Consider the following 55,932-nt stretch of genomic DNA (forward strand, 5'->3'; position numbering starts at 1 on the left):
GCTGCCCGAACACCTCCCGAACCCTACGGACCCGGAGCACTCCTGCCCGAACACCGAATACCCGCCCGATGACCCACCACCTGACCCAACCGGCCGCCACTACATCGATGCCCGCGACCTCCACCCCGCGCACCCCGCCTGGGACACCTACCCCTGCCCCGACACCCTCCCCGAAGACCCCTTGGGCGACGTCTGGGAGGCATTCCTCGAAACGATCCACACCACCGGACTGCTGCAGACCCAAGGCGGATGAAGTGGCGGGCTTTTGCGGTACGCACCATGGCGGATAGATTCATCAGCAAGATGACTAATTCGAATCCCACCATCGACGCCACCGCCTACTGGACCACCGCCAAGGAGCAGGGCGAGCTTCGTTCCGAGAAAATCCAGGCGCCGGGCCGGGGTGAAGCCCTCGTCCGTACCCTGTACTCGGGCATCAGCAAGGGCACGGAAATGGTGGTTCACCACGCCGCCGTTCCGCCGCGGGTCGCCAGCGAAATGCGCGCACCGCACCAGGAGGGCGAGTTCCCAGGCCCGGTGAAGTTCGGCTATCTGTCCGTTGGCATCGTGGAGGCGGGCCCCGAGGAGTGGAAGGGGCAGCGCGTTTTCTGCCTCAACCCGCACCAGGACCGGTATGTCGTCCCCGTGGACTCGCTGACCAGGATCCCGGACAACGTGCCCTCGCGCCGGGCGGTCCTCACCGGAACAGTGGAAACGGCCATCAACGCACTCTGGGAAGCGGGACCGCGGCTGGGGGACAGGGTTGCAGTGGTCGGCGCTGGCCTGGTGGGCGGGATGGTGGCAAAACTCCTGCGGTCCTTCCCGCTGGAACGCCTGCAGCTCGTGGACCTCGACCCCGCCAAACAGGGGCTGGCGAACGCCCTGGGAGTGGATTTCGTCCACCCCGATGAAGCCGCGGCTGACTGCGACATTGTCTTCCACTGTTCAGCCTCCCAGCAGGGCCTGGAGCGCAGCCTGCAGCTGGCCGGTGACGAGGGCGACATTATCGAAATGTCCTGGTACGCCAACCGGGACGTGACCGTGCCGCTCGGAGAGGACTTCCACGCCCGGCGCCTCTCCATCAGGGCGAGCCAGGTGGGCGTGGTTGCCCGCGCACGCCGGCATCGCCGCACCAACGCGGACCGCCTCGATTTGGCCGCTTCCCTTCTGGCCGACCCTGTTTTTGACGCGTTCCTTACCGGCTCGTCCTCGTTCGCCGAGCTCCCCGCAGTGGTCAAGGAACTTGCGAGCGGCAGGCGCGACGCGCTTTGCCACGTGATCGAATATCCCACCGACTCCAGCAACAGAACCTGAGGTAATCCATGTTCAGCCTGACCGTCCGACGCCACTTCATGATCGCGCACAGCCTCCCGCGGGAGGTATTTGGCCCTGCCCAGGGGCTGCATGGGGCAACCTTCGTCGCGGAGGTGACCTTCCGCCGCCGGGCGTTGAACGCGGACGCGATCGTCCTGGATATCGGCGCCGCCGGCACCATTATCGAGGAGGTCCTCGCGGACCTGAGCTACCGGAACCTGGACGATCACCCGGATTTCGCGGGCAAACTCAGCACCACCGAGGCCCTCGCCGAGTACGTCGCCCGGCGCGTGGCCCGGGAGGTTGAAAAGTCCGACGACGGCGCGCAGCTCGCTGGGATCGACGTCACCCTCCGCGAAAATCCGGATGCCTGGGCGACCTTTTCGCTGGATCTCGCCGACTGACCCGGCACCAGTGTGAACCCGCCCTCCATCCGGCTGCTGGTCCCGGGCAACATCCGGCACCATTCCGGCGGGAACGTCTATAACTCCCGGCTGGTTGAGAGTCTTCGCATGCTCGCCGCCGAGGTTGAGGTAGTTCCCGTCGAAGGGTCCTGGCCGGCCGCCTCTCCCCGCGAACGACGCCGGTTCGCGGGCCTTTTGGAACCGAAACAGGAGTACGGTCCCGGCGGAGCCGTGGTCATGGTGGATGGGCTGGTGGCGGTGGGCGCGCCGGACGAACTGGAGTTCGCCGCCAAAGCAGGGCGGCCGCCCTGGGTCCTGGTCCACATGACGGTTCCCGACACCGGGGAAACGGTGGCGAAAACCACCGGCAACCCCACCCTGGCCAGCGAGGCGCGCGCCTTGAAAGCGGCAGCAGGGGTAGTCTCCACCAGCAATACCGCGGCACGGACCCTCCAGGCGAGGCACGGCCTCAACATCCATGTGGCCTTGCCCGGAACGGATGCGGCGCCGCCGGCGCCGGGATCGGCCCCTCCCCACATCGTGATCGTGGCGGCGCTTCTCCCGAACAAGGACCAGTTGCTCGTGGTGGAGGCGCTGGCCAAGCTCCAGAACCTGAACTGGACCGCAGCGCTGGTCGGCTCTGATCAGGCGGATCCCGGATATGCCGCGCAGGTGAGGGAAGCATTGGTGCGCTTTGGTTTGACGGACCGATTGCGGCTCACCGGAGAACTTTCCGGTGCTGCACTCGAGGGGGAGTGGGCGCTGTCCAACCTAAGTCTCCTGGTCTCGCGGGAGGAGGCCTTTGGCATGTCAGTCACAGAGTCCCTGGCCCGCGGCATTCCGGTGGTAGTGCGGGACGGGACCGGTGCGGTGGAAGCCCTCGGCCACAGAATTTCCGGGTCCGGCGGCTCCGAACACCCCGCTCACATCCTGCCCGGTGCCGCGGTTCCCCTGGCACCCGGCGGGCAGGAAAGCCCGGCGGAACTGGCTGCCGTCGTCCGCCGCTGGCTGGAGGATCCGCAGCTGCGGGCCACGTGGCGCACGGCCGCGCTTGATGCCCGTTCCAGGCTGCCGGACTGGCAGCACACCGCGCGCACGGTCCTGGAGGCGCTGCGCGGCTAAAGACCAGGCGCGCGGAAAACGCGCGCCAGGCCTGCAGCCCTATATCCGGTGGGTCGCGAAAAACTCCCGCAACAGGGCGGCGCATTCGGCCTCACGGACGCCCGGGTAGACCTCCACCCAATGGTTGAGGCGGCGCTCGCGCAGAACGTCGAACACCGAGCCTGCCGCCCCGGCCTTCTCGTCCCACGCGCCGAAGACCACCCGGGGGATCCGCGACAACACAACCGCTCCCGCGCACATGGCGCACGGTTCAAGGGTGACCACCAGAGTGCAGTCGGCCAGCCGCCATCCGTCGTCCGCGCCGCCGCCAAGCCTTGCCCGTTCACGGAGCCGGGCCGCCGCCTCGCGGATCGCCACCACCTCGGCATGGGCGGTCGGGTCTCCGAGCTCCTCCCGCTGGTTGCGACCGGAACCCAGCAGGCCGCCGTCGGGCCCTATGACCACGGCGCCGATCGGCACATCCGCCGTGGCAAGGGCACGACGGGCCTCCGCGAGGGCGAGGCCCATCCATTCGTGGTGTGATTTTCCTGCGGAGACCATGGCTCAATGATAGTTTCGAAGGATCCCCAGAGCCCGTGACGACCATCCGCCGGGAGGCACAGTGAGTACTGTCAAAGACCGCATGGACAAATGGATCAAGCCGTACGCCGCCCTCTGGCTGACATTGATCGTAGGCGGCAGCCTTGTGGTGGCACTCGCGCTCCTCGGCGCGGAGGTCTACTCGAATGTGGTGGATGACGAAGGGCTCACCAACCTCGACATTCCGGCGCTGGAGTACTCGCAGACCCTCCGGAACCCGGAGCTGGACGCCTTCGTCACGGGGTTCACCAATATTGGCGGCGGGGTGGGGATGCCCATCCTGGCCAGCATCCTCACCGCCTGGTTAACCTTCCTGAGCAGGACATGGCGGCCGATTATCCTGGTGGGCGGTGCCGCGGCCGTCTCCATCTACGCCACCACCGTCGGCAAGCGCCTGGTAGGCCGGACGCGGCCCGACCACTCGGAAGCCGTCCCCCCGTTCGAGCACTCGCCGTCCTTCCCGAGCGGCCACACGCTCAACACGACGGTGGTCATCGGTGTGCTGCTGTACGTCCTGTGCCTGCAGTTCCATCAGCTCTGGGTGCGCGTTATGGCCGTCACCGCGGGAGTGATTTTTATCATCGCCATGGGCCTGAGCCGGGTCTTCCTTGGCCACCACTGGCTCACGGACGTCACTGCCGGCTGGCTGCTGGGCGGTGCCTGGGTGGGCCTGGTGATCCTTGCCCACAGGCTCTTCCATCTGACAAGGCGCAAGGAACACGTGGGTCCCGCACCCACGTTCGACCACCCCGTGGTGCGGGACGTCGTGGCGGAGAAAATCCACGACCACATGCCCGAACACCAGGGGGAGCGCGGAGCGGATGCGGGCCGGGGCCGCGGCCCGGGGGACCATCGTGCCGGGTGATAGTTTGGACCCATGCGCACTCTCGTTGTTGACCACCCCTTGGTCGCCCACAAGCTCACCGTCCTGAGGGACAAAAACACCCCCTCGCCGGTCTTCCGGCAGTTGACGGAGGAGCTGGTCACGCTGCTGGCGTACGAGGCCACCCGCGAGGTCCGCACCGAAGAAGTCACTATCGAGACCCCTGTCAGCACCACCGTGGGTACGGCTTTCACCAAGCCCACGCCGCTGGTGGTTCCGATCCTCCGCGCCGGCCTGGGGATGCTTGAGGGCATGACCAAACTGGTCCCCACGGCGGAGGTTGGCTTCCTGGGCATGGCCCGCGACGAGGAAACCCTGGACATCATCACCTACGCCGAGCGCCTGCCTGAGGACCTGACGGACCGCCAGATCTTCGTGCTGGACCCGATGCTTGCCACCGGCGGAACCCTCCGCGAGGCCATCAAGTTCCTGTTCAAGCGGGGCGCCTCTGACGTCACCTGCATCTGCCTGCTGGCCGCCCCGGAAGGCCTGGCCAAGCTCGAAGAGGAACTCTCCGGCGCCAACGTGACCATCGTGCTGGCCTCCATCGACGAGAAACTCAACGAAAAGTCCTACATCGTTCCGGGCCTGGGCGACGCCGGCGACCGCCTGTACGGCATCGCAGGTTAGCCGGCAGGACGGGTAACAGACCCCGCCCTGCCGGTCCCGGCCGGCGGGCCGGTCCTGCCTAGTACCAGTTGTTGGCGTAGTGGAAGTTCAGCGCGCCGCACGGTGACTGGTAGCGCTCCTTGATGTAGTCCAGGCCCCAGTTGATCTGCGTGCGGTAGTTGGTGAGGTAATCGGCTCCCGCGCTTGCCATCTTCTCGGCAGGCAGGGACTGCACGATGCCGTATGCGCCACTGCTGGAGTTGGTGGCCGTGGTCTTCCAGTCGGATTCCTTGGTCCACAGCGTCTTCAGGCACTGCATCTGGTCCGGCGCCCAGCCGTACGCCGCCAGCTGGCTGGCGGCGTAGGCCTGCGCGCCAGCGGGGTCGTTCACGGCGGCTGGCTTCGCAGCCTTGGCCTTCGCGGCAGCAGCCTTTTCGGCCGCGGCTTTGTCTGCGGCAGCCTTCGCAGCTGCAGCCTTCTCGGCGGCCGTCTTCGCGGCAGCAGCCTTCGTGGCGGCAGCCTTCTCAGCAGCGGCCGTCTTGGCGGCGGCTGCCTTGGCGGCGGCGGCTTCTGCCGCGGCGGACTGGAGCTCGCTCTTTTCGAGGGCCAGCTGCGCCTGCTGCTCAGCGGGGGAGAGCTGCGTGGCCGCGGGTTCCGTGGATGCAGCGCGGGTCATCGACTCTGTGGCCTGGCCTGCAGCGCCAACGCCCACCAGCAGCGCGCAGGATGCCGCCAGCACGGCAGCCCGGCGCCCCAATGCGGGAAAGGTGCCACGGCGGGAGCGCTTGGCCGCGCGGGCGGCTGCGCGGGTGGGAACGCCAGAATTTGGGCGCGGTTCTACCTGGAATTCAGACATGATGGATCGCCTCTCACACCTGCGGAGTTAGCTGTCGGGTTCGGATGAGGGCATCCGGCCGCACGGAACATTCACGTGCTGGCTTAACCCCAAGGGCCTGATAGCGTGCCCGGGACGGTGGGTCCCCCGCCTCTGCCATCGGTCTATCGGAGTCCGGGAAGCGGCAGAGCTCGGCGTCATCCGGACATGCGCCACGAACGGAAGCGCACCATTCGACGGTACAGGAGTTTCAGGCCGAAGTCACATTTTGGTAACAGAGATCACGACGGCGGCGCGTCGCCATTGCCTGCCGCCTCACCCGGACGTAATGGGCAGTCTGACTATGAAGCTCGTCCGGCCGGGCCGTGACTCGACGCTGACGGTGCCGCCGTGCGCCTCCACAATGGACTGTACGATCGACAGCCCCAGGCCGCTGGTCCCTTCGGCCGCCGCAGGGCCGCTTCGGTCGGAGGCGCCCTTCCGCGCCGCGTCTGCGCGGGCAAACCGGGCAAAGACCTTGTCCACGAACTCCGGGGGAATCCCGCCGCCGTCGTCCGTTACCGCAACCTCCGCGGCGCCGCCGGGAACCACCCTGACCCTCGTCTCCACGGTGGTGCCGGCAGGCGTGTGCTTGCGCGCGTTGGATAACAGGTTCATCAGCACCTGGCGAAGCTGTGCAGCATCGCCGGCAACGACCACGGGCTCCTCGGGCAGTTCCAGCCGCCAGTTGTGCCCCGGCGCCATGACCTTCTCGTCGCTGACACCTTCAATCACCAGCTGGGTCAGGTCCACGTCCGCCAGCTTCAGCGGCTGCCCCTCGTCCAGCCGGGCGAGCAGCAGCAGGTCCTCCACCAGCGCCGTCATGCGCTCGGACTGGCTTTGCACGCGGGCCAGTGACCGTTCGCCCTCAGGCGTGAAGTGCTCGGTCATGCGGAGCAGCTCGGTGTAGCCCCGGATCGCAGTCAGGGGAGTTCGCAGCTCGTGCGATGCGTCAGCTACGAACTGCCGCACCTTGGTCTCGCTGCGCTGCCGGGCCTGCAGCGCGTTGGCCACGTGGTCCAGCATGAGGTTCAGCGCGTGTCCCACGCTGCCTACTTCTGTTCCAGGATTGGCGTTCGACGGCGGCACCCGCACTGCCAGCGCGACCTCGCCTGCGTCCAGCGGGAGGCGGGAAACCCTGGTGGCCACCCCGGAAAGCTGCTCCAGCGGTTTCATCGTGCGGCGGATCAGCACCGTTCCGGCGAATCCCACGAGCAGCAGCCCGCCGAGCGACACGAAGAGGAAGGTCCATACGAGGGAGGCCAGCGTGCTTTCCTTGGCAGCGAGCGGCAGCCCGGTCACCAGGACGTCGTCAAACGATGTCTGCACGGCGACCAGCCGGTAGTTGCCGGTGGACAGCTTCCTGTCCACCGGTGCGGAGCCGGCCGCCAGCGCCTGGAGCGTCTCCTTGTCTTTCGCCGAAAGCGCTGACCGTGTGGTGTCCGGGGCCAGAAATCCTGCACTGTTGACCTGGCCGTCAACGATGCGCGCGTTCAGCGTCCCGACGCTCTGCCCCCGGGCATCCAGCGGGTCGCGCCCGTTGAAGCCACCCATGGGTGGCCGTCCCGGATCGTTGGACCGCTCCGCGGCCTGGGTCAGCTGGTCGTCAAGCTGGCGGGTCAGGAAGGTGTCCATGGAGGCGTAGCTGACTACCCCGACCGCGCCGCAGATCGTGATGAGCAGGGCCATGGCCAAAGCGGTGAGCCGGGTCCGGAGGTGCCAGGTGGCCGGCTTCAGCCAGTTCCGCGGCGCTCCGCTGGAGCCGGCAGGCCGTGCGGTGGCCGGCGGCGTTGGACCGGAGAATGCCATCTAGTCCGCCGGCTTGATGACGTAACCTGCACCCCGGACGGTGTGGATCATGGGCGGGTGCGCGGCATCGATCTTCTTGCGCAGGTACGAAATGTACAGCTCCACGATGTTGGCCTGGCCGCCGAAGTCGTAATTCCATACGCGGTCCAGGATCTGGGCTTTGCTGACCACGCGTCTCGGGTTCTCCATGAGGTACCGGAGCAGCTCGAACTGGGTTGCGGTGAGCTGGACGTCATCTCCGGCCCGGGTTACTTCGCGGGTATCGATGTTGAGGACCAGGTCTCCCACCACCAGCTCGGCGGTGTCCATGGCGGCCACTCCGGAGCGCTGCACCAGGCGGTGCAGGCGGAGCAGGACCTCCTCCATGCTGAACGGCTTGGTGACGTAGTCGTCGCCTCCGGCCGCGAGCCCAAGGATCCGGTCCTGGACGGCGTCCTTGGCGGTGAGGAACAGGGCCGGCACCTCAGGCGCGAAGGTACGGATCCTGCCCAGGAGCTCAACGCCGTCGAACCCTGGGAGCATGACGTCCAGCACCAGGACGTCGGGCCGGAACTCCTTGGCCAGTTTCACCGCCTGCGGACCGTCGGCAGCAACCGCCACGGACCAGCCGGCCATGCGCAGTCCCATGCTCATCAGCTCGGAAAGGCTGGGCTCGTCATCGACCACCAGGGCGCGGATCGGAGAGCCGTCGGGGTGGGAGAGTTGCGGCAGGTTGTTGGTCATGGAGTGCGAAGTGGCCATGGAGCAACTCTCCGATCTCTCGTTGTAGCCGGGCTTAGGGCAGCCTGTGCGCCCGCTGTGAAGTTCAGCCTAACGACCTGAACGCCGTGCCCGGAGGTCGTCCGCACACTGTCGGCCTGGTGTCCGAATGCCGGTCCGGGTGGACAGCGAACCCGTGCAGGCGGGGCGATTTCACGCCCGTGCGGGAAAATGCATTAAAGACATCGTTTGCGGCAGTCATCCGAATAAAGCGCTGGTATTGAGCGGGTTACCGACTGGTATTGGCATTTTCGTTGCTGTTACCGCCGAGTAATTGAATCGTGATTTGCGGCACATTAGTCCATTTCGTCTCATAATGCGGACGGTTTGGTCCATTGTTACTTGCAAGTTCGCATTGTTACGCGTCACACTTCCAATGTGAACAAGAACTCAACAGCACCTGCAGCCGCAGATTACTGGCACAGCGCACCTGCTGCCGCCGGGATGCGCTGTTGCCGAATGCACGCCTGACCTTCCCACCCTTTGAAGTTCTTAGGCATTCGCCCCACTAGCCCAGCGTCGGGCGCCCCTCCCCAGCATTGCGGGGACCAAGCATTCGAGCCGCGATGACGGCCATTCACATTGAGGTAAGCATTCATGTCAGTTGCATCCGGATACGTCCATATCTCCGTCCGTAACGCCGCCAAGGCTGCCCAGTCCACCGGATTCCGCCCCGGTCCCGGTTTCGGGCAGCGGACGCCTGCCGCTCCCGTCGGCGCCGGAAGCAGCTTCCCGGCCACGGGCTACGTACCCCAGGGCTACAACCCCAACTCATACGGCCAGCTCCGCGCAGTCCCGCAGGCAGAATCCGCGCCCATGACCGCCCCCACTCCCGTAGTGGCCGGGCCCAACGCAGTGCGCCCAGTGGCCAACGACAACGTAGCCCGCGGCTTCGTCCTGTATATGGGCATCGATGAGGAAACCGCTGCAGCAGCCGGTACCTCCATTGCCAAGCTCGCCCAGGAAATCCGTGCCTACGCCCAGTCGCTGGTGGCCGGTGCCGAAAGCTACGCAGCAGTTGCCATAGCCCCCGCCGGCACCCCAGGTTCCGCGCTCGACGTCGTACGCTCAACGTTTGGTGACCCCACCGTCAACGCCCGGCAGCGCACCGAAACCCCGCGCCCGGCGCAGCAGGAGCCCCGCCCCTCCGGTGTCCTGATCGACCTGGCCCGCCGCGAGGTACACCTGGACGGCGAATCCCTGAACCTGACGTTCAAGGAATTCGAGCTGCTGAACTACCTCGTGGAGAACGGAACGCGCACCGTGGGCCGCGACGAACTGCTCGAGGGCCTGTGGCGCAATGCCGAGGAAGTGCCCAATGAGCGCACCATCGACGTCCATATCCGCCGCCTCCGCTCCAAGCTGGGCCGTCTGGCCAACACCGTGCGTACCGTACGCGGCCAGGGCTACCGGTTCTACGAGCACCCCGAGGTTGTTGTCTGGGCCGCTCCGGAATACTCCATCTAGCTGGGCTCTCCCGGCATTGGGCCCCGCGGCTTGGGACTAGGCTTGGGCCATGAGTGGGCACCATCTTCGACGGCTTGTGTTGATGCGGCACGCCAAGGCCGACTGGCCTGGCGGCGTGGCGGACCACGAGCGTCCCCTCGAGGAGCGGGGACACCGTGAAGCGCCGCTGGCCGGGCGGTGGCTGCTCAAGCACAACATCGTGCCGGACTTCATCCTGTGTTCCAGCGCGTTGCGCACCCGGCAGACCTGCACTTGGGTGTGCTCGGAGCTCGGCGACAAGGCGCCGACGCCCAAGCTGGAGGACGGGCTGTACGAAGCGTCGGCCCTCGGGATTCTCGCCGTGGTGAACCATGTGCCGGACACCGTGACCACGCTGATGCTGATCACTCATCTGCCCGGCGTCCAGGACCTCGCCATGCACCTGGCTTCCCGCGATTCGGACCACGACGCCTATATGGACGCCGCCACCCGCTACCCCACCAATGCGCTGACCGTCCTGGAGACGGAGAAGCCGTGGGCCGAACTGGACGGCCAGGACGCCCGCATTACCCGGTTCAAGGTTCCGCGCGCGCACTGAAAGGCGCTGGTTCCGGTGCCCGTCCACCTGTCTGACGCCGCCGGGACGGGCGCGTCAGCGGCGCGGCGCCGGCTTTCGGGCAGGCTGCCTGGGCGGGGCTTGCTTTGCCGTCCCTCTAGCCGCGGCGCCTGGCTTTGCCGCGCCTTTTGCAGCGGACCCCTGCCGTTGCGCGGACGACGGCGCCTGCCGCAGCGGGGCGCGGCCGCCCGCCGTCGTGCGTGGTTGCGCAGGCTGCGGCCTTGCAGTCCGCGGCTGGGTGGCGCGCTGCACCGCAGGCCGTGTTGCGCCCCTTGCCGCCGCCCGCCGGACCGGCGGTTTCCGCGCTGCCCTCCCTGCCGGTGCGCGGCCGGGCCAGACAGCGCCGATGAACAGGACGGCGAAGGCGGCGACGAGCGAGCCGGCGGACAGGACGAAGTACGTGTCCGGATCGTCGGTGGGCAGCGGCGTGCCGATGAGGGACGACTGGCCGTCGAAGGAGAGCTCCCAGGTGCCCAGGAAGGCCAAGGCCCCGGCCACTGCGAGGCTGGTGCACAGCCCCCCGAGCACCAGCATTACGTGTCGGCGACGAAGGATGAGTTCCAGGATGCAGGCCAGGTAGGCGAGCCCGAGGACGCCGGCGAAAGCCACGAACACCGGCAGCGCCAGCGTCATCCCGGTGAGAACCAGGAGTCCGGCCGCGACGATGCCGGTGATGACCGCAAATTTTCCGCTGTTCCCCATCTGGCGCATGTGATCAATCATCCCCCGAAAACCCTGGGGAACCGGGCTCCTCCCCTACGTGCCCGCCGGAGGATTCTCCTACAGCCCGTATTTTTCCAGGAGCCGGAGCCACACTTCGCTGAGGGTGGGATAGGACGGGACGGCATGCCGGAGCCGGTCCAGCGGAACTTCGCCCACCACGGCGATCGTGGCAGCATGCAGGAGTTCTGCCACATCCGGACCGGCGAAGGTCGCGCCCAGGAGGACTTTTCTGTCCTCGTCGATCACCAGCTGCGCCCAGCCCTGATAGTTTTCGGCGTGCAGGGACGAACCGGCCACTTCGATGGGCAGCTCCACCGTGGAAGCGTTGTAGCCATCGTCCCGTGCCTGCTTCAGGTTTCTGCCCACAGCCGCGATTTCCGGATCCGTGAACACAATGCCGGGGACGGCGTGGTCATTGGCAGTTTGGGCGTAGCGGCTCCAGGCCCGGGGTGTGCCGTCCAGTTCGCCCTTCGCCCTGGCCGCAATGGCGTCGCCGGTGGCGCGGGCCTCGTATTTCCCCTGGTGGGTGAAGAGATGTTTACCCGCGGCGTCGCCTACCGCATAGAGCCAGGATCCTTCGCCGGGGGCGCCCCCGACCAGGCCTGTCGTGTCGGTGGAGAGCGTCAGGTTCCCCTGTTCGTCGGCTTCGAAGCCGAGGCTTTCAAGGCCCAGGCCCTGGAGCGCGGGCTGCCGGCCGGTGGACACCAGCACTTTGTCGGCCACGACTGTGGTGCGGCCTCCGGAGCCGTCATCGACCAGGAGGCACAGCGCGCCGTCGTCGTCCGTCGTGATGCTGTGGGTTGCCGTGTCGGTGCGAATATCCACTCCGTCGGCGCGCAACCCGGCGGCAACTAACTGTGCGGCTTCCTCGGGGAAGTTGCCCAGGAGCCGGCCGCGCGCCACGAGGGTGACGGCGGAACCCAGCCGCGCGAAGGCCTGCGCAAGTTCAGTCCCCGCCACGCCGCCACCCAGGACTGCCAGGCGCTCAGGGATCTCCTTGGCGGACGTCGCCTCGCGCGTGCCCCAGACTTCAACCTCATCCAGTCCCTCGATAGGGGGAGTGGTGGGCATGGACCCCGTGGCCAGGACCACTGCGCAGCGGGCGGCCAGCAGGTGCGAGGTGCCGTCAGTACCGGCCACCTCTACTGTCCTGGGCCCCGTCAGCCGGGCGTGGCCACGGATCAACTCGATCCCCGCCTCCTCGACCCACTGCACCTGGCTGACGTCCTCCCAGTTGGAAGTAAACCTGTCCCGGTTCTCGAGTACCGCGGCCGCGTGAAGTGTTCCGGTCACTGCTTCCTTGGCTCCGGGCATCGTCTGCGCGCCATGCAGTGCGGTGCCGGGCCGCAGCAGGGCTTTGGACGGCATGCATGCCCAGTACGAGCACTCACCGCCGACCAGTTCTGCCTCCACCAGCGCCGCAGTGAGGCCACCCTGGACAACCCGCTCTGCAACGTTTTCCCCCACGGCTCCTGCGCCGATCACGACTACGTCATATTCACGGTTCTGGGGATCAGGCGTCATGGGGACAGCGTACGCCCGGTCGGGGAGCCGGGCTGTGGCGCGGGGCTTCCTGTGAGGGCTGCGCAGTGGGCCTGGTGGGCCCGGGTATTCGACGCGCGAGGTGGTTTCCGACGCGCCTGGCGTTTTCGACGCGCATAGCTGGTTTCGACGCGACTGAGTGATTTCGACGCGACTGCGCGCCGGCGCTCTTCATATCTGGGGTGCGTCAATGAGGCTGCGCAGCGGGAACGGAGTTCAGCGTCGAAAACGTCCGGCCGGGCAACAAAAAACACCCCGGTCCGAAGACCGGGGTGTTTCATTTTGTGCGCCCAAAGGGATTCGAACCCCTGACCTTCTGTTCCGTAGACAGACGCTCTATCCAGCTGAGCTATGGGCGCATCTCGTGTTCTTGGAGAAGAACCGCTCTCCCCGAACCTCGAATTACTTTACGCGAGGGTGGCCCTTCGTGCCAAATCCAAACACGTGTAATCTGCATGACTAGACCGGTATAGGTGACCTTGATCACTTAACCCGCCGATTTGAGGGAAAAATTTGTTGAATCGGCGCGGTTTTTGGATTTTCGGCGGCCTGAGGCCCGGCGGCGGACCGAAAATGGCCGGTGGTACGGACCATAGCATTTAGGACACACCGATGAACCCGAGGAAGGGAACCGAAATGGGCGATCTGGCGCAGAAGCCGCTGCTTGAGAAAGCACCCACTACACATGCCGGTCTGCTGGCATGGGTTGAAGAGGTTGCTGAACTGACGCAGCCCGACCGTGTCTACTGGGTGGATGGTTCCGAGTCGGAGAACACCCGCCTGACGGACGAGCTCGTCCAGGCCGGAACCCTGACCCGCCTGAACCAGGACCTGTTCCCCAACTCCTTCGCCGCTTTCTCGGACCCCGCGGACGTGGCCCGCGTCGAAGAGCAGACCTTCATCTGCTCGGAGAACAAGCGGGATGCCGGCTTCACCAACAACTGGATGGCCCCGGCCGAGATGAAGGAAAAGCTGCGCGGCCTGTTCGCAGGCTCCATGCGCGGCCGCACCATGTACGTCATTCCGTTCGTCATGGGCCACCTGGATGCCGAGGACCCGAAGTTCGGTGTCGAGATCACGGACAGCGCCTACGTGGTTGCCTCCATGCGGATCATGGCGCGCATCGGCACCGATGTCCTGGACAGGATCACCGAGACCAACGCGTTCTTCGTGCCGGCCCTGCACTCCGTGGGCGCCCCGCTGGAGCCCGGCCAGGAAGACGTTCCGTGGCCCTGCAACCCGGACAAGTGGATCGTGCACTTCCCCGAAGAGCGCTCCATCTGGTCCTTCGGTTCCGGCTACGGCGGAAACGCGCTGCTCGGCAAGAAGTGCTATGCCCTGCGCATCGCCTCCGTCATGGCGCGCGACGAGGGCTGGCTGGCCGAGCACATGCTCATCCTGAAGCTCACCTCACCCGAGCAGAAGACCTACTACGTATCCGCTGCCTTCCCCTCTGCCTGCGGCAAGACCAACCTCGCCCTCCTCGACCCCACCATCGAAGGCTGGAAGGTGGAAACCCTAGGTGACGACATCACCTGGATGCGCTTCGGCAAGGAAGGCGAGCTGCGTGCGGTGAACCCCGAAGCGGGTCTCTTCGGCGTCGCTCCCGGAACCGGCTGGGGCACCAACCCCAACGCCATGCGTGCCATCGCCAAGGGCAACAGCATCTTCACCAACGTTGCACTGACGGACGACGGCGGCGTGTGGTGGGAGGGCATGACGGACGAAGTGCCCGCCCACCTGACTGACTGGCAGGGCAATTCCTGGACGCCGGATTCGGACAATCCGGCCGCGCACCCCAACTCGCGCTTCTGCACCCCAATAGACCAGATCGACATGCTGGCGCAGGAATACTACAGCCCCGAAGGCGTGGAGCTCTCCGCCATCCTCTTCGGTGGCCGCCGCAAGACCACCATCCCGCTGGTCACGGAGGCGCGCAGCTGGTCCAACGGCATCTTCATGGGATCCACGCTGTCTTCAGAAACCACCGCAGCAGCAGCCGGTGCGGTCGGCGTAGTCCGCCGCGACCCCATGGCGATGCTGCCCTTCATGGGCTACGACGCAGGGGACTACCTGAACCACTGGGTCAACCTGTCCGCCAAGGCTAACCTGGAGCGCCTGCCCAGGATTTTCCTGGTCAACTGGTTCCGCCGGAACTCCGAGGGCGGCTTCGCCTGGCCCGGCTTCGGCGACAACGCACGCGTGCTCAAATGGGCCATCGAGCGGCTCGAGGGCAAGGCCGACGCCGTCGAAACCCCTATTGGCTTCGTCCCCACCGGGGACGCCATCGACCTGGAGGGCCTGGACATGACCCCGGCGCAGGTCGAGGAAGCGGTGAAGGTCGACCCCGCCGAGTGGGCAGCCGAGCTCGCGTCCATCGAGGAATGGTTCGCCAACTTCGGCGAGTCCCTTCCGCAAGCGCTCCGCTCCGAGCTTGAAGGGCTCAAGTCCCGCCTCGGCTGATCTTCATGGCGCAGAACCCTTAAAGTACGACGGCGGCCCCGCACCTTTCGTGAAAGGTGCGGGGCCGCCGTCGTCCACCCACCCATGGATTGCTCCGCTTTGGTCGTTTTGAGGCGTGAAAACGGCCGGTATGGAGCAATCGACGTGGAAGGGAGTCAGCTGGCCAGCCAGATGTCGGGTCCGAAAACCTCGTAGTGGATGCGCGTGGCGGGGATGCCGGCGTTGATGGCTTGGTTGCGGATGTTCTTCATGAACGGAAGCGGGCCGCAGAGGTACAGCGACGCGTCAGCGGGAAGGTCCACTTCACGCAGGGACATGAAGCCCTCCTTGGCGCCTTCGACAGGCTTTTCGAGCCAGAGCTGCAGTTCGGCACCGTTCAGGCGTTCGACGTCGTCCGTCATCTGGCCGCGCAGCGCCCAGCTTTCGAGCGTGCTTTCCGCATGCAGGACCAGGACCTGGCGGTCTGAACCGGACTCGGCGAGGGAGCGGAGGATGGACGCGGTGGGCGTGCAGCCGATCCCGGCGGACGCGAGGATGACGGGACCTTCATTGTCCTTGAGCGTGATTTCGCCGTAGGGGTTTGAGATTTCGAGGATATCGCCCACCCGTACGTCGCGGTGCAGCACGGGGGAGACCTCGCCGCCGTCGTCCAGCTTGGTGGTGAAGGTGCGGCTGGTGCCGGCGTCGTCGGAAAGGGAGTACTGACGGACCTGGCGGAGGCCGTCCGGCAGCGTGACCTTGACGCTGACGTACTGGCCGGGAAGTGCCTCGGTGATGGGCGTGTCGTCCGCGGACTCCAAGGTGAAGGTCATGGCGCCGGTGCCGGCTGGAGTCTTGGCGGCCACGCGCCACGGAGCCCACATCCTGCTGTTGGCCTGGCGGGCGTACAGGGCCTTTTCGATCTTGATGAGGGCGTCCGCCATGAGCCAGTAGACCTCGGTCCAGGCCTCGGCGATTTCCGGGGTGATCACCTCGGACAGGTCATCGGCAATGGCTGCGAACAGGTGCTCGTAGACCACCTGGTACTGGGGTTCGGTAATGCCCAGCGATGCGTGTTTGTGGGCGATCCGGGACAGAACGGTTTCCGGCAGGGTGCCCGGGTTATTCACCAAGTGGGTCGCGAAAGCGGCGATGCTTCCGGCGAGGGCCTGCTGCTGGTTGCCCGAGCGCTGGTTGGAGCGGCTGAACAGGCCGTCCAGCAGTTCCGGATGTGCGGCGAAAAGGCGGGAGTAAAACTTGGGGGTGATCTCCCCGATGCGGGAGCCCACCAAAGGCAGGGTTGCTTCGATGATGGGGCGGGATTTGTCCGAGAGCACGGGAACTCCTGAGGTAGCGGCCGGGGCCTTCGTCCGGCCTTCGCGAATACTGGCATTTGGAATGCATGTATTCATGGCTCAATTTCTACAGGTCGTAGAAAGAGGATGCAAATTGGGCCGCACCGGCCCTAGCGCCAGCGCTCCAGGCCGGGGCGAAGCCCGATCATTTCGAAGACAGGGGCCATCTGCCGGGACACGGGAAGGTCCGCAATCCGAACCGAATCGAGTTCGCTGTAGAAGGCTTCCCGGGCGCGGGCGAGGGCCGCACGGAGGCGGCATTCGTTGATGAGGGGGCAGTTGCCGCTGGGCGCCACGCAGTCGGCAGGGTCGCTCCGGGTGTCGAGCCCGCGCAGGATCGCACCCACAGTGGCGGTCCGGCCGGCATGGCTGAGCGTCGCTCCGCCGGCCCTGCCACGGACCACTTCGATCAGACCCATGCTGCGCAGCTTGGCCATCGCCTTGCTCACGTGGTTGTAGGGCGTGGCCACCGAGTCCGCCACGTTCTGCGTCGTCAGCAGAGTTCCCTCCGGGGCGGCGGCCAACACCATGAGTGCCCTCAGGCTCACATCTGCGAAGGCGTTGATTTTCATGGCAGCTGCCGGTCTAGTCCACCCAGATGGCGGGCTGGCTGGAATCCGCACCGAGCTCGCCGAACTCCAGGGTTCGGGTCTCGGCGTTGGCGACGTACGGCAGCACGGCTGCGAACACCGAACCGTCGCTGTGCTCCGCGGCAACGTGGATGGCGTCCGAATCGTCCTCCACCAGTTGGACGTCGCAAACCACGGCGGCCGCACGGAAACCGCTGCGGTTCTGCCGCAGCACGGCCTGCAGGTCGCTGATCATCACATCGGCGTCGAAGTCTGCGTCCGTCCCCTCCGGCGCGTCAGCCGGTGACACGGCAACCAGCCGCACCTCGCCGTCGTTCTGGACCGTCAGGGCGAAGGGCAGGAAGCCGCCGTTGCGCTGGAGTTGTTCCTGGGCGGCACTGATGCCGGTTCCCAGGAGGTTTTCCAGATCGGTGGCCGAATCCTCCGGAACGGACTCACGCCAGGAGGATTCGGGTTCGAAGGGCACATGTCCTGCGGTTTCGGCCATGCTCAGGCCCGGACCAATGCCAGCACCCGGTCGCGGATGCGTTCCATGGTGGCGCGGTCCGTCGCCTCGGCGTTGAGCCGGAGGAAGGGCTCCGTGTTGGACGGGCGCAGGTTGAACCAGTAGCTGCCGTCATTGGCGGTGAAGGTGCTGCCGTCCATGGAATCGATGGTGATGTCCTCGCCTGCGAAGTCCGCCCGGACCCGTTCCACCGCTGCGGGCTTGTCCTCGACTTCGGAGTTGATTTCACCGGAGCTGATGTAGGGCTCGTATTCCCGGCCCAGTTCGGACAGGGGTCCGTCCTGCTCGCCGAGGGCCGCAAGGACGTGCATTGCTGCCAGCATTCCGGTGTCCGCGTTCCAAAAGTCGCGGAAGTAGAAGTGCGCGGAATGCTCGCCGCCGAACACGGCGCCTTCCTCAGCCATGACTGCCTTGATGAACGAGTGGCCCACCCGCGTGCGGACGGCGCGGCCGCCGTCGTGCGCCACCAGTTCGGGGACCGCGCGCGAGGTGAGGAGGTTGTGGATGATCGTGGGCACGGCCTCGCCCTGCGCCTTGGCGCGGGCAATTTCGCGGCGCGCCACCATTCCGGTGATGGCCGACGGCGACACAGGCTCGCCCTTTTCGTCCACGACGAAGCAGCGGTCGGCATCGCCGTCGAACGCCAGGCCGATGTCCGCACCGTGCTCGATGACGGCGGCCTGCAGGTCTCGGAGGTTCTCCGGTTCCAGCGGGTTGGCGGGGTGGTTCGGGAAGGATCCGTCCAGCTCGAAGTAGAGGGGGACGATGTCGAACGGGAGCTTGGGCAGCAGCGCGTCGCCGAGCACCGCAGGGGTGGTCAGGCCGGCCATGCCGTTACCCGCGTCCACCACGACCTTCAGCGGACGGGAACCGGAGAGGTCCACCAACTGGCGGAGGTATTCGGCGTAGTCCTTCAGGACGTCCCGGACACTGATTTGCCCCCGGCTTTCCGCGGCCGGAATGGTGCCCTCGTTGAGGTACTGCTCGGCGAGCGTCTGGATGTCCTTGAGGCCGGTTTCGGAGGAGATGGGCACAGCGCCGGCCTTTGCCATCTTGATGCCGTTGTATCCGGCAGGGTTGTGACTGGCGGTGAAGGTGGCTCCTGCCCGGTTGAGGAAGCCGCAGGCGAAATACAGCTCGTCCGTGGAGATCAGGTCAAGGAGTTCCACGCTGGCGCCGCGGGCGGCTGCACCATTGGCGAAGGCTTTGCTGAAGTCGGGAGAGGAGGGCCGCATGTCGCCGCCCACCAGGATGGTCTGTCCTTCGAGCTGCAGGACGTCAACGAACGCTGCCCCCACGGCTTCGACGATTTCGGCGGTGATGGTCTCGCCCACGATGCCCCGGACGTCGTAGGCCTTGAAGGATGCCGAGAGGTCAAAAGTCGTTGTTTGTTCGCTAGTCACGCGCCTTATCTTACGTGGACAGGCCGGAATCCGGCTCTCTGTGGAGGAGCAGTGGGACCGGCCCGCTGTTTTCCACACAGCTGCCGGCGGTGTGCCCGCTGTCGGGGGTGGCTGGGATACTGAACCAATGGTCGATAACCAGCACGCCACCGTACTTTCCGATTCCACCGCATCCTTGTCCGCTGCCACTGCGCCGTCTCCGACCCGGGGGCAGGCGCTTGAAATACTTCGCGGCCTGGTGGGCCATCCGGAGGCGGATTTCCACGACGGGCAGTTTGAGGCCATCGAGGCACTGGTCGACGGCGGTCGGCGGGCTTTGGTGGTCCAGCGCACCGGCTGGGGCAAATCGGCCGTGTACTTCGTGGCATCCCTGCTGCTCCGGCGCCGGGGTGCCGGGCCCACGCTCATCGTCTCGCCCCTGTTGGCCCTGATGCGGGACCAGGTGGCCGCGGCAGCCCGGGCGGGGGTGCGCGCGGTCGCCATCAACTCGGCCAATCAGCTCGAGTGGGACACCGTCCGGGAACAGCTGGCCGCGGATGAGGTGGATGTCCTGCTGGTCTCGCCGGAGCGGCTGACAAACCCGGCGTTCCGGGAGACCCAGCTGCCGGAGCTGATGCGGCGTACGGGGCTGCTGGTGATCGATGAGGCGCACTGCATCTCGGACTGGGGGCACGATTTCCGTCCGGACTACCGGCGCATCGCAGACCTGATCAGGCAGCTCCCTGAGACGGTCCCGGTGCTGGCCACCACCGCCACGGCCAACTCCCGCGTGGTGCACGACATCGAAGAACAGCTGGGGTCCGGCGTCCTCACCATCCGCGGCTCGCTGGGCAGGGAGTCCCTGCGCCTGGGCGTCCTTGCGTTGCCGGATCCCCGCCAGCGGCTTGGCTGGCTCCTGACGCACCTGGCGGACCTGCCCGGCAGCGGCATCATTTACACGTTGACGGTCTCCGCCGCCGAGGACACCGCCCGGCTTCTGGCCGAGGCCGGCCACAAAGTGCTGGCCTACACGGGCCGGACCGACCCGGCTGACCGGGAAAACGCCGAGCAACTTCTGAAGGACAACCACGTCAAGGCGCTTGTGGCCACGTCCGCGCTGGGCATGGGTTTCGACAAACCGGACCTTGGGTTCGTGGTCCACCTTGGCGCGCCCTCTTCGCCGGTTGCCTACTACCAGCAGGTGGGCAGGGCCGGTCGTGGAGCGGCCAACGCGGATGTCCTGCTGCTGCCCGGATCGGAGGACCGGGACATCTGGCAGTATTTTGCCACCGCCTCCATGCCCTCGGAAGAAAAAGCGGCGGCGGTCCTAAACGTTCTCGGCGATGCCGGAACTGCACTGTCCACTGTGGCGCTCGAAGCACGGGTGGACCTGCGCCGCACGCCGCTTGAACTGCTGCTGAAGGTGCTCTCCGTGGATGGCGCCGTGGAGCGGGTGGGAGGCGGCTGGCGGTCCACCGGGCAGCCCTGGATCTATGACGCGGACCGGTACCGGCGGATCGCCCAGGCCCGCGTTGACGAGCAGGACTCCATGGTGGTTTACCAGGACACCGCCGGCTGCCGGATGGAATACATCACTTCAGTCCTGGACGATGAAACGGCGCGGGCATGCGGAAGATGCGATAACTGCGCCGGCCGGTGGTTCCCCGCCGACATTGCCGCCGATGCAACCGATGCAGCCGGCCAGACTCTCAGCAGGGCGGGCGGTGTCCTGGAACCGCGGCTGCAGTGGCCGAGCGGAATGGACCGGCTGGGCGTTCCCGTCAAGGGAAAGCTGAAGGCGGGGGAAAGCCTGTCCGAAGGGCGTATCCTTGCCCGGCTCACAGACTTGGGTTGGGGCGGCGCGCTCCGCGGGGTGTTCGCGGCCGGTGCCGGTGACCGGCCCGTCGATCCGGCCATGCTGCAGGCATGTGTCCAGGTGCTGCGCGAGTGGGGCGCCGGCGACGGGCGCACACCGGGTTGGAGCGGTGCCGGCAGGCCCGCGGCGATCGTGAGCGTACCCTCGCGGAGCAAGCCCGAACTTGTGGGTTCCCTGGCCAAGGGCATTTCGGAGATCGGCCGCATCCCCTATCTGGGTGAGCTGGAGCTGGCCCACGGCGGACCCACAGGAGGCCGCGGCGGCAACAGCGCTTACCGGTTGGCGGGTGTCTGGGACCGGATCGTAGTGGGCGCCGAGCTGGAACAGGCGCTCGCGTCCCTTCGGGGCCAGCCGGTGATGCTCATAGATGACCTTGTGGACAGCCGGTGGACGGTCACTGTCGCTGGCCGTGCCCTGCAGCAGGCAGGCGCGGGGCCGGTCCTGCCACTGGTGCTGGCCCAGGCCGGCTGACCCCAGAGGCGCCGCCAAGCTGGCCGACCAGTCGAGGCACCGTGCCGGCGCTCCCGCCGATCCCGGCACCAGGCGTAGTGCCAGTGACGGAACCGGCGGGGACACGTCCGGATACGAAAACACCCCCGGTCCGAAGACCGGGGGTGTTACCGATGACCCGGCTCATCCGTGAAGGATGTCTCGACTCATCAAAAACGCGGAGACGGGGGGATTTGAACCCCCGGTCGAGTTTAACCCCGACCCTTCATTAGCAGTGAAGTCCATTCGGCCGCTCTGGCACGTCTCCGAGTGCTATTACTAGCCCACCAAGGATACGCAGATCCGGCCATGCAGTGCAAAACGGGGCGGTTTCACCGAAAAAGGCCCAAAAGGTTCAGGGCGCTGGCCCCACAAGCCCCCCATGGAGGGCTCCGGAGGCGCCAGGCAGGAAGCCACCCGGGGTCCCCGAACAAGTAGACCAGCCATCAGGATCGCCCGCCTGCCAGGGCCTTCCACAGGAAATGCTGGCTGCGCGCCTGCAGGGCGGCGGCCTGCCGGTTGTCCGATGCCCCGGCGTGGCCGCCCTCGAGGGCCTCGTGGAACCAGACGTTGGGGATGCCCATTGCCTGCATGCGGGCCGCCATCTTGCGCGCCTGCACGGGTCCCACCCGGTCGTCGGAGGTGGCCGTCCAGATGAACGTCTCCGGGTATTCCACCCCGTCGCGCAGGAGGTGGTACGGCGAGAAGGTCTTGATGAACTCCCACTGTCCGGGGACGTCAGGGTCACCGTATTCGGCGATCCAGGAGTGGCCGGCGGAGAGCCGGGTGTAGCGGCGCATGTCCAGCAGCGGCACCCCGCAGGAGACCGCTCCGAACAGTTCGGGGTACCGGGTAAGCATGTTGCCCACCAGCAGCCCGCCGTTGGATCCGCCCACGCAGCCCAGCCGCTCGCGTGACGTCACCCCACGGGAAATCAGGTCACGGGCAACCGCTGCGAAGTCCTGGTACGCCTTGTGGCGGTTTTCCTTCAGTGCGGCGCGGTGCCACGCGGGCCCGTATTCACCGCCGCCGCGGATGTTCGCCACCACGTAGACACCGCCGCGGGAATGCGGGGCTTCACCGTCTGCACCGGGCAGGCCGGTGGTGCGCCGTTCCAGCCAGGCCCTGCCCACCGCCCCGCTGTACGCCGGGGTGCGCGAAATCTCGAACCCGCCGTACCCGGAAAGCTGTGTGGGGTTCTGCCCGTCCAGCGGCAGGTCCCGGGCGGCAACCTGGAAGTACGGAACCCGGGTCCCGTCGTCGGACACGGCGAAGTGCTGCTGCACTTCATAGCCACCGTCATCAAAGAACGACGGCGACGCCTTCACCACCGCATGCCGGCTCACCACGTCCGGGACCCCGCCGTCGCTGTGGTTGCGTTCCAGCGTGCCGCGCATCAGGGTACTGGGGGTGGTAAACCCGGTGGCGACGAGCCAGAAATCGTCGCCCGCACCGCCGTCGGCAGCTGCCTGGTCCTCGTCGTCCACGGCGTAGGCGTTGACATCGTGCAGCGGCGGGCAGGCGTCCAGCGGCGAAGCCGCCCAGCCGGAAGTCCCGGATCCGGCAGACCCGGCCTGCGACGGATCCAGCACCCGGATCTCGGAGGAGACGTCCTTCAGGAGGTTCAGCAGCAGGAAGTTCCGGGTCCAGCTCCAGGACTGCAGGGAGGTGTGGGCGTCCGGGGCGAACAGGACGATGAGGTCGCGGCCGCCGGCCAGGTAGCCGTCAAAGGACGCCGCCAGCAGTGAACCGGCCGGGTAGGTGGTCCCGTTGAGCAGCCAGTCCTGCTGCGGCCGAAACAGCAGCCACTCCCGGTGCGCGCTGATATTCACGTCGCTGGGAACGTCAATGACCACCCACCCGCCGTCCCGCCACACCAGGTTGGTCCGGTTGAAGAAGTCGATGCAGTCAATGGCGAAGGTCCGTTCGAAGCCCGGAGTCGAATCGTGTGCAACCACGGCCATCATGTGGTCCTCGGGCACCTCGAAAAGCCGGGGAGCGGCCGCAAGGCCGGTACCGCGCCGCAGGGTCACCGCGGTCCGGGCGTAGGAGGACGCCGTCGCCGGCAGTCCGCCGGCAGTGGAGGCGACCAGCAGCGTGTCCGCATCCAGCCACGACACGTTGCCCTTCGCCGTCGGGAGGTCAAAACCGCCGGACGCCGGGTCCACGAACGCCCGGGCCTCGACGTCGAACTCGCGGTAGCGGTTCGCGTCGCCGCCGTCGGGGGAGAGGGCCAGGAGTGCCAGCCGGTAGGGTTCTCCCGCGGGAGGCCGCAGGAAGGTGGCCCCGTGGAATACCCATTCCTCGCCCTCCGCAGCGGCCAGGGCGTCCACGTCCAGCAGGACATCCCACTCGGGGGAGTCCGTGCAGTAGCTCTCCCAGGTGGTGCGCCGCCACAGGCCTTTGGGGTTCTCCCGGTCCTTCCAGAAGTTGTAGTACCAGTCGCCGCGCTTGCCCACCATGGGGATGCGGTCGGTGGAATCGAGCACCTCCAGGATGCTGCCTTCGAGTTCGGCATACTCCGCGTCCTGCAGGAGGTCCTCGGTGCGGGAGTTCTGTTCGCGGACCCAGGCCAGCTGTTCCTCACCGTAGATCTCCTCCAGCCAGACGTTCTCGTCGGTAGGTTCGGGGGAGGTGGCGGGGCCGGACACGGGCGCAGGATCAGCAGCAGTGGTGGTCATGCGCCCCATCCAAACAACATCCCCTGGGGCTGGCAAGTCAAGCGATGGGCCCACGCCCTGCTTTCAGCCCGTACTCTGGATGCCGTGGAATTAACGCAGAGCACCCGGGCCGTCATCATTGGCGCCGGCCCGCGGGGCACCAGCGTCCTGGAGCGCCTGCTCGCGCACGCAGCCGCCGCCGGGTCCCGGATGCGCGTCCACATCGACGTCGTCGATCCCTTCCCGGCGGGGCCCGGGCACGTGTGGCAGCCGGGCCAGTCCCGCCTTTACCTCATGAACACGCAGTCCTTCTATCCAACGGTGATTCCGCAGGATCCTGCGCTGCCCGCCCCGCTTGCCGGCACCACGTTCGACCAATGGCGGATCCGCCAGCAACGGGACCCGTTGCCCGGCCTTACCGGGGATGAACGCGCCGAGCTGGCCGTCCTGGGCGCCAGCGATTTCCCCAGCCGCGCCCTGTACGGCCGCTACCTTCGCAGCACCCTGGAGGAGCTGGTGGCGAAAGCGCCGGCCAGCGTCACCATCGAGTTCCACGAGACAGAGGCGGTGTCGGTGCATCCGGCCGGCGGGGGGATGTACGACGTCGGCCTGGCCGCCGGAGGGACGCTCCGCACCAACGCGGTGGTACTGGCGCTCGGGCACGTGCCGTCGCGGCTGAACCACGAACAGCGGGCGCTGCAGGCCGCGGCGGAGCAGATTGGCCTGCGCTACCTGCCGCCGGCGGTGCCCGCGGACGTGGACTGGGACCGGATCCCTGCCGGCGAAACGGTCCTGGTGCGCGGCATGGGGCTGAACTTCTTCGACACGATGGGCCAGCTCACCGAAGGCCGCGGCGGGAAGTTCGTCGGCAACGGGGGGCGCCTGCGGTACGAACCGTCCGGCCAGGAGCCCGTCATCATCGCCGCTTCCCGGCGCGGCACCCCGTACCGGGCCAAAGCCGCGCTGGAAGGCTACTACCCGGCGTCGGTCACGCTGCGCTACCTCACTGAGGCGGCGCTGGAGCGGTTCCGGACAGCCGGCATCACTCCGGGCTTCGACCACGACCTTTGGCCGCTGCTCCACCGCGACGCCCTCTGGGCGTATTACTCCACCCTCGTGCGCTCGCATCCCGCCGCCGTCGCTGATTCCGCGGCGTTTCTCGCCGCACTCGAGGAGGCGCTGCACCCGCACGCGCACAGCGCAGCCAACTGGGAAGACGGGGTGGAAAGCGTGCTGGCGGTCCACGTCGGGCCCCGCCACCGGCTGGACCTGCACGGCCTGGCCGCCCCGCTCGCGGGCCGTTCCTTTCCTTCGCGCGCTGCGCACGACGCAGCCGTGGTGGAGTACCTGCTGGATGACGCCCGCCGCTCCGCCCTTGGCGAGGATGACCCCGTCAAGATGGCCATCGGCGCGCTCCATCACGGGCGCGCGGTGCTCAAGACGGCAGTGGCCGACGGCGGCATCACCGATGCCTCGTGGGTTGCCGGGCTCCGTGGCTGGTTCGAGTCGTTCGTGGAGGGCCTGGCAAGCGGCCCGCCGGCCATGCGTGCCGAGCAGTTGGCCGCGCTTGCGCGGGCCGGGGTGGTGGGCTTCGTGGGCCCGGACCCGAAGTTCGACGTGGACCGCAGGGAGCGGATGTTCACGGCGTCCTCCCCGTGGGTGGACGGTGGCCCCGTGCGGGCCCGGACGATGGTGGAAGCGCTGGCGCCAGGCAACCGGGTGTCCGCGAACCGGTCACCGCTCCTTGAGCAGCTGCTGGCGGACGGGCTGGTCCGGCCCCGGCTGATGATGACCCCGGAGGGGGCTCCGGTGCAGTCCACCGGCCTCGATGTGCTTCCGCACCCCTACCGCGCCCTGGCAGCCAACGGTTCGGTGACGGAGGCCCTGTACGTGCTCGGGCTGCAGCTGTCGTCCTCGCAGTGGGGCACCGCCATCGCGGCGGAGGCACTGCAGGACGGCAGCCCGGCGTACCGCAGCGGCCAGCGGACCCTGCGCGACGCCGACGAGATCGCCGCAGCCATCGTGGACAGCAGCGCTCCGACGTCCTAAAAGTTTCCCTAGACAGTGGAATAACCCGGGTCTAGGCTGGGCGGCATTGGGGGAATCCACAGGTAACTTACAGCCGGAGACAAGCTATGCCACAAAGCAGGAGATTGGTTGTTTTTGCAGCACTAAGTACCCTCGCCCTGTCAGCATTGGGGCTGACATCCGCCGTCGCACACCCGGACGGTCAGCATGGGATGGACGAGGGCCATCTGAAAGGAACGGGGGCCACCGGAAACATCGAACTGGTGGACAAGGTCAAGCTGACAGACACGCAGGACCTGATCGCCGATGTCACTGTCTCACCCGACGGGAACACTGCATTCCTGGCCAACTGGGGGGAACCGGACTGCGCCGGTCCGGAGACCGGCGGACAGACCAGCCCCGACGCCGGTGTCTACATCGTGGATATTTCCACGGTGGACCAGGCGAATCCCGCGCCGGGCACGGAGCCGGAGCGCATCGGGTTCATCCCGGCGCACCAGGACAGCCGGCCGGGCGAAGGCCTGCAGGTTCTGAACATCACCACGCCCGGCTTCACCGGGGACGTGCTGGTGGTCAACAACGAACAGTGCGGAAAGAACGGCAAGGGCGGTGTATCGCTCTTTGACGTGTCCGACCCGCGCAACCCCAAGAAACTGTCCGAGAACTTCGGCGACCGGGAACCCGGCAGCCGGGACAGCAACCAGATCCACAGTGTTTTCGCCTGGGACGCAGGAGACAAGGCGTACGTCGTGGTCTCGGACAACGAAGAACTCACCGACGTTGACATTTTCGACATCAGCAAGCCGCAGCGCCCGCGCCTCGTCGCTGAATACGACCTCAATGCCTTCAAAGTGGACCAGCCGAAAATCGGGCTGACGGACTCGTTCCTCCACGACATGGTGGTCAAGCAGATCAACGGCGACTTCATCATGCTGCTGTCCTACTGGGACGGCGGCTATGTCCTGATGAACGTGAACAACCCCGCCGATGCCAAGTTCCTCGGGGACACCGAATTCGCTGATGTTGATCCGGAACTCCTGGAGTCCCTGGGTACCTCGCTGACCCCGGAGGGCAATGCCCACCAGGCGGAGTTCACCCAGGACAACCGGTTCTTCATCGGCACGGACGAGGACTTCGCCCCGTACCGCACCGACGAATTCAAGATCACCAGCGGCGCCAACGCGGGCACGTACCCGTCCGTGATGGTGGGCGGCGGGCAGGCTCCGGCTATCCTCGATGACCTGACCCTGAACGGTCCCGTCGTCTACGGCGGCTACGGATGCCCCGACTCGGCGCCGATCCCTACCCCCGAGAGCATTCCGGGGTACCTGGAGTCACTGGAGCCGGGCGAGGAATCCATCATCGTGCTCCAGCGCGGCCCGGTGGGGGACCCGAGCGCTCCTGAAGGTGCCTGCTTCCCGGGTGAAAAGGCCCACGAAGCCGTGTTGGCCGGCTGGGAGTCCGTCCTGTTCGTGAACCACCACAACGGCGACGCCGCCGGCGGGGAACCGTTCTGCGGATCGGGCGCATTCGTCGACAACGTGGTGGCCGTCTGCACCACCCACGCAGCCTTCCACCGCCTCTTCGACGCCGCACCGCTGAACGCTCCTTGGAGCTACCCGGAAAACCCGGCCGTGGGCACCATCGGCGCGGAGATCGAGGTTGGCTCCATCTTCGACGGCTGGGGCTACGTGCACCTGTTCGATGCTGCAACCCTGCAGGACCTGGACACCTACGCCATTCCGCAGGCCCATGATCCGAAGTTCGCCCTGAACTCCGGCGACCTGAGCGTCCACGAAGTAGCGGTGGACCCGCAGGATCCGTCCATGGCTTACCTGTCGTACTACTCCGGTGGCCTGCGGGCGGTGCAGATCCAGTGCACCGACCCCGCCAAGACCGCCACGTGCGACCTGGTGGAGGTAGGCAGCTACCTGGACCAAGCCGGAAACGACTTCTGGGGCGTGGAAACCTTCATTGGCGAGGATGGCAACACCTACATTCTCGGCAGTGACCGGGACAACGGACTCTGGATCTTCACTACCAAGTAGGTCCTGTCCTTAAAGCAAGGGACCCCTGCCTGCCAGCATCGCTGGCGGACAGGGGTCCTTTTGCGGAAGGTAAGAGATTCGAACTCTTGGTACGGGGTTACCGCACACTAGTTTTCAAGACTAGCTCCTTCGGCCGCTCGGACAACCTTCCTCACCCAGTAGTGTTTCATAGGGCATTGCCTGCAACAAAACACAGCCGCGGAACGCTTCCGGGGCATGCTGGCGGGCAGAGGCCAAATGAGCCAGGGAACGGGAGTGGTGCATGAAAGCGGTCTACATTTCGGAACCGGGCGGCCCCGAGGTGCTGGAACTGCGTGACGTGCCGGTTCCGGTGCCGGGCCCCGGGGAGGTGCTCATCGATGTCGTTGCCGCCGGCCTGAACCGGGCGGATGTCCAGCAGCGGCGCGGTTTCTATCCGCCGCCGCCGGGCGCATCCGAGATCCCGGGCCTGGAGGTTTCCGGCCGGATCGCAGGCTTCGGCCCGGACGTTGCCAAGCCCTTCTCCATCGGGGACAAGGTGGTGGCGCTGCTGGCAGGCGGCGGTTACGCCCAGCAGGTGGCAGTCCCGGCCGGGCAGGTCCTGCGCGTGCCGGACGGCGTGGATCTTGTCACCGCGGCCTCCCTGCCGGAAACCGCAGCCACCGTCTATTCGAACCTGGTGATGACGGCCCAGCTTCAGCAGGGCGAGACGGTCCTCATCCACGGCGCCACCGGCGGCATCGGCACCATGGCCATCCAGCTTGCCAGGGCACTGGGCGCCCGGGTGGCCGCCACTGCCGGTACGGCCGAGAAGGTCAGTACGGCCACGGCGTTCCTCGGTGCCCACATCGGCATCAACTATGCCGAAGAGGACTTCCCGGAGAGCCTGCGCCGGCAGAACGGCGGCAAGGGCGCGGACGTGATCCTCGACGTCGTGGGGGCCAAGTACCTGCCGCAGAACGTCGACGCGCTCGCCGACTACGGCCGCCTCGTGGTCATCGGGCTCCAGGGCGGCACCAAGGGGGAACTTGACCTTGGACTGCTGCTGCGCAAGCGGGCCGCCGTCGTCGCCACTGCGCTGCGGCCCCGCCCGGTGGCGGAAAAGGGTGCCATCATGGACGCTGTGCGGGAAGCCGTCTGGCCGCTGGTCACCGACGGCAGCATCCGCCCGCTGGTGGCCCGGACGTTCCCGCTGGACCAGGTCCAGGACGCGCACCGCTACTTCGATTCCGGTGAGCACGTGGGCAAGATCCTGCTGGTGATGTAGGCCGGCCGAATCCCGAGGAGCCGCATGTCCGTCCGCCACAGCCTTCTTGCCCTGCTGCACCAGCCGCGGTACGGGTACCAGCTGCGCGCGGAGTTCCAGAACCGCACGGGCGGCACCTGGCCGCTCAATATAGGGCAGGTGTACACCACCCTGGAACGGCTGGAACGGGACGGCCTTGTCTCCAAGGCAGCCGACGGCGGCGGGCACGTGGTCTACAGCCTTACTGCAGCGGGGGAAGCCGAAGTCCGCGGCTGGTTCGCTGCTCCGGTGGAGCGGAGCAATCCGCCGCGGAACGAGCTCGCCATCAAGCTGGCGCTCGCCGTCACCCTCCCCGGGGTGGACGTGCCGGCGGTGATCCAGGCCCAGCGTGCCGCATCCATGAAGGCTTTGCAGGACTACACCAAAGCCCGGCGCGAGGGTGCCCCGGCCCAGCGGGCGGGGGACACAGCGGGGCTGCTGGTCCTGGACTCGCTGATTTTCCAGACCGAAGCCGAAATCCGTTGGCTTGACCTGTGCGAAGCCCGGCTGGTGCAGCACGCCCAGCTGAACGGGCAGGCCTAAGCCGGGGAACGCCGCCGTCGTTCGGCGCCGTCGTTCGCCGCCGCGCGGCCGCCACTCGCCGCACCACGGTGCAGGGTATCCGAAAACCCTGCCCAATCGGCCTCTGCCGTTGGTAGGGTTCCTCCCGGAACACGTGTACGAATTCTCAAGGAGGAGACATGGCCGAAACCCCAGATCCACGGAAGAATCCGCCCGGGGAGGGCGGCGCCGTGGCCACGGAACTGCCGCCGGCGGGCGTGGACCCGGCGGTCCGCGAAGCCGAGGACAGGAAATGGACGCCGGGCAAGATCGCGCTCTGGGCGGCTATTGCACTGCTGGGCGGCGTCGCCTGGTTCATGCTGGCGATCATCCGCGGCGAGACCGTCAACGCGATCTGGTTCGTGTTCGCCTCGGTGTGCACCTACCTGATCGCCTACCGCTTCTACTCCAAGGTGATCGAACGCTTCATCACCAGGCCGGACGACCTTCGCGCCACCCCGGCCGAATACAAGGCGGACGGCAAGGACTATGTCCGGACGGACCGCAACGTCCTGTTCGGCCACCACTTCGCCGCCATCGCCGGCGCCGGCCCGCTGGTGGGCCCGGTCATCGCCGCGCAGATGGGCTACCTGCCCGGCACCATCTGGATCATCATCGGCGTGGTGCTGGCCGGAGCGGTGCAGGACTACCTGGTGATGTTCTTCTCCATGCGGCGCGGCGGCCGGTCGCTGGGCCAGATGGCGCGCGAGGAACTCGGCGTCATCGGCGGTACTGCGGCCCTCATTGCCACCCTGCTGATCATGGTGATCATCGTTGCGATCCTGGCGCTCGTCGTCGTCAATGCCCTGGGTGAGAGCCCGTGGGGTGTGTTCTCGGTGGGCCTGACCATCCCCATCGCCCTGTTCATGGGTGTCTACCTGCGCTACCTGCGGCCCGGCAAGATCATGGAGGTTTCCGTGATCGGGTTCGTGCTGCTGATGGCCGCCATCATCGGCGGCGGCATCGTGGCCGAGACGCCGTGGGGTGCCGAGATCTTCAGCCTGGACAAGGTGACCATCGCCTGGGGCCTGATCATCTACGGTTTTGTCGCCGCGATCCTGCCGGTCTGGCTGCTGCTTGCCCCCCGCGACTACCTCTCCACCTTCATGAAGATCGGCGTGATCGTGATGCTGGCGCTGGCCATCATTGTGGTCCGCCCGGAAATCAATGTCCCGGCGTTCAGCGAGTTCGCGAGCCGCGACAACGGTCCGGTTTTCCCGGGTGCGCTTTTCCCGTTCCTGTTCGTCACCATCGCCTGCGGCGCCCTGTCCGGCTTCCACGCACTGATCTCCTCCGGCACCACACCCAAGCTCGTGGAGAAGGAGCGGCAGACCCGCTTCATTGGGTACGGCGGCATGCTGATGGAGTCCTTCGTGGCCATCATGGCCCTGGTGGCGGCGATTTCGATCGACCGCGGCCTGTACTTCGCCATGAACTCGCCCGCGGCCCTGACCGGCGGCACCGTGGAGACGGCGGCAACATGGGTGAACAGCCTCGGCCTGGCGGGCGTGAACCTCACGCCGGACATGCTGGCTGAAACCGCCCGGAACGTGGGTGAGGAAAGCATCGTGTCCCGCACCGGCGGCGCCCCCACCCTGGCTGTTGGCCTGGCACACATCATGCAGCAGTTCATCGGCGGCACGGCGATGATGGCCTTCTGGTACCACTTCGCCATCATGTTCGAGGCCCTGTTCATCCTCACCGCAGTGGACGCCGGCACCCGCGTTGCCCGGTTCATGCTGCAGGATTCGATCGGCAACTTCGTACCGAAGTTCAAGGAGCACTCGTGGCGGCCAGGTGCGTGGCTCTGCACGGCCATCATGGTGGGCGCCTGGGGCGCGGTGCTGCTCATGGGCGTCACCGACCCGCTGGGCGGCATCAACACGCTGTTCCCGCTGTTCGGCATCGCCAACCAGCTGCTTGCCGCGATTGCCCTGTCCGTGTGCCTGGCCATCGTGGCCAAGCAGGGGACCTTCAAGTACCTGTGGATCGTGGCACTTCCGCTGACCTTCGCTGCCGTGGTCACCATCACCGCGAGCTACCAGAAGATCTTCTCGTCCACCCCGGCCGTGGGCTACTTTGCCAACAACGCGGCATTCAGCAAGGCACTGGCGGACGGCAAGACCGAGTTCGGCACCGCCAAGTCCGTGGCCGCGATGGAAGCCGTGGTGCGCAACACCGCCATCCAGGGCTGGTTGTCCGTGATCTTCGTGGTGCTGAGCATCATCGTGATCACGACGGCGGTACTCGCCACGGTCAAGGCGTTCCGGTCCCATGCGGCGGGACGGGCCGTGACCACCAATGAAGACCCCGCCCTTCCGTCGCGGGTCTTCGCCCCGGCCGGCCTGGTGCCCACTCCGGCGGAACGTGAGCTTCTGGCCGAGTGGGAGAAGGTTCCTGCCGAACTGCGCTTCGAAAGGGCCGGACACCACTAATGATCGAGGGACTGGTCCGCGGGCTCCGGGGGATGGCCGGGTATCTGCGCGGGGTGCTGGGAGCAGACGCCTACGCCAAGTACCTGGAACACCACCGGGCCTGCGGCCACCCGTCGGCGCCACTGACGGAACGGGAATTCTGGCGCGACAGGACGGACCGCCAGGACTCCAACCCGCAGGGTCGGTGCTGCTGATTGAGCCCGCAGCGGACAAGGATGCCGGCCAGCTTCATGGAGTGGACCGCGGCCCGATTGCTCGTGAGAGTATGAACGCATGAGCGATCCGAACGACACTCAGGCACCCGGGCACTTTCCGGTGGAAGGCGCGCCCGAGGACACCCCCTTGGAAGGCACGCCTGTCAACGGTGGACCTCCGATCGAGGGCAGGCCGGTGCCCAATGGCCAGCCGCTGCCGGAGCAGTCTGTTCCAGGCCAGCCGGTTCCCGGCCAGCCCGCGGGAGCCGGCAAACCCCGGCGCAGCAACCTCCAGGACCTGGTGGACGAACCCGCCAAGGTAATGCGGATCGGCACCATGATCAGGCAGTTGCTTGAAGAGGTAAAGTCCGCCCCGCTCGATGATGCCGCCCGCGGCAGGCTCGCCGAAATCCACGAACGTTCCATCAAGGAGCTCGAGGAAGGGCTGGCGCCGGAGCTGGTGGAGGAGCTGGAGCGCATCAGCCTGCCCTTCACCGACGACGGCACACCCTCCGATGCCGAACTCAGGATCGCGCAGGCACAGCTGGTGGGATGGCTCGAAGGTCTTTTCCATGGCATCCAGACGGCCCTCGCCGCCCAGCATGCAGCCCGTGAACACGCTGCTGCCCAGCTCCAGCTGCGCCAGCTCCCCCCGGGAACGGTCATCGCACCCGGCGTCATCATCGGCGAGAACGGCGAACCCCAGCGTGCCCCCGCAGGCCAGCACCAGCAGCCCCAGGCCCGGCCGGGCCAGCGCGAAGACCCGGACCACGGCCCGGGCCAGTACCTCTAAGGCCGCGGTTGGGCTTTTTCAGCGCCGCCCGGCAGGGGCGAAAGGATGATGCGGAACTCGGGAGGGGCCTGTGGCGCCGTGCCCATGACCGCTTCCAGCGCGGCCTGGACAGATTCCACCAGGTCCTGGAGGGTGTTGACGACGACCAGCTTTACGACGAGCTGGTGGAAATAGCCAACAGCCTTGCAGCTCTCCTGATCCGGGTCCGGGCCATCTGCATGGAGGCACAGCGGCGTTCACCGAGTGAGGCGCTGGACATCCCCGACTCACTCTCCGCCGTCCACCGTGCGCTGTCCAAAGCAGGGAACTCGCTCGCCACCACGGCGGAAGCCGCCGCGATGCTGCGCCTGGCCGTGGGGCCGGTCCCGGTGGGAGCGGCCTCCGTGCGGAGGCGCGCGGAAGCGGTCTTCCGGCAGATTGACGATGCCGAGGCGGCCCTGGGCGCCTCAGGCACAGCGCCGGGGGAACCGACGGAAATTCCCGGTTAAGCGCCTGGCTTAGTTGTCCTCATTCGGCTGCTCCCTGCGGCTTGGATTTGGCAGGATGGGCCCATGACACTTTCACCGACTCTGACTTTCAACGACGGAAACACCATCCCCCAGCTCGGCTATGGCGTGTGGCAGGTTGAGGACGACGTAGCGGAGAAGGTGGTCCGCCAGGCCTTCGAGGCCGGCTTCCGCCACATCGACACCGCGAAGATCTACGGCAACGAGGCAGGCGTGGGCCGTGCCATTGCTTCGTCGGGGCTGTCGCCGGCAGAACTGTTCATCACCACCAAGCTGTGGAACTCGGACCAGGGCTACGAATCCACGCTGGCAGCGTTCGAGGACTCCATGGACCGGCTGGGCCTGGAAACGCTGGACCTGTATCTCATCCACTGGATGCAGCCCAAGCAGGATAAATACGTGGATACCTGGAGGGCCCTGGTCGAGCTGCAGAAGCGCGGCCGCGTCAAGTCCATCGGCGTCTCCAACTTCACGGTGGAGGGCCTGCAGCGGCTGATCGACGGGACCGGTGTGGTCCCTGCGATCCACCAGATCGAGCTGCACCCGTACTTCAGCCAGCGGGAGCTGCGCGAGTTCGGTGCGGCCAAGGGGATCCTGACCCAGGCGTGGTCACCGCTCGGCCAGGGCGGGGAACTGCTGGAGGACGCCACCGTGGCGGACATCGCCGCCAAGCACCGGGCCACTCCGGCGCAGGTCGTCATCGCGTGGCACCTCGCCATCGGCAACGTGGTGATCCCCAAGTCCGTGACGGAATCACGGATCCGGGAAAACTTTGCTGCGCTGGACGTCGCTCTGGACGCCGGCGACATTGAAGCAATCAACAAGCTGGACCGCACGGCTGCCGGCGAAGGCAGGATCGGCCCGGACCCGGCGGTCTCCGACTTCGCCTAGGTTTTTGACCTAGGCCGCGACGCGCCCCCGCTCCACCGGAACGGCGTCGATCACGGCCCAGCCGTCCTGGCCGCGGCAGTTCCGGCTGGCGAAGCATTCGGCCTCGGCCAAGGTGTCAAAAACCTCGGAGCGGGCGCGGCCACAGTCGGCGTCGAAGTACGTGACGTGAAATTCCTGTACGGATTGGTTCTCCATAAATCCAGTGTGCAACCAGGGTCTGACATTCCAAGGAATCAGTCCCGCGTGTTGCCCAACCGGAGCACCCGCTCCTGCGCAAGCATGGCGGCACGTGCGGCTTTATCCGCCGCACGTGCCGCCTGTTTTGCTTCTGCGGCGGCGTCGCCCAGCATGCGGCGTGAGCGCTCGAGTTCCTCGTCGGCCGCCTTGAGTCGCTTTCGGAGTGACGCCGTCTCCTCCTGGAGGGCCGCCACACGGTCCCGCGTTTCCTCAACAATGCTCCGCCGTTCCGCCGCGCGGCCAGCCGCGTCCTCTTCGGCTGCGCGGGCTTCCGCCAGCGCGGCCCGGGCTTTCTCAAGGGCACTGGGCGACGGCGGCCGCGGCGCCTGCCGGACTGCCTCCAGCCGCGGCTTGGCGGGCCTGCCGCTCGTGGTGGGGGCCGCCGTCGGACTCTCCTGAAGCCGTGGCTTGGCGGGCTTGTCGCGCCTGGTGGGTGACGGCGTCGGATGTTCCTTCGCAGGCACGCGGCGGCTGTCCGCCGACGGCAGGACGGAGGGGACCGCCACCGACCCCTCGATATCCACGGCGTTCACGCCGTCGGCCGTAAGCGTCTTCAACAGCCTGCCGCTCCGGACCGCAACGGCAGCGCCCGGGTCCGCCGTTAGTGCGCGGAGCGTTTCCTCGACATCGGCGGCCATGGCATCGCTGACGGCGCGGCCGTGCTCCTCGGCCACCTTCCGTGCGGTATCCGCCGCAGCGGAAAGCCGGGACCGGCGCTCCCGGGCCAATCCGCGGAGGGTGGCGGCGTCCAGGGACGCCTGGGCCGCCTGCATCCGGTCGCCCACTTCAGCCAGGTCATCCAACACCACGGGCTCGTGGCGCGCCAGCATGTTTACCGCCCACGCGGCCACAGATGGTTTTGGCAGCGCACGGACCGCCGCGGCAAGCGGCTTGTCCTTTCCGGCAGTTTCCTTCGCCGCGGCCGCCCGGGCGGTGATGAAGTCATCCAGCGGCAGGGCATACAGCCTATTGGCGATCTCCGCCAGCGCCGCATCATCCATGGACGCCATCATAGGCCCCGGCCGTGCACCCTCCGTGGCGGATACCGGCAGGGCCCCTGCTCCGGTGTGCGGAACAGGGGCCCTGCGGCTCTCCGGGGGTGCTACAGCGAGTACTGCTTTGGCAGTTTCAGCCCGCGCTCGGCGACGACCTCGCGGAGGCGGTCGGGGTAATCGGTGATGATGCCGTCCACGCCGGCGTCCATCAGCGCGCGCATGGTGGGCTGGTCGTTGATGGTCCAGGGGACCACCTGCATGCCCTTGGCGTGGGCCCGCTCCACCATGTCAGCCGTGACGTAGGGGACGTAGCCTTCGTCAGTGACCTTGCCGTTCTGTGGCGTTCCGTGGACCGGGGAGATAGCGTCGAAACCGAGGTAGGACGCGGCCTCGACCAGGTCACCGCCGAAGTCGTCGGAATCGATGCCGCCGAGCCAGGGTGATGCTCCGGGCTTGCCCGCCTGCAGGAAGTCCTTGTTGGTCAGGGCGACGGTACGGATGTTGGGATTGCGTTCCTGCACCAGGCGCAGTGCGCCCCAGTCGAAGCTCTGGATGGAGACACGGTGCTCCATGTGGGCTGCCTTGATTTCACGCAATGCTACGTCGACGAACTGTTCACGGGGAGCGGTCTGCTCGGGGGCGCCGGCTTCGACCTTGGTCTCGATGTTGAACTTCACCTGGCTGGCGCGGTAGCTGTTCACCAGATCAAAGACCTCGGCGAGGGTGGGCATCTTCGCGCCGGCGGAAGCCTGCTGGCCCGGGTAGTTGGCGAGCGTCTGTGAGCCGCAGTCCAATGTGCGGACCTGGGCGAAGGTCAAGTCCTTAATGTACTTGCCGACGTAGGGAAAGTCGGGGTCACCGGCAGTGACGGGTGCCGTGTCCTTGCACTTCAGGCCGCTGATTTTGCGGTCGTGGGTGACTACCTCGCGGCCGTCCTTGGTGATCTGCAGGTCAAGCTCGAGCGTGCTCACGCCCACCTCAAGGCCCTTGGCGAAGGAAGCGAGGGTTGATTCAACCGTAAGGCCAAGCCCGCCGCGGTGGGCCTGGAGGTCAAAGTGGTTCGCGGTACCGTGGGGGTTGAGGTCCGCGGCGTGGGCCGGGAGGGATGTTCCCATTGCCAGGCCGGCGGTGAGGGCGGCTGCGGTCAGCAGCTTGGTGTACTTCATGGTTGGGTTCTCCAGCGTGATGTCTTGGGGATGGACCTGCCCATCCTGTGCCCGTCCCCTGTATCGCAGGGGACGGGCAGGTGGATCGTGCCTGACGCGAGGGTGAACGTGAGGTGCTGCGACGCCACTGCAGTTCCGGATGAGCCAAGCGGAATTGGGGTGAAACGGGTCCAGCCGGCGCCGTTTAGGTTCTTCTTCCTACCTTCAGCGGCAGTGGGCGCGGGTGCGGAAGCCGTTGAACCGGCTTCCGAACACGCGCCCGGATGTGCTTCGCCTCAGGGGCGGGCTTCAAATACGAAGAGCTCAGTTCCAGCGACTTCTTCGCCGTCGTCCGGTGCGGCGAACATGCGCAGGACGTCGCCGTCGGACTCCAGGGCCACCGGATTGCGGGTCATCGAGTGCCCGGCCGTGGAGAACAGCTGGGAAGGCACCTCGTGGACGATGTCTGCGGTTGCGAGGTCGGTCAGGGCGAGGCCGCCCAACTGGAACGGGTTCCCGTCAGCAGTCTTGAGGTTGGTGACACCCGAGCAGAGCTGGTGACCGGCCCCGGCGTACTCGCAGTCCTGGTAGTCGATGAAGTGGCTGGGGTTGGCCTGGGTGCCCAGGAGCCTGCCCTCGCCGTTCCAGGTGAAGAGCTTGCGCGAACCCCAGCTGACGCCGCTGATCCGGTTGGTTTTGCGGTCCGCCACGACCCCGCCGACGTGGTCTGACTGGCGGAACTCTTCCTTGACCTCATACGTGTCCGGGTCAACGGTATAGACGATGGAGCGGCTGTTGGGGCGGTATTCGGCTACGGGCACCCAGAGCTTGGAACCGTCGAAGTCCGTGCCGCCGGGGTGGTAGACGGTGTCCTCGCCCACGACGATGTCCTTGAGCAGTTTCCCCTGGCGGTCAATGACGAAGACGTGTCCGCGGCCCTTGCCCGTGCTGCGGTCGTAGCCGTCGACGGGGGAGGGATAGCGCACGGTCGGTTCGATGATCTCGACACTGCTCAGGAAGATCTTGTCGCCGACGAGGGACATGCCCTGCGGGTGGAAGGTGGGGAAGTCCAGCTTGAGCTTTTGGACCTGCTGCCACTGCGTGTTGCGGTCCACTTTGCTAAAGGCTTCCGCTTCCGGCGTGAGACCTTTGAGCGTTTGCCCGCTGGTGGCCACAGCAGAGGTTCCGGCCGTGAGGGTGGCGACGGCGATTGCGGTAACCGCCAGGATGCGTTTCATCTTCATGTCACTCCAGGTGCTTGATCGGGAGCCCGGTGAGGGTGCGATCCAACATAGGTGCCTGGAGTGGCAAGAGGGACAACTGGAGGTGTCCAAGGGGTGAAACTCTCCATGGGGCATTGGTCGCCCGTAATTGCAGTTTAACCAGCGAAAAACCCCGGACAGCCCCTGGATCTAGGGGCTGTCCGGGGTTTATCCCGAGCTTCCTATCAGAATCGAACTGATGACCTTTTCATTACGAGTGAAACGCTCTACCGACTGAGCTAAGGAAGCACCGCGTGAATTTGCCGGCGGAACCGGGCCGTTCATGCAAGAGACAACTGTAATAGAGTCCCGGCGCCCGGGTCAAAATGGGGCCCTGTCCCGGCCCGGAAGGCTTAGCAGACCGTGTTGTCCGCAGGCACCTTTCCATTGACCAGGTAGTTGTCGACGGGGTCCTCGATGCAGGTATTGGACCGGCCGTAGGCGGTATGGCCCTCGCCCTTCCATGTCATCAGCACCGCGTTCCCCAGCTGCTTGCGCAGGGATGCCGCCCACTCCACCGGGGTGGCCGGGTCGCCCGTCGTGCCAATGACAACGATCGGGGAATCGCCCGTGTACTCCACCGGGGCCGGCGTCCGGACGTTCTCGTACGGCCAGTCGGCGCAGTTGGCACCGCCGTACGCGAAGAAGTAGCCCAGCGTGGGTGAGTCCTGCATGAGGCGCCGCTGCTCGGCACGCATGGCCCCGGCGTCGGCCTCCATGGGATAGTCCAGGCAGTTGATGGCATTGAAGGCAAACGTGGAGTTGGAGGTGTAGGTGCCGTTGGAGGACCGGTCGGCCCCGATGTCTGCCAGCCGCAGCATGAGGCTGACATCCCCGTCCAGCGCAGCCTCGATCGCCTGGGTCAGGGCGGGCCAGCTTTCGTCATTGTAGAGCGGCGTGATCAGGCCGCTGACGAACGTCGTGGCATTGACCAGCCTGCCATCCTTGGCCTTTTGCGGGTTCTGCTGGATGCCGTTGATCAGGTCCCGGATCAACTGGACGCCGGAATCCACGTCACCGCCCAGCGGGCAGCCGTCCTGCCGCTGGCAATCGGCCACGTAGGACCGGATGGCCTTTTCAAACGCCCGGGCCTGTCCGCGGGTCAGTTCCTCGTTGCTGATGGAGGGGTCCAATGCGCCGTCCAGCACCATCCGGCCCACCTGGTCCGGGAACAGTGACGCGTACGTGGAACCCAGGAACGTCCCGTAGGAGTAGCCCAGGTAGTTCAGCTTGGCATCATTCACCACGGCACGCAGGATGTCCAGGTCCCGGGCCGAGCTCTCCGTATCGATGTGCGCCAGCGACGGGCCCGTCTGCTCCATGCACTGCGCGGCGATCGCCTTATTGTCGGCCAGCGCGGCCGCAAGCCCGGCCTCAGTGTCGAGGTCGTAGATCTTGGCCCGCGCTGCATCGCGTTCGGCATCGGTCATGCACTTGACGGGCGCCGACCGCTTCACGCCGCGGGGGTCGAACCCCACCAGGTCGTACGCGTCGCGCACAGGCTGGGAAAAGTGCGTCAGCGTTGCGTCTTTGACGAAGTCGTATCCGGAGGCTCCCGGACCGCCCGGGTTGACCAGAAGGCTTCCCTTTTTCTTTCCCGTGCTGGGGGCCCGCAGTGCGGCGATCTGGATGGTCTCGCCGTCGGGGTTGCCGTAATCCATGGGAACGGTCACCTGGGTGCACTGGAAGTCTTCCTCACAGGGCTCCCATACCACCTCCTGGGAGTAGAACTCCTCCAGGCCTTCGGGGGCGCCCGCCACGATCGACGGGTCGGCCTTGGCCGTGGCCGGTTCCGCCCGGTCCTCCCCGCCGCCCAGCAGGCTGCACGACGCCAGCACCAGGGTCAGCGCCAGGACCCCCGCGGCACGCAGGGGGCGGCCCGCCCGGGCGCGGCCGTTGGCGCCGCCGGCAGGAAATCGGTGCCGTGCGGCGGATGGACGGGCAGTCATCGGGTCTCCTTGGAAGGTCAGATCAGGCTGGCTGCCATGGACTCTATGGTCAACAGCGGTGCAACGTTGGTGGTGGTGATGCGTTCGCGGGCTTTGTTGATGGCGTCCATCCGGGCGAGCGTGGCTTCGGGCGTGGAGCGTCCGGCGAACTCTTCGAGTTCACTCCTCAGCTCAACGTTCACCAGTTCAACGGCGTTCCCGAGCTGGATGACCAGCACATCGCGGTAAAAAGACAGCAGATCCGTCAGGGTGCGGTCCAGTGAGTCGGTGATGGACCGTTTGGCGCGCCGCTTCTGGTCTTCCTCCAACTGCTTTACCTGGCTGCGCATGGCCGGCGGCAGGGTGCCGGTTTCCGGTGCGCCAAGGGTGGCCAGGAGCGCCGCCTTCTCCGCTGCGTCCCGTTCCTCGTTGGAGCTGGTGGCCTCCGCGGTGGCGATCCTGACCAGCTTCTCGGCCATCATCACGGCCGCGGTGACCCCGCGCAGTCCCAGCGGGAAGCGGACGGTCTCCAGGCGCCGGGCCCTGGCGTCGGGGTCGCGCGCCAGGCGCCGGGCAATTCCAACATGGCTCTGCGCCGCGCGCGCCGCGCGTTCAGCAAGAGCGGGCTCCACGCCGTCGCGCTTAACCAGGAGGGCAGCCACGTCCGACGCCGGCGGCAACCGGAGCGCCACGCTGCGGCAGCGCGACCGGATGGTCACCAGGACGTCCGCCGGGGACGGCGCGCACAGCATCCACACCGTCCGCGGCGTGGGCTCCTCGATGGCCTTGAGCAGCACGTTGGTGGTCCGCTCTGCCATCCTGTCCGCGTCCTCCACCACGATGATGCGCCAGCGGCCGGACGAGGGCCGGTTGCCGGCAGTGGCCACGAGTTCACGGGCCTCGTCGATGGTGATGGTGACCTTCTCCGTGCGGACGAAGGTCACGTCCGAGTGTGTTTCGCCCAGGATCGTCAGGCAGGCGGCACAGGTTCCGCAGCCGCGGCGGGTGACGTCCTCCTGGTCGCAGTTCAGCGCCGCAGCGAACGCCTTTGCAGCGTTCGAACGGCCGGATCCGGGCGGGCCGGTGAACAGCCAGGCGTGCGTCAGCCCTTCGCCGCTGGACGCCTGGCGCAACTGGCCGACGACGGCGGGCTGGCCCTGCAGGTCATCCCATACGGTCACGCGCTGCCTCCCCGGTCCGGGTCAAGGAGGGCGTCCACCCGCGCCAGGATTCGCCCGGCCAGCTCCTCGACGGGAAGACGGGCGGGCAGCACCAGATAGGCCTCCGGGCGGTCCTCGGCAAGCTTCAGGAAGGCGGCCCGGATCTGCGCGTGGAAGTCGTCGGCCTCGGACTCCATCCGGTCCTCGGCGGCGTCCCCGGCGGTGCGGCGGCTGCGGCCTACCCCGGGCTCCACATCCAACAGGACCGTCAGCTGTGGTTCCAGGCCCGAGGTCGCCCACTCGTTCAGGGAACGGACGGCCCCGGTCCCCAGGCCGCGGCCGGCTCCCTGGTAAGCCACGGAGGAATCGATGTAACGGTCCGTCAGCACGATTCCGCCACGTTCCAGCGCCGGCCGGATGACCTGCTCGGCATGCGCAGCCCGCGACGCGGCGAAAATCAGGGCCTCGGTGCGGGCGTCAATGTGGCCATGGCCGTGGTCCAGCACCAGCGAGCGGAGCTTCTCACCGATGGGGGTGCCGCCCGGCTCGCGGGTTCGGAGGACGGAAAGGCCCCGGGATTCCAGCGTTTCAGCAAGCCGGGCAGCCTGGGTGGACTTGCCTGCGCCGTCGCCGCCTTCAAACGCGATGAAGAGTCCGGCCCTTGATGTGCTCACTTCTAAAGCCTACCGATCCGGACCGACTTTCCGGGACCCGCTGTGGGTAAGTGCCGGGGCCTGTCATCGCTTTCCGGCCTGCCGGGACCGGACAGTACTCTGTCAGCATGAGTCTTTCCGAACAGCATGCCGCCGCCCTGTCCGCGGAGACGGTGGTGGTTGCCGCGGGTCGTCCCGCCCGCGGGCGGGACCAGCCGGTAAACCCGCCGATCGTCCTGTCCTCCACATACTTCGGCACCGGACCGCTGGCCGACGGCGACCGCGGCTATGGGCGATACTCCAACCCCACGTGGGACCCGTTCGAGGAGGCGCTCGGCCAGTTGGAGGGTGCCGAACTGCCCGCGCTTCTGTACGCCTCCGGCCTGGCCGCCGTCAGTTCGGCCCTGTCCCTGATCCCTGCCGGGGGAGTGCTGGTCATGCCCACGCACAGCTACGCCGGCTCCCTGGTGATGGCCACCGAACTGGCGCAAAAGGGCGCCCTGGAACTGCGCACCGTTGATATTTCGGACACCGCCGCTGTAAAGGCGGCGCTGGCGCCTGCCGGTCCGGACTCGCGGGCTGCAGCCATGCTCTGGCTGGAAAGCCCCACCAACCCGATGCTGGGAATCGCCGACATCGCCGCACTCACTGAAGCCGCCCACGCCGCCGGCGCCATCGTGGTCACGGACAATACCTTTTCCACCCCTTTGGTGCAGCAGCCGCTCAAGCTTGGATCCGACGTCGTCCTCCACTCGGTGACCAAGTACCTGGCCGGCCATTCCGACGTCGTCCTCGGTGCCCTGGTGACGAGCAACCCGGACATCCGCTCGGCATTGCTGCACCACCGCACCATCCACGGCGCCATCGCCGGTCCCTTCGAAGCATGGCTGGCGCTCCGGGGCCTGCGGACCTTGGCCCTGCGCGTGGAGCGTTCCCAGGCGTCCGCCATGGTCCTCGCCGAGCGGCTGAGCCGGGAAGAGCGGATCGAGTCCGTGCGCTTCCCCGGGCTGCCCGGGGACCCGGGCCACGAGCGCGCGAAGGCACAAATGACCGGCTTCGGTTCCATCGTGTGCATCCAACTTGCTCCGGCAGGCGGAGAAAGCGGGGCCGAAGCGGCGGACCGGCTGGTCCGGGCGGTGGACCTGTGGCTCCCGGCCACCTCCCTGGGCGGAGTGGAGTCCCTCATTGAACGCCGGCGCCGCCACACCGCGGAGCCGCAAAGCGTCCCGGAGAACCTGGTCCGGCTGAGCGTAGGCATCGAAAACGTCGAGGACCTGTGGGCGGACCTGAAGCAGGCGCTGGACCGGCTGGACGGCTAGGCTTGTCCCGTGGACGTTGATTCGATGATTGGGTTTGTTGAGCGGACGATTTTCCTGGTCCTTGCCGTGGTTGCGGTGGGGCTGGAACTCTGGGCGCTGGTTGACTGCGCCCGGCACCGGGCCAACGCGTTCGAGGCCACGGGCAAGCGGACCAAGGGATTCTGGCTGGCGCTGACCGGTGGTGCCGCGCTGATCGGCGTCATTTCGCTGCTCAGCAGCAGCTCAGGCATCTTTGGCACGCTGGGGCTGTTCGGCCTGGCCGCCGTCGTCGCCGCCTCGGTTTACCTCGCCGATGTTCGCCCGGCCGTCAAGGACGCGGGCCGCGGAGGCAGCCGGAACATGGGGCCGTACGGCCCCTGGTAGGGGCCACCGGCTCCCTGGGCTCCACGCCCGCCCAAGGAACCCCTGCCCGCCCGTGCCTGCTAACCCCGCGGCGCCACGGCCTCCCAGGCCACCGTCAGTTCCCCGAGCCGCCAGCGCGCCGGTCCATCCTGGACCGGCCAGCCCGCGTCCCGAAGGGACCGGCACATTCCCTGCCAGCGCTGCCGGTTGCCGAAGGCGCCCAGCGGGGCGCACTCCAGCCACGCACGGTCCATGGCCTGCAGGAACGTGTGGACCGGTTCCCCCGGAACGTTCCGATGGATGAGCGCTTTCGGCAGCCGCTCCGCAACCTCTGACGGCAGGCCGAAACTTCCGAACCGGACGGAGACGCTCAGCGAAAGCGGCCGTTCGGAGTCCAGCGCCACCCACGCCACGCGGCGGCCGATCTCGTCGCAGGTTCCGTCGACAAACAACCCCTGCGGCGCGAGCCGTCCCTGCACCAGTTGCCAGATCCCGGCGACGTCCGCCTCCTCATACTGCCGCAGCACGTTGAACGCGCGCACCAGGACCGGCCGTCCGGCGACGGGAAGCTCGAAACCACCCACCCGGAAGCTCAGGCCCGGGCGTTCGAGCGGACGCGCGGCCCGGACCCGCTCTGGTTCAATTTCGATGCCGTACACTCGCACGTCGGGCCGCGCTGCGGCCAGCCGGGTATACAGTTCGACGGCGGTGGCCGGCGTCGCGCCGTAGCCCAGGTCCACTACCAGCGGGTCAGCCGCTGTACGAAGGCGCCAGGCCTGCGGTCCCGTCACCCAGCGGTCCACCCGCCGCATGCGGTTGGGATTGGTGGTGCCGCGGGTAACATTCCCCACCGGTCGGCCATGGCCGCCCTGCACCCGTTCAGCCTTCTGCACCACCGTGCCACCTTATCGCGGGGGCCCCGCCGCAGCGGCGTAACGCCCGGCAACGCCCGTAACTGCTCGGCTAGGATGAAAATCATGACTTACAAGCTGATTCTGCTGCGCCACGGCCACAGCGAATGGAACGCCAAGAACCTGTTCACCGGCTGGGTGGATGTCGACCTGAACGACCAGGGCCGCGAGGAAGCAGCACGCGGCGGTGAGCTGCTGGTGGAGAACAACGTTCTGCCGGACGTGCTCTACACCTCGCTGCTCAAGCGCGCCATCAACACCGCCAACATAGCCCTGGACAAGGCTGACCGCGGCTGGATCCCGGTGAAGCGGGACTGGCGCCTGAACGAACGCCACTACGGCGCATTGCAGGGCAAGGACAAGGCACAGACGCTCGCTGAATACGGTGAGGAGCAGTTCATGGAGTGGCGCCGGTCCTACGACACCCCGCCGCCGCCCCTGGACGACAGCTCCGAGTTCTCCCAGGCCCACGATCCCCGCTACGCGGATCTCGGCGACGCCCTCCCGCGCACCGAGTGCCTCAAGGATGTGCTGGTCCGGCTCCTGCCGTACTGGGAGTCGGACATCAAGGAAGACCTGAAGGCCGGAAAAACCGTCCTGGTCACCGCGCACGGCAATTCGCTGCGTGCCCTGGTCAAGCACCTGGACGGCATCAGCGACGAAGCCATCGCCGGCCTGAATATCCCCACCGGTATCCCGCTGGTGTACGACCTCGACGAAAACTTCCAGCCCGTCAACCCCGGCGGAACCTACCTGGACCCTGAAGCCGCGGAACAGGCCATCCTGGCCGTAGCCAACCAGGGCAAGAAATAAGGCGCTAACGCAGACGACGGCGGGCTGGCCACCTGAGGTGGCCAGCCCGCCGTCGTCTGTCCCCGAGGGGCTAGCTGTGTTCGGTGCCGTTCGGCTGCCATGCGCCGGTGACCAGGTAGGTCACCTTCTGGGCGACGGAGACGCCGTGGTCCGCGAAGCGTTCGAAGTACCGGCTGGCGAGGGCAACATCCACGGTGGTGGCGGGCGACTCGTTCCACTCGGGAGCTGCAATGGCCTTGAAAACGCTCAGGTGCAGGTCGTTGATGGCGGTGTTGGCCTTGAGGACGTCCCGGGCCACCTCCAGGTCGCGGGTCTCCAGCAGCACGGTGAGCTTGTCGGCGATTTCCTGGTCCAGTTCAGCCATGCGGTTGAACGTCTCTGTCATGGAGGCGGGAATCACCGTTGAGGGGTAGCGGAGGCGGGCCAGCTGGGCGATGTGCCGGGCGAGGTCACCCATGCGTTCCAGGGAGGCGCTCATGCGGAGCGATCCAACGAGCATCCGGAGGTCGCTGGCCACGGGGCCCTGCAGCGCGAGGATGTCGATGGCGCGCTCGTCCAGGCTGTTCTGGAGGAAATCGATCCGCGCATCGGCAGCAATGACGTCCTGGGCAAGATCCACATCCGCTACCTGGAACGAGGTGGTCGCCTTCTCCATTGCTTCGCTGACCAGGCGGGAGATTTCCACCAGCTGGTCACCGACTTGGGTGAGCTCTTCCTGAAAAACCTTACGCACGTGGGCGTCCTTTCTTCGGAACTCCCACCGGCCGTGACCACGGCGGCAGGAATCGTATCGCCGTTAGGCACTCCAACTCGTTACCCTGCCAGTATGCGGTAAACGGTTAAGTCCTTGCAGATGAACGTTAGTTGAACCGTCGGCCCGGGCGGGCCTGACTCGCCGGTAAGGCAAATTTCAGCGCATAAGGTGGACCTGTGGATCCTATGCTAATCGGCTTGGTGGCCGGCCTGGTTGGCCTGGCGCTTGGCACCTTCGGCGTGCTGGCCTACCGGGTCAGTGAAAAACAGCGCCAAATCCTCGACGCCGGCTCCGACGAGCTCTCGCTGCCCGCCGGGGCCGCCGAGGTGCTTGCCGTCGTCGGGCGTGCTTTCGTGGTTGTTGACGCGGTAGACGGCGTGGTCCGGGCGAGCCCGGCGGCGTACGCTTACGGGCTGGTCCGCGGGCACACCGTCGTGCACAAGGAACTGCTGGACATGACAGCGGGCGTCCGGCGGGACGGCGTGATCCTGGAGAAACAGCTCGAACTGCCGCGCGGTCCGCTGGGCCAGGGGACCATCGTCGTCCAGGTCCGGGCCGCGGTGCTGGGAGAGGAATACATCCTGCTGTTGGCCGACGACCGTACCGAGATCACCCGCACCGAAGAAATCCGGAATGACTTCGTGGCCAACGTGTCCCACGAGCTCAAAACCCCTGTGGGGGCCATTTCGCTGCTGGCCGAGGCGCTCGAATCGTCCGCCGATGACGAACTGGCCGTCCGCCGCTTCGCCAAGCGCATGCACAAGGAGTCCGGCCGGCTCGCTGCTCTGGTGCAGGACATCATCGAACTGTCCCGCCTTCAGGGCGCCAGCGTGACGCAGCAGGGCGGTCCCGTGGATGTGAACGCCGTGATCGCCGAGGCGGTGGACCGCTCCCAGCTGCCGGCGGAGAGCAAGAACATCAGCATCGTGGTCGGTGGCCGTGCCGAAGGCACGGTGTTCGGGGACCAGGACCTGCTGGTCACAGCCCTGCGGAACCTCATCGACAACGCCATCCGTTACTCGCCGCCCAACACCCGGGTAGGCATCGGCGTCCGGACCAGGGACGGGCTGGTATCCATCTCGGTCACTGACCAGGGGGAGGGCCTCAGCGCCGAGGACCAGGAACGCGTCTTTGAACGGTTCTACCGGGTGGACTCGGCCCGGTCGCGGCACACCGGCGGCACCGGGCTGGGCCTGAGCATCGTCAAGCACGTGGCCTCCAACCACGGCGGGGAAGTGACCCTCTGGTCCCAGCCGGGCCAGGGCTCTACGTTCACCCTCCGCCTGCCGGAGATGGAAGGGCAGGAAGCGGCCGAACTCCTGCCGCCGGCACCGGAAGCCGTAGCCGGTCCCCCCGAGCAGGCCAATGCCGGACCCATCAAAACCCAAGTATCCAGCGCCGCCGGCGCGAAAAAACGAGGAGCCAGCGCTTGAGCAGGATTTTGATTGTCGAGGACGAGGAATCGTTCAGCGATCCCTTGTCCTATTTGCTGGGCAAAGAGGGATTCGAGGTGCAGGTGGTGGACAACGGGCTGGAAGCCATCACCGAGTTTGACCGGAACGGCGCGGACCTGGTGCTCCTGGACCTGCAGCTGCCCGGCCTGTCCGGGACTGAGGTGTGCCGCCAGCTCCGGCAGCGTTCTTCCGTGCCGGTGATCATGCTGACCGCCAAGGATTCGGAGATCGACAAGGTGGTGGGGCTGGAACTGGGGGCCGACGACTACGTCACCAAGCCCTATTCCTCCCGGGAACTCGTGGCAAGGGTGCGGGCGGTGCTGCGCCGGCAGGGCGAGCCCGAGGAGCTGGTCTCCGCCACGGTCCAGGCCGGCCCGGTCCGGATGGACATCGAGCGCCACGTGGTCAGCGTGGACGGGGAGCAGGTGCTGCTTCCGCTCAAGGAGTTCGAACTGCTGGAGATGCTGCTGCGCAACTCCGGGCGGGTCCTCACGCGCGGGCAGCTGATCGACCGCGTGTGGGGCTCGGACTACGTGGGGGATACAAAGACGCTGGATGTCCATGTGAAGCGGCTGCGCGGCAAGATCGAGCCGGATCCTTCGGCGCCGCGGTACCTGGTGACGGTGCGCGGGCTGGGTTATAAGTTCGAGCCGTAGCAACGGGGCCGGCAGCAGTGACTGCACAGGCATAGGGAAAGGGAGGGGCCACCGGCCCCTCCCTTTCCCTATGCAGGCGTCTCTCCGCCCGGTGTGTCCTAGTGGCCCGCAGCAGCGCTCTCGGAGGGCGCCGCGGTCGGCGCAGCCGGCTCGCTGGGCTCGCTGCCGGCCGGCAGGTACTCCTTGTACTCCTCCAGCGTGGCGTCCAGCACCGGCACCTTTACCGTGTTGCTGACGTTGGTGCCGTCCTCGCTGACTTCCATGTCCACCAGGGATCCCGGGATGCCGCCGGTGGTGTCCAGGATGACTTCCTCGGCGGTGTCGTTCAGGAGCGTGTAGGAGTTGGCCCTGACCGGAACCTCGGCCTCCGAACCCTCCGCACCGCTGATCTTCAGCGTGACATCCTTGGAGGATTCGTTGTAAACGGCGCCGATCAGGCGGCCGGGCTGGTCCTCACCGGCGGAAACGACCAGGATGTTCCGCAGCTTCAGGGGGCCCAGGTCAGCACGGATGCCGTCCGAGGAGGAGTACTGGTGCGTGGTCTGCTGGGGCGTGATGTAACTGCAGCCTGCCGTCAGCAGGCCCATGCCGATAGCGGCAGCCGTCAATGCCAGTTTGCCGCGCTGGGCCCGGGTCGTCGCAGTGAAACGCACGTCACGTACTCCTTGAGAGGGTTGGAACATTAATCACGCATAGCCTATCGGCAAACCAGGCCAATCAAGGATTCCGGGCCGTCACATCCTCCTTGGCAGCACCCGCCGCATGCACTATTATCCGCGTTCGTCAAGGGGGTGGAGGGTGCCAATTGTGCCCATTTTCCGCGTATTTTCGCGGTTCCAGGGCCTTCACCCGGCCGGGCATATGCCTGAATCGTGATAAACTGGTCTGCGGGAAAGGGGAAATGTCCACATGGTATTTGAGGTCGGCGAGACAGTAGTTTACCCTCACCACGGTGCTGCGAAGATTGAAGAAATCAAGATGCGCACCATCAAGGGCGAAGAGAAAATGTATCTCAAGCTCAAGGTGGCCCAGGGTGATCTGACCATTGAAGTTCCAGCAGAAAACGTTGACCTTGTTGGGGTCCGGGACGTAGTGGGCAAGGAAGGCCTGGAGCACGTATTTGACGTTCTCCGTGCCGAGTTCACCGAAGAACCCACAAACTGGTCGCGCCGGTACAAGGCAAACCTGGAGAAGCTTGCTTCCGGTGACGTCATTAAGGTGGCCGAGGTTGTCCGCGACCTGTGGCGCCGGGATCACGACCGGGGCCTTTCCGCAGGCGAGAAGCGAATGCTGGCCAAGGCACGGCAGATTCTGATTTCAGAACTGGCGCTGGCCGAGAAGACCGACGAGGAGAAGGCTGCAAGCGTTCTCGACGAGGTCCTGGCTTCCTAAGAATTGAACCCCGGTGGCACACAGAGTGCCGCCGGGGCTTCTTTTTGCCCAATTGCGGCCGGCGGGGCCGGCTACCTCCCGGGGACGTAGGCTTGTGCCCATGACTGAAACACCCAACCGCCTGGTCACAGCGGTGATTCTCGTAGCAGCAGGTTCCGGGCAACGGCTGGGCTACGGCATGCCCAAGGCCGCCGTGCCGCTGGGCGGAGAGCCCATCCTGATGCATGCCCTGCGCGGCATTGTTTCGTCCGGGACGGCCAGCCAGGTCTGCGTGGTGCTTCCTGCCGGGGACGATGCGCTGCGGAAGCTTTGCGCGGACTTCCAGGAGGAATTGGCCGACGGCGGCCCGCTGCTGAGCGTTGTTGACGGCGGCGCCACCCGGGCCGACTCCGTCCGGGCCGGCTTTGAGGCCCTGATGGACGGGATCGAAGCCGTCCTGGTCCATGACGCGGCGCGGGCGCTGACGCCCGAAGCGGTCTTCCACCGCGTCGCTGATGCCCTGGCCGCCGGCGCCGCAGCAGTGATCCCCGCCGTCGCCGTGGTGGATACGGTCAAGACTGTGGCTCCCACGCAGGGGCCGGACGCTGCGGTAGCACCCGAAGTGGTTACCGGCACTGCACCCCGCGAAGAGCTGCGCGCCGTCCAGACGCCGCAGGGGTTCCGGGTGGAAACCCTCCGGCACGCGCACCACGCGGCGCAGGACCTGGAACCGGGGCAGGCAGCAGCAGTGACGGACGACGCCATGCTCGTGGAGATGCTCGGCACTCCCGTCTACACGGTCCGCGGCTCCATCCAGTCCTTGAAGATCACCACCCCGCTGGACCTGATCTTTGCCGAAGGCCTGCTCGAGGGGCCGCTCGGCGCACGCTGGGTGGAGGGTTAGCGGTGGCGGTGTTGCCGCGCACCGGCATTGGGATCGACGTCCATGCCTTCGCCCCGGACGGCGACCCCCGTCCGTTGTGGCTTGCAGGACTGCACTGGGAAGGGGAGCGTGGCCTGGCCGGGCACTCGGACGGGGACGCCGTGGCGCACGCTGCGGCCGACGCCCTCTTTTCGGCCGCGGGGGTCGGGGACCTGGGCACGCACTTCGGCACGGACCGGCCGGAGTTCGCGGGGGCGTCCGGCACCGCGCTCCTGGCAGAGGCCGCGCGGATTGTGCGGGCCGCCGGCTTCGAGATAGGCAACGTGTCCGTGCAGCTGGTGGCCAACCGGCCCAAGTTCGGGCCCCGCCGGGAGGAGGCCCGCCGGATCCTCAGCGAAGCCGCAGGCGCCGACGTCAGTGTTACGGCCACCACCAGCGACGGTTTGGGCTTCACCGGCAGGGGAGAAGGGATCTCTGCCATAGCCACCGCGCTCGTGTATCCGGCGGCAACGGCAGAACCCGCAGGCCAGCAGGCACCCCGCAGTGCGCCCGGCACCATCGGCTAATCTGGAGCGGTGACCCTGCGCTTCTATGACACCGCCTCCGCCGAAGTCCGGAACTTCGTCCCCCTCGTCCCCGGCAAGGCCAGCCTGTACTACTGCGGGGCCACGGTGCAGGGGATGCCGCACGTTGGCCATATCCGCTCCGCCATTGCCTTCGACCAGCTCACCCGCTGGCTGCAGTACCGGGGCCTTCGGGTCACGGTGGTCCGGAACGTCACGGACATTGACGACAAGATCCTGGCCAAGTCAGCCGAATCCTTCAGCCCCGGCTTTGAAGCGGGCCAGGACGCCGTCCGCGAGGAGGAGTGGTGGGCGCTGGCGTACCGCTACGAACAGGAATTCCTGAAGGCCTACGACACCCTGGGCGTCTCCCGGCCCACCTATGAGCCCCGGGCTACCGGCCACATCCCGGAAATGCACGCCCTCATCCGGCAGTTGATCGACCGCGGCCACGCCTACGCCGCGACGGACGGCTCCGGGGACGTGTACTTCGACGTCCGCTCCTGGGCCAACTACGGCTCGCTCACGCGCCAGAACATTGATGACATGCAGGCGGCCCCGGACGCTGACCCCCGGGGCAAGAAGGACCCGCGCGACTTCGCCCTTTGGAAGGGCCACAAGGAGGGGGAGCCGACGACGGCGGGCTGGGACTCCCCGTGGGGCACCGGCCGCCCGGGCTGGCACCTGGAATGCTCCGCCATGGTCACCAAATACCTCGGCGCCGAGTTCGACATCCACGGCGGCGGACTGGACCTGCGGTTCCCGCATCATGAGAACGAGATGGCCCAGTCCCAGGCGGCCGGGCACCCGTTCGCCGGCTTCTGGATGCATAACGGCATGGTGACCTATCAGGGCGAGAAGATGTCCAAGTCCATCGGAAACACCATCAGCCCTGCGGAAATGCTCCAGCTCGCATCGCCCCGGGTGGTGCGGTACTACCTCGGGCAGGCGCACTACCGCTCGGTGCTGGACTACCGCCCCACGTCCCTGCAGGAGGCCGCAGCCGCCGTCGAACGCATTGACGGCTTCATCAGCCGCGCCGTCCGTGCGCTGCCGGACGGTACGTCGGACGCCTCCGGCCAGGTCCCCGAACCGTTCGAACGCGCCATGGATGACGACCTGAATGTGCCCCAGGCGCTGGCCGTCCTCCATGACACCGTCCGGTCCGGCAATACCGCCCTGACCGAGGGCAGCCTGGAGGCCGCCAGTGATGCGCTCCGCCAGGTACAGGCCATGACCCGCGTCCTTGGCCTCGACGCTGCAGCCGCCGGCCCGGCCGGCGGCGGCCCCGAAACTGCCGCGCTGGATGTCCTGGTGGAAGCCCAGCTGGCCGCCCGCGCCCAGGCCCGCGCCACCAAGGACTGGGCCGCCTCCGACGCCATCCGCGACACACTCAAGCAGGCCGGCGTCGTGGTTGAGGACGGTCCGGACGGTGCAACGTGGAGCCTGAAGCGGGACTGAGGCCAGTTTCAGGCCGGGTCCGGCGATTTCATCGGGTTGCGTAGACTTGTAGCCAGACTCAGTCATCACAATCAAGGGTGGAACACATGGCCAACAATGGTCGCCGATCGGTCAAAGCGAAGAAGGGCCCAACCATCGGAACCGGTGGCCATGGCCGCAAGGCCCTGGAAGGCAAGGGCCCCACGCCCAAGGCGGAGGACCGCCCGTACCACAAGGCACACAAGGCCAAGCAGCTCGCGGAACGCTCGGCCGCCAAACGCGGCACCGGTGCACGCAGCGCGGGCGCCTCGAAGTCCGGCCCCAAGGGCCGCGCCACCGAGGAAATGGTCACGGGCCGCAACTCCGTCGTGGAGGCGCTGCGCGCCGGCATCCCCGCCAAGGCGCTCCACGTGGCCATCCGGATCGAAATGGACGACCGCGTCAAGGAATCCCTGAAGCTCGCGGCCGAACGCGGCATCCCGCTCCTGGAAACGGGCAAACCGGAGCTGGACCGGATGACCGAGGACGCCGTCCACCAGGGCCTGGTCCTGCAGATTCCGCCGTACGACTACCAGGACGCCTACGAGCTCGCCGAGGAAACGGTGGAGAAGTGGAAAAAGGGGCACATCGCCAACGCGCCGCTCTTCGTGGCCCTTGACGGCATCACGGATCCACGCAACCTCGGCGCCATCATCCGCTCGGTTTCCGCCTTCAGCGGGCACGGCGTGATCGTTCCGGAGCGCCGCTCCGTGGGCGTCACCGCATCCGCCTGGAAGACCAGCGCCGGTGCGGCGGTCCGCGTTCCGGTGGCACGCGCGTCCAACCTCAACAACGCCCTGAAGCAGTTCAAGGGGATGGGCATCTACGTCCTGGGCCTCGACGGCGACGGCGACGTTTCGCTGCCCGACCTCACCCTGGCCACGGAGCCGGTGTGCATCGTGGTTGGCTCCGAGGGCAAGGGCCTCAGCCGGCTGGTGCGGGAGAACTGCGACCAGATCGTATCGATCCCCATCGATTCCGCCATGGAGTCCCTGAACGCGTCGATGGCGGTGGGCATCTCGCTGTACGAGGTTTCCCGCCAGCGCGCCACCACATAGCTGCGCCCATGGTCATGCCGCTCTTCGACACCGCTTCCACCATCGATTCCTCCACGGCCCAGCCCCTCGGGGTGACGGTGCCGCGCGGGGATTCGGGTGGGACCCGGCACCACGCGGGCGGCCGGGCAAACGTGGCCTGCTACGCGCCGGGCCTTGAGAGCCTGGAGATCGTCTACATCGCCCCGGGCGGAGACTGGCGGGTCCAGGCCCTGCCTAATGTCACGCACGGGGTCCACCACGGGATCGTGGAGGACCTGCCGTACGGCTCCCGCTACGGGTTCCGGAAGGCTGCGGCGAAGGAGTCCCTCCCGGTCGCCGTTCCCACCCGGGACATTGACGACGACGGCGGGCAGCCCCTGCTGCTGGACCCTTACGGCCGGGCGGTGGACCAGCGCGAGGGGTTCCTGACCAGCGTGCGGATGGCCAGCGCCTTCGACTGGGGCGGCGACGAACGGCCGCGCGTGAAATGGCGGAACACCATCATTTACGAAGCGCACGTCCGCGGCCAAAGCATGCTCCACCCGGACGTTCCCGAGGAGCTGCGCGGTACGTATGCCGGCATGGCACACCCTGCCATCGTGGAGCACCTCAAGGGGCTCGGCATCACCTCGGTGCAGCTGCTCCCGGTGCACTTCCACCTGGACGAACCGCACCTGCAGGACCTGGGCCTGACCAACTACTGGGGCTACAACACGGCTGCCTTCTTCGCCCCGCATCCTGGCTATGCCACGCAGGCGGCACAGGATGGCGGCCCCCAGGCTGTGCAGGACGAGTTCAAGGGCATGGTCAAGCTGCTGCATGCGGCCGGCATCGAAGTGATCCTGGACGTGGTCTACAACCACACGGCCGAGGGCGGCCCGGACGGGCCCACCATGAGCTTCCGCGGGCTGGGCGAGGACAAGTACTACCGTACCGACGGGCACGGCAGGTACGTAGACACCACCGGCTGCGGCAACAGCCTGAACTTCGGCGAACCGCGGGTTGTCCAGCTGGTGCTGGATTCGCTGCGCTACTGGGTGGATGAGTTCCACATCGACGGCTTCCGCTTCGACCTGGCGGTCACACTGTGCCGCAACGCCGCGAACGACTTTGATCCGCGGCACCCCTTCCTGGTGGCCGTCGCCGCCGATCCGGTCCTCTCCGACGTCAAGCTGATCGCAGAGCCGTGGGACGTGGGCTACGGCGGCTGGCAGACGGGCAGGTTCCCGGGCGGTTGGGTGGACTGGAACGACCACTTCAGGGATTCCGTCCGTTCCTTCTGGCTCGCTGACCGCGCCGCCCTGGAATCCGGCGGGCAGGGCGGCTCCATTGCCCGGCTGGCCGATTCGCTCTCCGGTTCCGCTGCGCTGTTCCAGCCCTCGGGAAGGTCGCGGCTGGCGTCCGTCAATTTCATCACGGCCCACGATGGCTTCACCCTGAACGACCTGGTCTCCTTTGACCGGAAGCACAACGAGGACAACGGCGAGCAGAACCGGGACGGGCACGGGGACAACCGCAGCTACAACCACGGCGTGGAAGGCCCCACAGAGGGCGGTGACATCCTGGCCAGGCGTGCCCAGTCCCGCCGCAACCTGATGGCTACGCTGCTGATCTCCCTGGGCGTGCCCATGATCACCGCCGGGGACGAACTTGCCCGCACCCAGCAGGGGAACAACAACGCGTACTGCCAGGACAACCCGATCGCCTGGCTCGACTGGACCCGCACCCCGGAATCCCACGAGATGCTGCGCAGCACCAAGCGGTATATCCGGCTGCGGAAGGAATTCCTGGCCGCCCAGCCGCACGACTTCCCGGTCCGGGATGAGCAGTCCTACCTGCATTGGTTCGGCCAGGACGGGAAGCCCATGTCCATGGAACGCTGGAATGACCCGGCCAACCGCGTAGTACAGCTTCTGCTGGGTTCGGACGACGGAGGCCTCGCTGGGCTCGTGGTGGTCAACGGGGGCACCGAGGATGTCCAGTTCACGCTTCCGGCGGTTCCCGGCGACGCTGCATCCCGCCGGATGTTTGAACTCCGGCTCACCACCTCCCCGCTGCATGAGATGCGGCAGGGGAGCAGGGTTGCCTCAGGCGAGCGGGACCTGCTCGAGGCGTTCGCCATCAACATTTACCGCACGTAGGCCGGCGTTACCGTGCGCAACCGTTTCATCGTCCCGTTGCTGGTGACCGCCGTCGTCGTGGCGTTCCTTGCCCTGGGCGGCACAGGATTACCGGGGTTGCCGGGCCTGACGGCGGAAAGGCCGACGACGG

52 protein-coding genes, 4 tRNA genes and 1 riboswitch (1 of these 57 only partly in view) are annotated in these 55,932 nt (G+C 66.9%); of the genes, 31 read left to right on the forward strand and 25 right to left on the reverse strand.

Annotated elements, in window-relative coordinates; all coding sequences use genetic code 11:
* The 4 genes from ACIQCM_RS15020 to ACIQCM_RS15035 all read left to right on the forward strand — a co-directional run.
* Positions 1 to 253: hypothetical protein (locus ACIQCM_RS15020; protein ID WP_400633687.1), on the forward strand; the 253-nt coding region annotated here is incomplete at its 5' end.
* Positions 254 to 303: 50 nt separating this feature from the next.
* Positions 304 to 1,314, forward strand: coding sequence for a zinc-binding alcohol dehydrogenase (locus ACIQCM_RS15025; protein ID WP_400606861.1), 1,011 nt, complete (start codon positions 304 to 306; stop codon positions 1,312 to 1,314).
* Between the two features lie 8 nt (positions 1,315 to 1,322).
* Positions 1,323 to 1,718 carry a 6-pyruvoyl trahydropterin synthase family protein gene (locus ACIQCM_RS15030; RefSeq protein ID WP_400606864.1) on the forward strand — a complete coding sequence of 132 codons (396 nt, stop codon included), beginning with the start codon at positions 1,323 to 1,325 and terminating at the stop codon, positions 1,716 to 1,718.
* Between the two features lie 12 nt (positions 1,719 to 1,730).
* The gene (locus tag ACIQCM_RS15035; protein ID WP_400606865.1) at positions 1,731 to 2,840 is read left to right on the forward strand and encodes a glycosyltransferase family 4 protein; all 1,110 of its coding nucleotides are present in this window, start codon (positions 1,731 to 1,733) and stop codon (positions 2,838 to 2,840) included.
* Positions 2,841 to 2,879: 39 nt separating this feature from the next.
* On the opposite strand, the gene ACIQCM_RS15040 is transcribed toward ACIQCM_RS15035, so the two are convergent.
* The gene (locus ACIQCM_RS15040; protein WP_400606867.1) at positions 2,880 to 3,380 is read right to left on the reverse strand and encodes a nucleoside deaminase; all 501 of its coding nucleotides are present in this window, start codon (positions 3,378 to 3,380) and stop codon (positions 2,880 to 2,882) included.
* A gap of 61 nt (positions 3,381 to 3,441) precedes the next feature.
* Between ACIQCM_RS15040 and ACIQCM_RS15045 the strand changes: the two genes are divergently transcribed.
* Both ACIQCM_RS15045 and upp read left to right on the forward strand, forming a co-directional pair.
* The gene (locus ACIQCM_RS15045) at positions 3,442 to 4,284 is read left to right on the forward strand and encodes a phosphatase PAP2 family protein (protein WP_400606870.1); all 843 of its coding nucleotides are present in this window, start codon (positions 3,442 to 3,444) and stop codon (positions 4,282 to 4,284) included.
* Between the two features lie 12 nt (positions 4,285 to 4,296).
* Positions 4,297 to 4,932, forward strand: coding sequence for a uracil phosphoribosyltransferase (gene upp / locus ACIQCM_RS15050; protein WP_377216696.1), 636 nt, complete (start codon positions 4,297 to 4,299; stop codon positions 4,930 to 4,932).
* A gap of 58 nt (positions 4,933 to 4,990) precedes the next feature.
* Here the strand turns inward: upp and ACIQCM_RS15055 are convergent, their stop codons facing one another.
* The 3 genes from ACIQCM_RS15055 to ACIQCM_RS15065 form a co-directional block, all read right to left on the reverse strand.
* Entirely contained in the window at positions 4,991 to 5,767 is a 777-nt protein-coding gene (locus ACIQCM_RS15055) for a hypothetical protein (protein WP_400606872.1), read from the reverse strand.
* 5 nt (positions 5,768 to 5,772) lie between these two features.
* A riboswitch (cyclic di-AMP (ydaO/yuaA leader) is annotated at positions 5,773 to 5,953 on the reverse strand.
* Positions 5,954 to 6,061: 108 nt separating this feature from the next.
* A complete protein-coding gene (locus tag ACIQCM_RS15060) occupies positions 6,062 to 7,594 on the reverse strand; it encodes a sensor histidine kinase (protein ID WP_400606873.1) in 1,533 nt (510 codons plus the stop codon).
* Entirely contained in the window at positions 7,595 to 8,335 is a 741-nt protein-coding gene (locus tag ACIQCM_RS15065; RefSeq protein ID WP_400606875.1) for a response regulator transcription factor, read from the reverse strand.
* A gap of 615 nt (positions 8,336 to 8,950) precedes the next feature.
* On the opposite strand from ACIQCM_RS15065, the gene ACIQCM_RS15070 reads away from it, so the two are divergent.
* Both ACIQCM_RS15070 and ACIQCM_RS15075 read left to right on the forward strand, forming a co-directional pair.
* Positions 8,951 to 9,820, forward strand: coding sequence for a winged helix-turn-helix domain-containing protein (locus ACIQCM_RS15070; protein ID WP_400606878.1), 870 nt, complete (start codon positions 8,951 to 8,953; stop codon positions 9,818 to 9,820).
* 49 nt (positions 9,821 to 9,869) lie between these two features.
* Positions 9,870 to 10,397: a SixA phosphatase family protein gene (locus tag ACIQCM_RS15075; RefSeq protein ID WP_400606881.1), complete on the forward strand. Its 528-nt coding sequence runs from the start codon at positions 9,870 to 9,872 to the stop codon at positions 10,395 to 10,397.
* Between the two features lie 54 nt (positions 10,398 to 10,451).
* On the opposite strand, the gene ACIQCM_RS15080 is transcribed toward ACIQCM_RS15075, so the two are convergent.
* From ACIQCM_RS15080 to ACIQCM_RS15090, 3 genes are all read right to left on the reverse strand, one after another.
* Positions 10,452 to 11,126 (reverse strand): hypothetical protein, encoded by a 675-nt coding sequence (locus tag ACIQCM_RS15080; RefSeq protein WP_400606884.1) that lies wholly within the window; start codon positions 11,124 to 11,126, stop codon positions 10,452 to 10,454.
* 69 nt (positions 11,127 to 11,195) lie between these two features.
* Positions 11,196 to 12,662 (reverse strand): dihydrolipoyl dehydrogenase family protein, encoded by a 1,467-nt coding sequence (locus ACIQCM_RS15085; RefSeq protein WP_400606887.1) that lies wholly within the window; start codon positions 12,660 to 12,662, stop codon positions 11,196 to 11,198.
* A gap of 303 nt (positions 12,663 to 12,965) precedes the next feature.
* Positions 12,966 to 13,039: transfer RNA gene (locus ACIQCM_RS15090), tRNA-Arg, on the reverse strand.
* A 277-nt stretch (positions 13,040 to 13,316) separates the two neighbouring features.
* Here ACIQCM_RS15090 and ACIQCM_RS15095 point away from each other — a divergent pair.
* The gene (locus ACIQCM_RS15095) at positions 13,317 to 15,143 is read left to right on the forward strand and encodes a phosphoenolpyruvate carboxykinase (GTP) (protein WP_400606987.1); all 1,827 of its coding nucleotides are present in this window, start codon (positions 13,317 to 13,319) and stop codon (positions 15,141 to 15,143) included.
* Between the two features lie 155 nt (positions 15,144 to 15,298).
* Here ACIQCM_RS15095 and ACIQCM_RS15100 read toward each other — a convergent pair whose 3' ends face one another.
* The 4 genes from ACIQCM_RS15100 to ACIQCM_RS15115 form a co-directional block, all read right to left on the reverse strand.
* Entirely contained in the window at positions 15,299 to 16,459 is a 1,161-nt protein-coding gene (locus tag ACIQCM_RS15100) for a globin domain-containing protein (protein WP_400606890.1), read from the reverse strand.
* 128 nt (positions 16,460 to 16,587) lie between these two features.
* The gene (locus ACIQCM_RS15105) at positions 16,588 to 17,049 is read right to left on the reverse strand and encodes an RrF2 family transcriptional regulator (RefSeq protein ID WP_400606893.1); all 462 of its coding nucleotides are present in this window, start codon (positions 17,047 to 17,049) and stop codon (positions 16,588 to 16,590) included.
* Between the two features lie 13 nt (positions 17,050 to 17,062).
* On the reverse strand, positions 17,063 to 17,554 hold the full coding sequence (locus ACIQCM_RS15110; protein WP_400606896.1) for a hypothetical protein: 492 nt from the start codon (positions 17,552 to 17,554) through the stop codon (positions 17,063 to 17,065).
* A gap of 2 nt (positions 17,555 to 17,556) precedes the next feature.
* Positions 17,557 to 18,975, reverse strand: a complete 1,419-nt coding sequence (locus ACIQCM_RS15115) for a phosphomannomutase/phosphoglucomutase (RefSeq protein ID WP_400606898.1) — start codon at positions 18,973 to 18,975, stop codon at positions 17,557 to 17,559.
* A 127-nt stretch (positions 18,976 to 19,102) separates the two neighbouring features.
* On the opposite strand from ACIQCM_RS15115, the gene ACIQCM_RS15120 reads away from it, so the two are divergent.
* Positions 19,103 to 21,301 (forward strand): RecQ family ATP-dependent DNA helicase, encoded by a 2,199-nt coding sequence (locus tag ACIQCM_RS15120; protein WP_400606901.1) that lies wholly within the window; start codon positions 19,103 to 19,105, stop codon positions 21,299 to 21,301.
* 197 nt (positions 21,302 to 21,498) lie between these two features.
* Here the strand turns inward: ACIQCM_RS15120 and ACIQCM_RS15125 are convergent.
* Together ACIQCM_RS15125 and ACIQCM_RS15130 are read right to left on the reverse strand one after the other, a co-directional pair.
* Positions 21,499 to 21,587 (reverse strand) — tRNA-Ser (locus ACIQCM_RS15125).
* Positions 21,588 to 21,765: 178 nt separating this feature from the next.
* Positions 21,766 to 24,000 (reverse strand): prolyl oligopeptidase family protein, encoded by a 2,235-nt coding sequence (locus ACIQCM_RS15130; RefSeq protein WP_400606904.1) that lies wholly within the window; start codon positions 23,998 to 24,000, stop codon positions 21,766 to 21,768.
* A gap of 84 nt (positions 24,001 to 24,084) precedes the next feature.
* On the opposite strand from ACIQCM_RS15130, the gene ACIQCM_RS15135 reads away from it, so the two are divergent.
* Together ACIQCM_RS15135 and ACIQCM_RS15140 are read left to right on the forward strand one after the other, a co-directional pair.
* Complete coding sequence (locus tag ACIQCM_RS15135; RefSeq protein ID WP_400606906.1) at positions 24,085 to 26,028, forward strand: FAD/NAD(P)-binding protein; 1,944 nt, start codon at positions 24,085 to 24,087, stop codon at positions 26,026 to 26,028.
* A gap of 191 nt (positions 26,029 to 26,219) precedes the next feature.
* The gene (locus ACIQCM_RS15140; protein ID WP_400606909.1) at positions 26,220 to 28,055 is read left to right on the forward strand and encodes an LVIVD repeat-containing protein; all 1,836 of its coding nucleotides are present in this window, start codon (positions 26,220 to 26,222) and stop codon (positions 28,053 to 28,055) included.
* A 63-nt stretch (positions 28,056 to 28,118) separates the two neighbouring features.
* On the opposite strand, the gene ACIQCM_RS15145 is transcribed toward ACIQCM_RS15140, so the two are convergent.
* Positions 28,119 to 28,206, reverse strand: a tRNA-Ser gene (locus ACIQCM_RS15145).
* 111 nt (positions 28,207 to 28,317) lie between these two features.
* Here ACIQCM_RS15145 and ACIQCM_RS15150 point away from each other — a divergent pair.
* The 7 genes from ACIQCM_RS15150 to ACIQCM_RS15180 all read left to right on the forward strand — a co-directional run bounded on the left by ACIQCM_RS15150 (position 28,318) and on the right by ACIQCM_RS15180 (position 34,699).
* Positions 28,318 to 29,301, forward strand: a complete 984-nt coding sequence (locus tag ACIQCM_RS15150) for an NAD(P)H-quinone oxidoreductase (RefSeq protein ID WP_400606911.1) — start codon at positions 28,318 to 28,320, stop codon at positions 29,299 to 29,301.
* A gap of 24 nt (positions 29,302 to 29,325) precedes the next feature.
* Positions 29,326 to 29,862, forward strand: coding sequence for a PadR family transcriptional regulator (locus ACIQCM_RS15155; RefSeq protein WP_400606914.1), 537 nt, complete (start codon positions 29,326 to 29,328; stop codon positions 29,860 to 29,862).
* A gap of 158 nt (positions 29,863 to 30,020) precedes the next feature.
* The gene (locus ACIQCM_RS15160; protein ID WP_400606917.1) at positions 30,021 to 32,315 is read left to right on the forward strand and encodes a carbon starvation CstA family protein; all 2,295 of its coding nucleotides are present in this window, start codon (positions 30,021 to 30,023) and stop codon (positions 32,313 to 32,315) included.
* Complete coding sequence (locus tag ACIQCM_RS15165) at positions 32,315 to 32,509, forward strand: YbdD/YjiX family protein (protein WP_400606918.1); 195 nt, start codon at positions 32,315 to 32,317, stop codon at positions 32,507 to 32,509. Before ACIQCM_RS15160 ends, ACIQCM_RS15165 begins: the two co-directional genes overlap by 1 nt.
* A 79-nt stretch (positions 32,510 to 32,588) precedes the next feature.
* Positions 32,589 to 33,302: a bacterial proteasome activator family protein gene (locus ACIQCM_RS15170; protein ID WP_400606921.1), complete on the forward strand. Its 714-nt coding sequence runs from the start codon at positions 32,589 to 32,591 to the stop codon at positions 33,300 to 33,302.
* Between the two features lie 8 nt (positions 33,303 to 33,310).
* Positions 33,311 to 33,790, forward strand: a complete 480-nt coding sequence (locus ACIQCM_RS15175; RefSeq protein ID WP_400606922.1) for a hypothetical protein — start codon at positions 33,311 to 33,313, stop codon at positions 33,788 to 33,790.
* A 63-nt stretch (positions 33,791 to 33,853) separates the two neighbouring features.
* A complete protein-coding gene (locus ACIQCM_RS15180) occupies positions 33,854 to 34,699 on the forward strand; it encodes an aldo/keto reductase (protein WP_400606924.1) in 846 nt (281 codons plus the stop codon).
* A gap of 9 nt (positions 34,700 to 34,708) precedes the next feature.
* Here ACIQCM_RS15180 and ACIQCM_RS15185 read toward each other — a convergent pair whose 3' ends face one another.
* The 8 genes from ACIQCM_RS15185 to tmk form a co-directional block, all read right to left on the reverse strand.
* Complete coding sequence (locus ACIQCM_RS15185; RefSeq protein WP_400606927.1) at positions 34,709 to 34,894, reverse strand: hypothetical protein; 186 nt, start codon at positions 34,892 to 34,894, stop codon at positions 34,709 to 34,711.
* 38 nt (positions 34,895 to 34,932) lie between these two features.
* Positions 34,933 to 35,937, reverse strand: a complete 1,005-nt coding sequence (locus tag ACIQCM_RS15190; protein ID WP_400606930.1) for a hypothetical protein — start codon at positions 35,935 to 35,937, stop codon at positions 34,933 to 34,935.
* Positions 35,938 to 36,038: 101 nt separating this feature from the next.
* Positions 36,039 to 37,097, reverse strand: coding sequence for a glycerophosphodiester phosphodiesterase (locus tag ACIQCM_RS15195; protein ID WP_400606933.1), 1,059 nt, complete (start codon positions 37,095 to 37,097; stop codon positions 36,039 to 36,041).
* 275 nt (positions 37,098 to 37,372) lie between these two features.
* Entirely contained in the window at positions 37,373 to 38,320 is a 948-nt protein-coding gene (locus ACIQCM_RS15200; protein WP_400606935.1) for a DUF6454 family protein, read from the reverse strand.
* A 194-nt stretch (positions 38,321 to 38,514) separates the two neighbouring features.
* A tRNA-Thr gene (locus tag ACIQCM_RS15205) sits at positions 38,515 to 38,587 on the reverse strand.
* 104 nt (positions 38,588 to 38,691) lie between these two features.
* Positions 38,692 to 40,287 carry an alpha/beta hydrolase gene (locus ACIQCM_RS15210; protein ID WP_400606938.1) on the reverse strand — a complete coding sequence of 532 codons (1,596 nt, stop codon included), beginning with the start codon at positions 40,285 to 40,287 and terminating at the stop codon, positions 38,692 to 38,694.
* Between the two features lie 17 nt (positions 40,288 to 40,304).
* Positions 40,305 to 41,447, reverse strand: a complete 1,143-nt coding sequence (locus ACIQCM_RS15215) for a DNA polymerase III subunit delta' (protein WP_400606940.1) — start codon at positions 41,445 to 41,447, stop codon at positions 40,305 to 40,307.
* On the reverse strand, positions 41,444 to 42,100 hold the full coding sequence (gene tmk, locus ACIQCM_RS15220; protein WP_400606943.1) for a dTMP kinase: 657 nt from the start codon (positions 42,098 to 42,100) through the stop codon (positions 41,444 to 41,446). The genes ACIQCM_RS15215 and tmk overlap by 4 nt, the downstream gene beginning before the upstream one ends.
* Before the next feature lie 107 nt (positions 42,101 to 42,207).
* Here tmk and ACIQCM_RS15225 point away from each other — a divergent pair, with 107 nt between their 5' ends.
* Positions 42,208 to 43,398: a trans-sulfuration enzyme family protein gene (locus ACIQCM_RS15225; RefSeq protein WP_400606944.1), complete on the forward strand. Its 1,191-nt coding sequence runs from the start codon at positions 42,208 to 42,210 to the stop codon at positions 43,396 to 43,398.
* Positions 43,399 to 43,422: 24 nt separating this feature from the next.
* Entirely contained in the window at positions 43,423 to 43,761 is a 339-nt protein-coding gene (locus ACIQCM_RS15230; RefSeq protein ID WP_400606989.1) for a DUF2516 family protein, read from the forward strand.
* Between the two features lie 59 nt (positions 43,762 to 43,820).
* Here ACIQCM_RS15230 and ACIQCM_RS15235 read toward each other — a convergent pair whose 3' ends face one another.
* On the reverse strand, positions 43,821 to 44,636 hold the full coding sequence (locus ACIQCM_RS15235; protein ID WP_400606946.1) for a class I SAM-dependent methyltransferase: 816 nt from the start codon (positions 44,634 to 44,636) through the stop codon (positions 43,821 to 43,823).
* An 81-nt stretch (positions 44,637 to 44,717) separates the two neighbouring features.
* Between ACIQCM_RS15235 and ACIQCM_RS15240 the strand changes: the two genes are divergently transcribed.
* Positions 44,718 to 45,464 (forward strand): phosphoglyceromutase, encoded by a 747-nt coding sequence (locus ACIQCM_RS15240; RefSeq protein ID WP_400606949.1) that lies wholly within the window; start codon positions 44,718 to 44,720, stop codon positions 45,462 to 45,464.
* A gap of 70 nt (positions 45,465 to 45,534) precedes the next feature.
* On the opposite strand, the gene phoU is transcribed toward ACIQCM_RS15240, so the two are convergent.
* Positions 45,535 to 46,197 carry a phosphate signaling complex protein PhoU gene (gene phoU, locus ACIQCM_RS15245; protein ID WP_400606951.1) on the reverse strand — a complete coding sequence of 221 codons (663 nt, stop codon included), beginning with the start codon at positions 46,195 to 46,197 and terminating at the stop codon, positions 45,535 to 45,537.
* A 206-nt stretch (positions 46,198 to 46,403) separates the two neighbouring features.
* Here phoU and ACIQCM_RS15250 point away from each other — a divergent pair, with 206 nt between their 5' ends.
* Together ACIQCM_RS15250 and ACIQCM_RS15255 are read left to right on the forward strand one after the other, a co-directional pair.
* Positions 46,404 to 47,651, forward strand: a complete 1,248-nt coding sequence (locus ACIQCM_RS15250; RefSeq protein WP_400606991.1) for a sensor histidine kinase — start codon at positions 46,404 to 46,406, stop codon at positions 47,649 to 47,651.
* The gene (locus ACIQCM_RS15255; protein WP_400606954.1) at positions 47,648 to 48,328 is read left to right on the forward strand and encodes a response regulator; all 681 of its coding nucleotides are present in this window, start codon (positions 47,648 to 47,650) and stop codon (positions 48,326 to 48,328) included. The genes ACIQCM_RS15250 and ACIQCM_RS15255 overlap by 4 nt, the downstream gene beginning before the upstream one ends.
* 98 nt (positions 48,329 to 48,426) lie before the next feature.
* On the opposite strand, the gene ACIQCM_RS15260 is transcribed toward ACIQCM_RS15255, so the two are convergent.
* On the reverse strand, positions 48,427 to 48,981 hold the full coding sequence (locus tag ACIQCM_RS15260) for a hypothetical protein (RefSeq protein WP_400606957.1): 555 nt from the start codon (positions 48,979 to 48,981) through the stop codon (positions 48,427 to 48,429).
* Positions 48,982 to 49,237: 256 nt separating this feature from the next.
* On the opposite strand from ACIQCM_RS15260, the gene ACIQCM_RS15265 reads away from it, so the two are divergent.
* The 7 genes from ACIQCM_RS15265 to ACIQCM_RS15295 all read left to right on the forward strand — a co-directional run.
* Positions 49,238 to 49,720 (forward strand): CarD family transcriptional regulator, encoded by a 483-nt coding sequence (locus ACIQCM_RS15265; protein WP_011690592.1) that lies wholly within the window; start codon positions 49,238 to 49,240, stop codon positions 49,718 to 49,720.
* Between the two features lie 100 nt (positions 49,721 to 49,820).
* Positions 49,821 to 50,603 (forward strand): 2-C-methyl-D-erythritol 4-phosphate cytidylyltransferase, encoded by a 783-nt coding sequence (ispD, locus tag ACIQCM_RS15270; RefSeq protein WP_400606959.1) that lies wholly within the window; start codon positions 49,821 to 49,823, stop codon positions 50,601 to 50,603.
* 2 nt (positions 50,604 to 50,605) lie between these two features.
* Positions 50,606 to 51,148 (forward strand): 2-C-methyl-D-erythritol 2,4-cyclodiphosphate synthase, encoded by a 543-nt coding sequence (gene ispF, locus ACIQCM_RS15275; protein WP_400606962.1) that lies wholly within the window; start codon positions 50,606 to 50,608, stop codon positions 51,146 to 51,148.
* Between the two features lie 9 nt (positions 51,149 to 51,157).
* Positions 51,158 to 52,606 carry a cysteine--tRNA ligase gene (gene cysS, locus ACIQCM_RS15280; RefSeq protein ID WP_400606964.1) on the forward strand — a complete coding sequence of 483 codons (1,449 nt, stop codon included), beginning with the start codon at positions 51,158 to 51,160 and terminating at the stop codon, positions 52,604 to 52,606.
* 86 nt (positions 52,607 to 52,692) lie between these two features.
* Positions 52,693 to 53,682 carry a 23S rRNA (guanosine(2251)-2'-O)-methyltransferase RlmB gene (gene rlmB, locus ACIQCM_RS15285; RefSeq protein WP_400606965.1) on the forward strand — a complete coding sequence of 330 codons (990 nt, stop codon included), beginning with the start codon at positions 52,693 to 52,695 and terminating at the stop codon, positions 53,680 to 53,682.
* 8 nt (positions 53,683 to 53,690) lie between these two features.
* Positions 53,691 to 55,802: a glycogen debranching protein GlgX gene (gene glgX, locus ACIQCM_RS15290; protein WP_400606967.1), complete on the forward strand. Its 2,112-nt coding sequence runs from the start codon at positions 53,691 to 53,693 to the stop codon at positions 55,800 to 55,802.
* A 12-nt stretch (positions 55,803 to 55,814) separates the two neighbouring features.
* Positions 55,815 to 55,932: the beginning of a ribonuclease domain-containing protein gene (locus ACIQCM_RS15295; protein WP_400606969.1), read on the forward strand. The gene runs 332 nt beyond the window's last position; 118 of the gene's 450 nt are visible here — the first part of the coding sequence; the start codon lies at positions 55,815 to 55,817; the stop codon falls past the right edge of the window.

It is taken from the genome of Pseudarthrobacter sp. NPDC092439, assembly GCF_044754945.1.
Taxonomy (GTDB): domain Bacteria; phylum Actinomycetota; class Actinomycetes; order Actinomycetales; family Micrococcaceae; genus Arthrobacter.

Coding starts and splice junctions, on each gene's coding strand:
- ACIQCM_RS15025 (WP_400606861.1), top strand. CDS start 304: ATGACTAATTCGAATCCCACCATCGACGCCACCGCCTACTGGACCACC.
- ACIQCM_RS15030 (WP_400606864.1), top strand. CDS start 1,323: ATGTTCAGCCTGACCGTCCGACGCCACTTCATGATCGCGCACAGCCTC.
- ACIQCM_RS15040 (WP_400606867.1), bottom strand. CDS start 3,380: ATGGTCTCCGCAGGAAAATCACACCACGAATGGATGGGCCTCGCCCTC.
- upp (WP_377216696.1), top strand. CDS start 4,297: ATGCGCACTCTCGTTGTTGACCACCCCTTGGTCGCCCACAAGCTCACC.
- ACIQCM_RS15055 (WP_400606872.1), bottom strand. CDS start 5,767: ATGTCTGAATTCCAGGTAGAACCGCGCCCAAATTCTGGCGTTCCCACC.
- ACIQCM_RS15060 (WP_400606873.1), bottom strand. CDS start 7,594: ATGGCATTCTCCGGTCCAACGCCGCCGGCCACCGCACGGCCTGCCGGC.
- ACIQCM_RS15065 (WP_400606875.1), bottom strand. CDS start 8,335: ATGGCCACTTCGCACTCCATGACCAACAACCTGCCGCAACTCTCCCAC.
- ACIQCM_RS15070 (WP_400606878.1), top strand. CDS start 8,951: ATGTCAGTTGCATCCGGATACGTCCATATCTCCGTCCGTAACGCCGCC.
- ACIQCM_RS15075 (WP_400606881.1), top strand. CDS start 9,870: ATGAGTGGGCACCATCTTCGACGGCTTGTGTTGATGCGGCACGCCAAG.
- ACIQCM_RS15080 (WP_400606884.1), bottom strand. CDS start 11,126: ATGCGCCAGATGGGGAACAGCGGAAAATTTGCGGTCATCACCGGCATC.
- ACIQCM_RS15085 (WP_400606887.1), bottom strand. CDS start 12,662: ATGACGCCTGATCCCCAGAACCGTGAATATGACGTAGTCGTGATCGGC.
- ACIQCM_RS15095 (WP_400606987.1), top strand. CDS start 13,317: ATGGGCGATCTGGCGCAGAAGCCGCTGCTTGAGAAAGCACCCACTACA.
- ACIQCM_RS15105 (WP_400606893.1), bottom strand. CDS start 17,049: ATGAAAATCAACGCCTTCGCAGATGTGAGCCTGAGGGCACTCATGGTG.
- ACIQCM_RS15110 (WP_400606896.1), bottom strand. CDS start 17,554: ATGGCCGAAACCGCAGGACATGTGCCCTTCGAACCCGAATCCTCCTGG.
- ACIQCM_RS15120 (WP_400606901.1), top strand. CDS start 19,103: ATGGTCGATAACCAGCACGCCACCGTACTTTCCGATTCCACCGCATCC.
- ACIQCM_RS15130 (WP_400606904.1), bottom strand. CDS start 24,000: ATGACCACCACTGCTGCTGATCCTGCGCCCGTGTCCGGCCCCGCCACC.
- ACIQCM_RS15140 (WP_400606909.1), top strand. CDS start 26,220: ATGGACGAGGGCCATCTGAAAGGAACGGGGGCCACCGGAAACATCGAA.
- ACIQCM_RS15150 (WP_400606911.1), top strand. CDS start 28,318: ATGAAAGCGGTCTACATTTCGGAACCGGGCGGCCCCGAGGTGCTGGAA.
- ACIQCM_RS15155 (WP_400606914.1), top strand. CDS start 29,326: ATGTCCGTCCGCCACAGCCTTCTTGCCCTGCTGCACCAGCCGCGGTAC.
- ACIQCM_RS15160 (WP_400606917.1), top strand. CDS start 30,021: ATGGCCGAAACCCCAGATCCACGGAAGAATCCGCCCGGGGAGGGCGGC.
- ACIQCM_RS15165 (WP_400606918.1), top strand. CDS start 32,315: ATGATCGAGGGACTGGTCCGCGGGCTCCGGGGGATGGCCGGGTATCTG.
- ACIQCM_RS15170 (WP_400606921.1), top strand. CDS start 32,589: ATGAGCGATCCGAACGACACTCAGGCACCCGGGCACTTTCCGGTGGAA.
- ACIQCM_RS15180 (WP_400606924.1), top strand. CDS start 33,854: ATGACACTTTCACCGACTCTGACTTTCAACGACGGAAACACCATCCCC.
- ACIQCM_RS15185 (WP_400606927.1), bottom strand. CDS start 34,894: ATGGAGAACCAATCCGTACAGGAATTTCACGTCACGTACTTCGACGCC.
- ACIQCM_RS15190 (WP_400606930.1), bottom strand. CDS start 35,937: ATGGATGATGCGGCGCTGGCGGAGATCGCCAATAGGCTGTATGCCCTG.
- ACIQCM_RS15195 (WP_400606933.1), bottom strand. CDS start 37,097: ATGAAGTACACCAAGCTGCTGACCGCAGCCGCCCTCACCGCCGGCCTG.
- ACIQCM_RS15200 (WP_400606935.1), bottom strand. CDS start 38,320: ATGAAGATGAAACGCATCCTGGCGGTTACCGCAATCGCCGTCGCCACC.
- ACIQCM_RS15210 (WP_400606938.1), bottom strand. CDS start 40,287: ATGACTGCCCGTCCATCCGCCGCACGGCACCGATTTCCTGCCGGCGGC.
- ACIQCM_RS15225 (WP_400606944.1), top strand. CDS start 42,208: ATGAGTCTTTCCGAACAGCATGCCGCCGCCCTGTCCGCGGAGACGGTG.
- ACIQCM_RS15230 (WP_400606989.1), top strand. CDS start 43,423: ATGATTGGGTTTGTTGAGCGGACGATTTTCCTGGTCCTTGCCGTGGTT.
- ACIQCM_RS15240 (WP_400606949.1), top strand. CDS start 44,718: ATGACTTACAAGCTGATTCTGCTGCGCCACGGCCACAGCGAATGGAAC.
- ACIQCM_RS15250 (WP_400606991.1), top strand. CDS start 46,404: ATGCTAATCGGCTTGGTGGCCGGCCTGGTTGGCCTGGCGCTTGGCACC.
- ACIQCM_RS15265 (WP_011690592.1), top strand. CDS start 49,238: ATGGTATTTGAGGTCGGCGAGACAGTAGTTTACCCTCACCACGGTGCT.
- ispD (WP_400606959.1), top strand. CDS start 49,821: ATGACTGAAACACCCAACCGCCTGGTCACAGCGGTGATTCTCGTAGCA.
- rlmB (WP_400606965.1), top strand. CDS start 52,693: ATGGCCAACAATGGTCGCCGATCGGTCAAAGCGAAGAAGGGCCCAACC.
- glgX (WP_400606967.1), top strand. CDS start 53,691: ATGGTCATGCCGCTCTTCGACACCGCTTCCACCATCGATTCCTCCACG.